Raw genomic sequence first — 57,671 nt, forward strand, 5'->3', positions numbered from 1 at the left:
CTCGCCACAGGGAATTAACCAGATGGCCAGACGCGAAGGCTGGGAACTACGCCGCCGACGTGGAGTTCAGGGTAAAGCTATTGAATATCATGTAGATAGCTTTCCTGGGCAAGTGCTGGATATGATAAGGATGAGAGAGGAGCCTGCGGAATATATCGTTGCCAGACAGGATCCTTTACAGGTTTGGATTGAAGCTTATTACCAGTTGACGGAGGAAGAACGCGATCAAATTATTGCGTTTATTTTCCGTGAGGGCGTGGGGACATTAATGGCGCGTTTGGTTAATCGCTAGCGATAAATCAGGAAAACAACCCAGTCGTTGTTTAACTTCCGGGTTGTTTCTTTAAGTTTCTCAAAAATCTCGCTGTACGGCCATATGTGCTAAACCTTCCAGCGCTAATCGATGTGGAGTTTGTGGCAATATCTGCAATGCGGCAATTGCCTTATCAGCCTCTTCTTCCGCACGCTGACGGGTATAATCCAGAGAGCCACATTGGCGCATGGTTTCCAGAACAGGTTCCAGCAAATGGCGACCGTTTCCTTCTTCAATCGCTTTGCGGATCATGGCGGACTGCTCGGGATTCCCGCTATTCATGGCATGCAGCAGCGGCAAAGTCGGTTTACCTTCATTTAGGTCGTCACCGGTATTTTTACCGAGAGTGGAGCCATCGGAGCTGTAATCCAACAAATCGTCGATAAGCTGGAATGCGGTGCCAAGATAGCGACCATAATCCTGCAGGGCAATTTCCTGCTCTGGGGTTGCGTCGGCAAGAATGGCGGAAGATTGAGCTGCGGCTTCAAACAGGCGGGCCGTTTTACTGTAAATCACCCGCATATAGCTTTCTTCGGTAATATCTGGGTTATTACAATTCATTAATTGCAGAACTTCGCCTTCTGCAATTACGTTGGTGGCCTCTGACATCAATTGCAGCACGCGTAGAGACCCCAGACTGGTCATCATCTGGAAAGAGCGGGTGTAAATGAAATCACCAACCAGCACGCTGGCTGCGTTACCGAAGGCGGCATTAGCCGTCGCTTTCCCGCGGCGCATATCGGATTCATCAACAACGTCATCGTGTAGTAATGTTGCAGTATGAATAAATTCAATTAATGCAGCGATAGTGACATGTTTATCGCCCTGATAACCCAGCGATCGGGCAGCCAGCACCGCAATCATGGGGCGAATACGTTTTCCGCCACCGCTGATAATGTAGTAACCCAATTGATTGATGAGTGTTACATCGGAGTTCAACTGGTCGAGAATTGTTGCGTTCACGGCCGCCATATCCTGCGCGGTTAACTCGATAATCTTTTCTAGGTTCATTGTTTTATTCAGCTGTTTTTCTCTTTAACTACGATGACATCGCCGCTAACATTATTACATGACGTTCCCTGAGACCATGATTGTACTTGAAAAACGCGTTAAATAAATGACATGTAAGAAACTGCGCTTTTTTTCTTCGTTTGCAGCTATTCTGCGCTTGTCATCCGATCCGTTTTTGCGTAGAATTCGCGCCCTAATATGAATATTTATAGTGCGCTCTGGACTACTTAAGTAGGGTGCACGGAAAGCGGAGTTTTATATGTACGCGGTTTTCCAAAGTGGTGGTAAACAACACCGAGTAAGCGAAGGTCAAACCGTTCGCTTGGAAAAGCTGGACATCGCAACTGGTGAAACAATTGAGTTTGACCAAGTTCTGATGATCGCTAACGGTGAAGAAATCAATATCGGCGCTCCTTTAGTCAATGGCGGTCTGGTCAAAGCTGAAGTAGTTGCTCACGGTCGTGGCGACAAAATTAAGATTGTTAAATTCCGTCGTCGTAAGCACTACCGTAAGCAGCAAGGTCACCGTCAGTGGTTCACTGATGTTAAAATCACCGGTATCAGCGCTTAAGTTTTAGGAGAGCGGACAAATGGCACATAAAAAGGCTGGTGGCTCGACTCGTAACGGTCGTGACTCCGAAAGTAAACGTCTAGGCGTTAAGCGTTTTGGCGGCGAAGCAGTATTGGCGGGCAGCATCATCGTTCGTCAACGTGGTACTAAATTCCACGCTGGCATCAACGTAGGTTGCGGTAAAGACCACACTCTGTTTGCTTTGGCTGACGGTAAAGTCAAGTTCGAAGTTAAAGGCCCGAAAAACCGTAAATTTATCAGCATCGAAGCTGAATAAGTTTTTCGCGTCCTGCTAATAGATGTAAGCCCTGCAATTTTGTTGCGGGGCTTTTTACATTTCTGGGTTGACCTTGCCTGAGTGAAGTCATGAATACGAAACAGCAGGCCGGTTTAGGCATTCTTCTCGCGTTAACGACTGCCGTATTCTGGGGTATTCTGCCGATAGCAATGAAGCAAGTACTTGAAGTGATGGACCCTTTTACCATCGTCTGGTACCGCTTTACGCTTGCATCTTTGGGCCTGGGATTGATTTTGGCCTCCAGACGGCAATTGCCTTCTCTCACGTTATTTCGTCAACCTCGGTGGTTGTTGTTATTGGTTATTGCCACCTGCGGTTTGCTGGGGAACTTTCTCTTTTTCAGCTCATCGCTACAGTATCTTAGCCCGACGGCGTCTCAGGTTATCGGACAGTTGTCACCGGTTGGGATGATGATCGCCAGTGTGCTGATTTTAAAAGAGCGCATGCGAATGACGCAGATTATCGGCGCAGCGATGCTGATATGCGGTTTGATGCTCTTTTTTAACACCAGCCTGCTGGAAATCTTTACCAAACTGACGGATTACACCCTCGGCGTGGCGTTAGGCGTGTGCGCCGCTATGGTTTGGGTGAGCTACGGTGTCGCTCAGAAGGTGCTATTAAGACGCATGGCATCGCAACAGATCCTCGTCTTGTTGTACACTTTATGTGCACTGGTTCTGTTTCCGCTGGCCAAACCCGGCGTTATTTTTCAGTTGAGTGGATGGCAACTGGCGTGTCTGCTGTTCTGCGGGGTTAACACCTTGGTTGGATACGGAGCTTTGGCTGAGGCCATGGCGCGTTGGCAGGCGGCGCAGGTAAGCGCTTTAGTGACGCTTACTCCGTTGTTTACACTGATTTTTTCAAATTTATTAGCGCTGGCGTGGCCAGATATGTTTGCCGCACCTCCCCTCAATGCCGTGGGCTACATAGGGGCGTTTGTGGTGGTGGCAGGCGCAATGTTTTCCGCAATTGGTCATCGATGGTGGCCACGGCGGACAGAAACAACCCTGGTTGCTCCGTTGAAGCAGCCCGGTGAATGATTTACGGAGAGAGACATGAAGTTTGTAGATGAAGCGGCGATTCTGGTTGTAGCCGGCGATGGTGGTAACGGTTGTGTAAGCTTCCGTCGTGAAAAATATATTCCTAACGGCGGCCCGGACGGCGGCGATGGCGGCGACGGCGGTGATATTTACCTGCTGGCTGATGAAAACCTGAACACTCTGATTGATTACCGCTTTGTGAAATCTTTCCGCGCTGAACGTGGACAGAATGGCCAGAGCCGTGATTGTACCGGTAAACGCGGTAAGGATATCACCATCAAGGTGCCGGTCGGTACGCGCGTATTGGATCAGGACACCGGCGAAGTTATCGGTGATATGACTCGTCACGGGCAGCGCCTGATGGTTGCCAAAGGCGGGTTCCACGGTTTGGGTAACTCCCGTTTCAAATCTTCGGTTAACCGCGCGCCGCGTCAGAAAACTATGGGCACCGAAGGGGAAACTCGCGAACTGATGCTAGAGCTTCTGCTGCTGGCTGATGTCGGTATGCTGGGTCTGCCAAACGCAGGTAAATCTACCTTTATCCGTGCGGTATCTGCGGCAAAACCGAAAGTTGCCGACTATCCATTTACCACCTTGATCCCAAGTCTGGGCGTGGTGCGGATGGATCATGAGCAAAGTTTCGTCGTTGCCGACATCCCTGGTTTGATTGAAGGGGCTTCGGAAGGCGCTGGTTTAGGTATTCGCTTCCTGAAACATTTGGAACGTTGCCGCGTACTGTTACATCTGATCGACATCGCACCTATTGATGAATCCAATCCTATTGAGAATGCCAAGATCATTATCAATGAATTGCAGCAATACAGTGCAAATCTGGCCGAGAAGCCACGCTGGTTGGTGTTCAACAAGGTTGACCTGTTAGACCAGGCTGAAGCCGAAGAACGCGCTAAGGCGATTGCAGACGCTTTGGGATGGGAAGATAAGTATTATATGATCTCGGCCGCTAACCGCGAAGGCGTTAACGCGCTGTGCTGGGACGTTATGAACTTCCTGAATACCCAACCTAAAGCCATGGCAATTGCTGAGACGGCCCCTGAGAAAGTCGAGTTCATGTGGGATGATTATCACCGTGAACAGTTGGCTGAAGTGGAAGATGAAGCGAAAGACGAATGGGATGACGATTGGAATGAAGAAGACGACGATGGCGTCGAGTTCATTTACGAGCGTTAATTTCAAACATCAGTTTTGAGCTAAAAGAGGCTGCCTGCGGGCAGCCTTTCGTTTTTTGGGCTTATTGCTGATTTGGCAACCAGCACTGAGCGTTTAATCCCTGTCGATCGCTGCGGTTCTCCAGCGACAGTTTTCCCTGATGCAACTGTACGATTCTCAATACGATATTCAGCCCCAGTCCGCTTCCGCCATAGCGTTGATCCATACGGCGAAAAGCTTGCGTCAACTCGCCAATCTGGTTTTCCTTAATCCCAGGGCCTTCGTCCAAAACCTGCAACAGTACACCGCTATCCTGCGATGTCAGTTTAACGATAATCAGGCTGTCTGCGGGGCTATAGCGGTGAGCGTTCTCCACCAGATTACGCAGCATTAAACGCAGCAGGGCGGCTTCACCTTGAATACAGGAACGTTTTGGTAGAATCCATTGGAGACGCTGTTTACGCTGCGCCGCCATTTCGGTCAGTTCCTCCTTCAACGGTTGCACAACATCCTGAATCCAGTCAAAAGTCTGATATTGTCCGCTGGCAAAATTCTGCCCTGCGCGTGACAGCATCAACAGTTGTTCGATGGTATGCATCAGTAAATCGAGGCGATTAATTAGCACTTTGCTTTCCGCTACGCCATTTTTTTCCATCAATTCCAGATGAAGACGAATGCCCGCCAAGGGGGTGCGTAGTTCGTGGGCGGCATCGGCAGTGAAACGACGTTCTTGCTGAATGGTATTGGAAAGGCGGGAAAACAGCTGATTTAGCGTACCGGTAACGGCGACGATTTCCTGCATATCACTTTTGATAACCAGCGGGCTAAGATTGTCCGCGGAGCGTTCGGAAAGCTTTCTCTGAAGCTGATCCAACGGGCGTATTATCCAACTGATAGCCCAAAAAGAGGCGAGGAGAGTGATGCCCATCATAATTAGGGAAGGGGCCAGCAGTGAAGCAATGGCCTCCGCAATTTCTGTGTCGACTTTTTCATTTCTGACTTTGGCAGTGAGAGTTTCATCGACTAAAAACTGAATTTGCTCCTGGCTCTCATGCCATAGCCACAGCGCGCTAATTAACTGAGTGACTAATAGAATCAGCGCCAGCATTAGAATCAGACGACGACGCATGCTGATCATGATAAGACTTCCAGGCGATAACCAATGCCCCGAACCGTTCGGATTCTATCTTTACCCAATTTTCTTCGTAGATTATGTACGTGTACTTCCAGAGTATTCGAGCCAAGATCGTCCTGCCAGGTATAGAGATCTTGCTGTAACAGCTCCCGATTGACAGTGTGCCCGGCGCGCATAATCAGGCGGGAAAGAATGGCAAACTCCTTCGGCGTAATTTCCAGAGGCTGTTCCTGTAGATAAACCTGTTGAGTTGCTAGATTGAGGCTCAAATCCCCTTGCTGAAGCAAATTATCACTTTGCCCCTGATAGCGGCGAATCAGAGCGCGCACGCGAGCCAACAATTCTGCCAGTGCAAAAGGTTTAATCAAATAATCATCAGCGCCAGCATCCAGCCCATTGACGCGGTCTTCCAACGCATCGCGAGCCGTTAATATCAACACCGGCAGGCTAATACTTTGGCGGCGCCATTGGCGCAGCAACATGGCACCATCCTGATCGGGCAACCCCAGATCGAGAATAACCATGCTGTACTGACTGGTGATAATCAGACCGTTGGCTTCAGCCGCAGCACTGGCGCAATCGCAGGCGTAGCCCTCACTGGTGAGGGCCATGGCAATGCCTTTTTGTAACAACTCATCATCTTCGACAATCAGCAGTTTCATGGTTTTCAGTTATTCTGATAAATATCTTTGTACAGGCGGCTTTCAAATCGAACCAGCGGCGCCCGGCGATTTTTTTGATCTTCCGGTGGAACGGCATAGCCAGACAGGAACTGGACAAACGCCATGCGCTGACCGCTGGCGGTAGTAATAAAGCCCGCCAGATTGTAGACCCCTTGCAGCGCCCCGGTTTTGGCTGACACTTTGCCATCCACGCCCGCTTCGTGCAGACCACCCCGATAGCGCAATGTGCCGTCATAACCTGCTAATGGCAGCATAGAGATGAAATTAAGCTCTTGATCGTGTTGGGCAATATATTGCAATGCCTGCATCATGGTCGCAGGAGCAATAAGATTATGGCGCGATAAACCAGAACCATCCACCACAATGCTATTTCCGAGGTCAACGCCAGCTTTCTGACGTAAAACCTGACGGACTGCGTCAGCGCCGGCGCGCCAGGTCCCCGGAACGCCGAAACGCTGATGGCCAATAGTTCGGAAAACTGTATCGGCGATCATGTTGTCGGATTTTTTCAGCATGATTTTTAGCAAGTCATGCAACGGAGCGGATTGTGCCTGCGCCAATACGCTGCCCGCCGCGCTCGGCGTGGTTTGGCGTCTTAGATTACCGTCGATCTGAATATCGGCTTTTTTCAACTCATCTTTCAAAATAGCACCGGCATAGCTAGCGCCGTTTTGCACCGCAAAGGCTAAGGGCAGTGGTTCGCTGCGTTGAGTCAGGCAGCCGGTAAGGGTAAAGCGGTTGAGTTCGCCGGGGACCACATCTAGTTCGCAATATTGGGCATCTGGCGAGCCTTTTGCCAAAGTGCGAACTTCGCTAAACATTTGCACGGGATAGTAGGAAGCGACGCGAATAAAGGCCATATCGCCGGGATTCGGCGCGCTGTACAAAGATACCGAGAAACAGTTGCGATCGACAATTGCGGCCGCTGGCGGTGCGCTGAAACACTGGGTCATATCGTTCCACGGCCAGCCTGGCGCTTTATCATGGCTGGCAAAAACTGAGGTATCGATAATTAGATCCCCGGCAATTTGGCGCAGACCCGCTTTTTTCAACGTTGTTACCATATTTCGCAGCTGCTGGCGGGTTAAGGTCGGATCGCCATCGAAACGGGCAATCAGATTACCGCGCAGCACGCCGTCAGTTATCGGGGCATGACTTTCCAGCGTTGTAACGAAACGGAAATCAGGCCCTAGTTGCAACAGGGCGGCGAGCGCGGTCAGTACTTTCTGGGTACTGGCCGGTAGCGCCATTTGCTGGGCGTGATAGTCTATCACCGGAGTTGTCGCCCCGATCTTTTGCACCACTAAAGCAAGATTCGCCCCATCGGGCAGATACTGCGTGTAATTTTCTACCTGCGCCGCATTGGCATTGAATACGCTGATGTTGATCGCAAAAACGCAGGCCAATTTACTGACTATTCGTGAAAAATGCATAATTTCGGTATAACTGCTGGGTAACGTACAGCCATACTACGGTGCAACGAGGGCGAAAGTAAACGATGACCCTAAAGGAACTCTACGTTAAAATGTTTATCAAAATGCAAAATCGATCCTGACTTGGAGTTTTCGCTCCGGGAGGGATTTTTTTGTTAATCGCCTGGAGGCGGGTAGGATTTTAGGCTAGCCGTATTTTCATTCGAAACGTCAGGATGACGATTATTTGAACAGGATAGATTTAGAGGTATTTAACAGATGAAACAGATTCCGATGACGGTACGTGGTGCAGATCAACTGCGCGAAGAGCTCGATTATTTGAAGGGCGTGCGTCGCCCAAAGATTATCGCTGATATTGCGGATGCTCGCGAACACGGCGATTTAAAAGAAAATGCTGAATACCACGCGGCTCGTGAACAACAGGGGTTCTGCGAAGGCCGTATTCAGGAAATTGAAGCGAAGTTATCTAATGCTCAGGTGATTGATATCACCAAAATGCCGAATAATGGGCGGGTTATTTTCGCTTCTACGGTTACAGTGTTAAATCTGGACTCGGAAGAAGAGCAGACCTATCGCATTGTTGGTGATGATGAAGCAGATTTTAAACAAAATCTTATTTCAGTAAATTCCCCGATTGCCCGCGGCCTCATCGGTAAAGAAGTTGATGATGTGGTGGTTATTCGTACACCGGGCGGCGATGTAGAATTTGAAATTCTTAAAGTCGAATATCTGTAAAACGGCTACTTTGAGCAATAAGTAAGCAGATATTTGTAAAGAAAAGAAAAAAGGCCGCAAGCGGCCTTTTATCAGAACTAAGTGCATGGCACCTTTTCTTTAAAACGAGCGTCATTAGCGCGGTAAAATAATCTTGCGCTCTTTCGCTGGGCGGTAGAGTACCAAAATATTACCGATAATTTGCACGTTAACTGCACCGGTTTCACGCACGATAGCATCAGCGATCAAGGTTTTGGTTTCACGCTCTTCAGCAGTGATTTTTACCTTGATAAGTTCATGATGTTCCAGTGTTTGTTCGATCTCAGCCAGCACCCCTTCGGTCAAGCCGTTATTGCCCAGCATCACTACTGGTTTTAACGGATGGGCCAGGCTTTTCAGGTGCTGTTTTTGTTTGTTATTCAGATTCATCGTCTTTTTTGCTTAAGTTGGGATTGAAAACGGTTCATTCTACCGCCATCTCATGTGTATCACCAAATCGGTCTTTCACCGGTTAGGGAGTCTACGCGAGCTAAGCAATAGATGCGCGGGCTCTTAATTAGGATAGTTGGAAAAAGAGATGGCCAATAAAAAGCGTTCAGCTAGCTCCAGTCGCTGGTTACAAGAACACTTTAGCGATAAATATGTGATTCAGGCGCAGAAAAAAGGGTTACGTTCGCGCGCCTGGTTTAAACTTGATGAAATACAACAGAGCGATAAACTCTTTAAACCCGGTATGACAGTTGTGGATTTAGGTGCAGCTCCGGGTGGCTGGTCTCAGTATGTCGTTACTCAGATCGGTGGTAAAGGTCGAATCATCGCTTGCGATCTTTTACCAATGGATCCTATCGTTGGCGTCGATTTCCTTCAAGGCGACTTTCGTGATGAACTGGTGCTGAAAGCACTGCTCGAGCGGGTAGGTGAGAAAAAAGTTCAGGTGGTTATGTCTGACATGGCCCCGAATATGAGTGGTACTCCGGCAGTCGATATCCCTAAATCGATGTATCTGGTTGAATTAGCGCTGGATATGTGTCGTGATGTACTGGCACCAGGCGGAAGTTTCTTGGTGAAAGTGTTCCAGGGAGATGGCTTTGATGAATACCTACGGGAAATTCGCTCCCTGTTTACGAAAGTTAAGATTCGTAAGCCAGACGCTTCTCGTGCGCGATCGCGAGAAGTGTACATTGTAGCGACAGGGCGGAAACTGTAGTACCCTAACGCTGTTTGTTAACACAGTTGTAATATGAGGTTAATCCCTTGAGTGACATGGCGAAAAACCTAATTCTCTGGTTAGTTATTGCAGTCGTACTGATGTCTGTATTCCAGAGCTTTGGTCCCAGCGAATCGAATGGTCGTAGAGTGGATTACTCTACTTTCATCTCTGACGTATCCCAAGATCAGGTTCGTGAAGCACGTATCAACGGGCGTGAAATTAATGTTAGCAAGAAAGATAACAGCAAATACACGACCTTTATTCCGGTTAATGACCCGAAACTGCTTGATAACCTGTTGACTAAAAATGTGAAAGTTGTTGGTGAGCCACCGGAAGAACCGAGCTTGCTGGCTTCTATCTTTATCTCTTGGTTCCCAATGTTGTTGTTAATTGGGGTCTGGATCTTCTTTATGCGTCAAATGCAGGGCGGCGGCGGCAAAGGGGCAATGTCCTTTGGCAAAAGCAAGGCGCGCATGTTGACTGAAGATCAGATTAAAACCTCTTTTGCCGACGTTGCAGGCTGTGACGAAGCGAAAGAAGAAGTTAGCGAACTGGTTGAGTACCTGCGTGAACCGAGCCGTTTCCAGAAGCTGGGCGGTAAAATTCCGAAAGGTGTATTGATGGTTGGTCCTCCAGGGACCGGTAAAACCTTGCTGGCGAAAGCCATTGCAGGGGAAGCTAAAGTGCCATTCTTTACTATTTCCGGTTCTGACTTCGTCGAAATGTTCGTTGGTGTGGGTGCATCCCGCGTTCGCGATATGTTCGAACAAGCTAAGAAAGCTGCGCCATGTATCATCTTTATCGATGAAATTGATGCGGTAGGTCGCCAACGCGGCGCAGGTTTGGGCGGTGGTCATGATGAACGTGAGCAAACCCTGAACCAGATGCTGGTTGAGATGGATGGCTTCGAAGGTAATGAAGGTATCATCGTGATTGCGGCAACTAACCGTCCGGACGTTCTGGATCCAGCATTGCTGCGTCCGGGTCGTTTCGACCGTCAGGTTGTAGTTGGTCTGCCAGACGTGCGTGGTCGTGAACAGATTCTGAAAGTCCACATGCGTCGCGTACCGCTGGATATCGATATCGATGCGTCAGTGATTGCCCGTGGTACACCTGGCTTCTCCGGTGCTGATTTGGCTAACTTGGTCAACGAAGCTGCGCTATTTGCCGCTCGCGGTAACAAACGCGTTGTTTCAATGGTCGAGTTTGAGAAAGCCAAAGACAAAATCATGATGGGTGCGGAACGTCGCTCTATGGTGATGACCGAAGCCCAGAAAGAATCTACGGCATATCACGAAGCTGGCCATGCGATTATCGGTCGCTTAGTACCGGAACACGATCCGGTGCATAAAGTGACGATTATTCCTCGTGGCCGTGCATTGGGTGTGACTTTCTTCCTGCCGGAAGGCGATGCAATCAGCGCTAGCCGTCAGAAACTGGAAAGCCAGATTTCTACGCTGTACGGTGGCCGTCTTGCTGAAGAAATCATTTATGGCCCGGAAAAAGTGTCTACCGGTGCTTCAAATGACATTAAAGTGGCTACCTCTATTGCACGTAACATGGTTACGCAATGGGGCTTCTCAGAAAAACTGGGTCCGCTGCTTTATGCTGAAGAAGAAGGCGAAGTGTTCCTCGGTCGCTCAGTGGCAAAAGCTAAGCATATGTCCGATGAAACCGCGCGTATCATCGATCAGGAAGTGAAATTGCTGGTTGAGCGTAACTATCAGCGTGCACGTAAGTTGCTGATGGAAAACATGGATGTTCTTCATTCCATGAAAGACGCGCTGATGAAATATGAAACTATTGATGCACCGCAAATTGATGATTTGATGAATCGTAAAGAAGTTCGCCCGCCGGCTGGCTGGGACGACGCTACGAAGAAGAAACCATCTGATAGTGACAATACGCCACAGGCCCCAACGCCTGTTGACGAACCGCGTACCCCAACGCCTGGCAACACCATGTCAGAACAGTTAGGTGATAAGTAAGCGGATTGTTGGCATCTAAATGCGTAGTGATTAATATAACCCCGGGCTTGCTCGGGGTTTTTCTTTTTCTGACCGGGATAAATTGAAGTGCTTAGCCACTTTTAAGGTAAATAACGATGTATTTGACTGCTAGGGATCTGACGCTCGATCTCTCACATCCTCAGGTTATGGGGATTTTGAACGTGACCCCCGATTCGTTTTCTGACGGTGGACGCCACAACGATCTCGATAATGCACTTCATCACGCGCAGGCGATGATTACCGCTGGTGCAACTCTGATTGACGTGGGCGGCGAGTCAACCCGGCCTGGAGCCGCTGAAGTGAGCGAGCAGGAAGAATTGGATCGAGTGATTCCGGTAGTTGAAGCGTTGGCGAAACGTTTTGAGATTTTTATTTCGGTTGATACTTCAAAAGCGGCAGTGATAACTGAATCAGCCAAAGTCGGCGCGCATCTGATCAATGACGTTCGTTCTTTGCAAGAGCCGGGCGCTCTGGAAGCGGCGGCAGCGACGGGCCTGCCGGTTTGCCTGATGCACATGCAAGGGCAACCGCAGAGCATGCAGCAATCCCCTCACTATGATGATTTACTGGCGGATGTGAACCAGTTCTTTGAGCATCACATTGCACGCTGTGTTGCAGCAGGTATCGCAAAAAGTAAATTGTTACTCGATCCGGGATTCGGTTTTGGTAAAAATTTAGCGCATAATTACCAGCTATTGGCTCGGCTGGCGGAACTTCACCATTTCGAGCTTCCGCTTTTGGTCGGAATGTCGCGAAAATCAATGGTGGGTCAGTTACTTAATGTGCCACCTCAACAGCGAGTTATTGGCAGCGTTGCCTGTGCAGTCATTGCGGCAATGCAGGGAGCGCAGATCGTCAGAGTGCATGACGTTAAAGAAACCGTCGAGGCGATGCGTATCGTCGAGGCAACACTTTCAGCGAAGGAATAGAGAGAAATTATGAGTGACCGTAAATACTTTGGTACAGATGGCATTCGCGGAAAAGTAGGTGATAACCCGATTACGCCTGAGTTTGTATTGAAGCTCGGTTGGGCCGCAGGGAAAGTTCTGGCTCGTCATGGCTCGCGTAAGATCATCATTGGTAAAGATACGCGTATTTCCGGTTACATGCTGGAATCAGCGCTGGAAGCCGGTCTGGCTGCCGCTGGTTTATCCGCGTCATTCACTGGCCCAATGCCAACTCCTGCTGTGGCTTACCTAACTCGCGCTTTCCGAGCGGAAGCGGGCATCGTTATTTCCGCCTCTCATAACCCTTTCTATGACAACGGCATTAAATTCTTCGATATTGATGGTGCAAAATTGCCTGACGAAGTAGAAGAAGCCATTGAAGCGGAAATGGAAAAGCCACTGACCTGCGTTGAGTCATCAGAATTGGGTAAAGCCAGCCGTATTGTTGATGCAGCCGGTCGTTATATTGAATTTTGTAAAGGCACTTTCCCGAACGAATTAAATCTGAACGGTTTAAAAATCGTTGTGGACTGCGCCAACGGTGCAACCTATCACATCGCGCCAAGCGTATTACGTGAACTGGGTGCTACCGTGATTGCCATCGGCTGTGAGCCTGACGGTATGAACATCAATGAAGAATGTGGTGCTACCGATGTTCGTATGCTGCAAGAGCGTGTACTGGCTGAAAAAGCACATGTTGGCCTTGCCTTTGACGGCGACGGCGACCGCCTGATGATGGTTGACCATTTGGGCAATAAAGTGGATGGCGACCAGATTCTTTATATCATTGCGCGTGAAGGCCTGCGTCAGGGTCAGCTAAAAGGCGGCGCTGTGGGTACGCTGATGAGCAATATGGGTCTGGAGTTAGCGCTGAAGCAACTAGGCATTCCTTTCGCTCGTGCAAAAGTAGGCGACCGCTACGTGTTGGAAAAAATGCAGGAAAACGGCTGGCGTATCGGGGCTGAAAACTCCGGCCATGTGATTCTATTGGATAAAACCACCACAGGTGACGGTATCGTCGCAGGTTTGCAAGTACTGACTGCGATGGTGCGTAACGACATGAGCCTGCATGATCTGTGCAGTGGCATGAAGTTATTGCCTCAGATTCTGGTTAACGTTCGTTTCTCCGGTAATCACAATCCGCTAGAGTCTGACGCCGTTGTTGCCGTGACTCAGCAGGTTGAGGCTGAACTGGCGGGGCGTGGCCGTGTGCTGTTACGTAAATCGGGCACTGAGCCATTGATCCGCGTAATGGTTGAAGGCGATGAAGAGGAAGAGCTGATTAAGTCTCTGGCTCATCGTATTGCCGATGCGGTAAAAGCAGCAGGTTAATGGCTTTATTTTAAGGGGAGGAGGAAGCTCTTCCCTGCTGAATTGTCCGCAAGTTGAATAACCTGGCTGTTTTTTCTGCAAATGAGCCAGGTTAGTGAAATTGCCCTTGCGTGTATTAACCGCTTTGGTTAGTATTCACACCCGCTTAAGTGGGTGAATGAATTCCCGCTGTTATGGGTGAAAAGCATTTGGCATGCGGTGAACCCGCAAGGATACAGGTACAACTATGTACGAAGCTCTTCTGGTAATTTTCTTGCTGATTTCGATTGGGCTTGTGGCTCTGATCATGTTGCAGCAAGGTAAAGGCGCGGATATGGGAGCCTCATTCGGAGCAGGTGCATCTGCAACTCTGTTCGGTTCGAATGGTTCCGGTAACTTCATGACCCGCATGACGGCTGTCTTGGCGACTTTATTTTTCGTCATCAGTTTGATTTTGGGCAATATGAGCACCAACCAGGGCCGTCAAGGCAGCGAGTGGGAAAACCTGGGTCAGCCAGTTAAAGCTGAGCAGACTACAGCGCCGGCAGCACCCGCTAAGCCGAGCAGCGATATCCCGCAGTAAGAAATAGTAAGTTGTTGTAGCGTCGTAAGATAGTACAGAAAGAAAGTTGTAGAATGGTTGTGGCGCTTGGACAGTAAAGCAGACCATTAATATCAGTGCCGTGGTGGTGGAATTGGTAGACACGCTACCTTGAGGTGGTAGTGCCCGATTGGGCTTACGGGTTCAAGTCCCGTCCTCGGTACCAAACAGATAGATAACTTGCTTTTTTATCGTTATCGACGTAGTATTTGCCACGTTTTCGGACGCGGGGTGGAGCAGCCTGGTAGCTCGTCGGGCTCATAACCCGAAGGTCGTCGGTTCAAATCCGGCCCCCGCAACCACTTTCCTAAAGTGTTTTTTTTCAAATAGTAGTATTCGCAGTCCTCAATACTTTCGATTTCAATTTGAAAAAAATACTTGTCAGAAAGTTGTACCGAAGCCGCTTAGCGGCAAACAGGGTCCAGTTGCATAAAGCCCCGAATTTCGGGGTTTTTTGTTATTTGACAACAGAATCACTGGGCTATTAAGCCCTTTTTTTATGTCTTGGGGGTGGGCTTGTCCACATTAGAACAAAAGTTAACAGAGATTATTTCAGCACCGGTCGAAGCGTTAGGCTACGAATTAGTCGGCATCGAGTTCATCCGGGGGCGCCAATCGACGCTACGAATCTATATTGATAGTGACGACGGGATCACTGTTGATGCTTGTGCTGATGTCAGCCACCAGGTCAGCGCTGTATTGGACGTAGAAGATCCAATCACAGTCGCTTACAACTTGGAAGTTTCCTCTCCGGGCCTTGATCGCCCTATGTTCACCGCCGAACACTATACTCGTTACCTTGGTGAGACAGTCATCCTGGTTTTGCGTATGGCAATGCAAAACCGCCGGAAATGGCAGGGCATTATTAAAGCTGTTGATGGTGAAATGATCACGGTTACTGTGGATGGAAAAGATGAAGTGTTCGCGCTGAGCAACATCCAGAAAGCGAACCTGGTACCCCACTTTTAAAGTTTGGATGAGGCAACTAGGATGAACAAAGAGATTCTGGCTGTTGTAGAAGCAGTTTCCAATGAGAAATCCCTTCCGCGCGAGAAGATTTTTGAAGCGTTGGAAACCGCTCTAGCGACAGCGACCAAGAAAAAATACGAACAAGAAATTGAAGTCCGTGTCAGCATCGATCGTAAAACCGGCGATTTCGACACCTTCCGCCGTTGGGTCGCTGTTGACGAAGTGACTATGCCAACGCGTGAAATCACGCTGGAAGCCGCTCAATTTGAAGACCCAAGTATTCAGTTGGGCGATTATGTTGAAGATCAGATTGAATCCGTAACTTTCGACCGCATTACTACACAAACCGCGAAGCAGGTTATCGTACAAAAAGTACGTGAAGCCGAACGTGCGATGGTGGTCGAGCAATTCCGTCAGTATTTGGGCGAGATTGTTACGGGTACAGTGAAAAAAGTTAACCGCGATAGTATCGCGCTGGACTTGGGTAACAACGCTGAAGCGGTGATTGGCCGTGAAGATATGTTGCCACGTGAAAACTTCCGTCCGGGCGACCGCATCCGCGGTGTTCTGTACGACGTGCGTCCTGAAGCTCGCGGTGCGCAGCTGTTTGTCAGCCGCTCCCGTTCAGAAATGCTGATTGAATTGTTCCGTATTGAAGTGCCAGAAATTGGTGAAGAGTTGATCGAAATTAAAGCCGCAGCCCGTGATCCGGGTTCTCGTGCTAAGATTGCGGTCAAAACCAACGATAAACGTATCGATCCTGTGGGTGCCTGTGTAGGTATGCGCGGTGCGCGTGTTCAGGCCGTTTCCAGCGAGCTTGGCGGCGAGCGTATCGATATCGTGTTGTGGGATGATAATCCAGCTCAATTTGTTATCAATGCCATGGCTCCGGCTGATGTTGCGTCAATCGTTGTTGATGAAGACCGACACACGATGGATGTCGCTGTTGAAGCTAGCAATCTGGCTCAGGCGATTGGCCGTAACGGTCAAAACGTCCGTTTGGCTTCACAGCTTAGCGGCTGGGAACTGAACGTGATGACAGCAGATGATCTTCAGGCGAAACATCAGGCTGAAGCTCATGCGGCGATCGATACCTTCACCAAACATCTTGATATTGATGAAGATTTCGCCACTGTGTTGGTTGAAGAAGGTTTCTCTTCTCTGGAAGAGTTGGCTTATGTGCCAATCAACGAATTGTTGGAAATAGATGGCCTTGATGAAGATATGGTAGAAGCGCTGCGTGAACGCGCTAAAGCTGCATTGACCACGCTGGCCCTGGCACAAGAAGAAAGTCTTGGCGATCAAAAACCCGCAGACGACCTACTGAATTTGGAAGGTCTGGAACGTAGCATGGCATTTAAATTGGCTGCGCGCGGTGTGTGTACGCTGGAAGATCTTGCCGAGCAGGGTATCGACGATCTGGCAGATATTGAAGGGCTGAGCGATGAGCAAGCCGGCGAGCTGATTATGGCCGCACGTAATATCTGTTGGTTTGGCGATAACGCGTAATAAACTGTAGCAGGAAGGAACAGCATGACAGATGTAACCGTTAAGTCGCTGGCAGCAGAGATTCAGACCCCGGTTGATCGCCTGGTACAGCAGTTTGCTGATGCAGGGATTAAGAAGTCTGAAGTAGACTCCGTTACCCAGCAAGAAAAAGAAACATTGCTGGCGCACCTGAACCGTGAACACGGCAGCGCGCCAAATAAACTCACGTTGCAACGCAAAACGCGTAGCACCTTGAATATTCCGAGCACCGGCGGAAAAAGTAAATCGGTGCAAATCGAGGTCCGCAAGAAACGCACTTATGTAAATACGCCGGAAGCTGAACAAGCGAAAGCGGAAGAGCAGGCACAGCGTGAAGCGGAAGAGCAGGCACAACGTGAAGCAGCAGCGGCAGCGCAGAAAATCGCTGAAGAAAATGCTAAACGTGCGGCCGAAGAACAAGCCAAACGTGAGGCCGCTGAAAAAGCTAAACGCCAAGCAGCGGAAAAAGAAAAAGTGACGAATCAACAAACCGACGAAAAAACCAAGCCAGCTCAGACCGATAAAGCACGCCGTGAAGCTGAAGCTGCCGAGCTGAAACGCTCTGTAGAAGAAGAAACACGCCGTAAGGTCGAAGAAGACGCGAAACGCGTTGCTGAAGAGGCCCGTAAAATGGCGGCTGAAAACGAAGGTAAATGGCCAGAACCTGTGGCTGAGCAGACCGAGTCTGCTGACTACCATGTAACGACTTCTCAACATGCTCGCGCCGCAGAAGATGAAAACGACGCGAAAGTTGAAGGCGATCGCCGTAGCCGCACCCGTGGTGGCAAAGCGACCAAACAGAAAAAAGGCAATAAACTCTCCGAGTCTAAAGCCGATCGCGAAGAAGCGCGTGCCGTTGGCCGTAAAGGTAAACGTAAGCCAAGCACTTTGCAGCAGAGCTTCAACAAGCCAGTGGTTGCGGTAAACCGTGACGTAGTGATTGGCGAAACGGTTACCGTTGCCGAACTGGCTAACAAAATGGCTGTTAAAGGCTCTCAGGTCATCAAAGCGATGATGAAACTGGGTGCAATGGCAACCATCAACCAGGTTATCGATCAGGAAACAGCTCAGCTGGTTGCTGAAGAGATGGGCCACAAAGTTATCCTGCGTCGTGAAAACGAGCTGGAAGAAGCGCTGATGAGCGACCGTGATACAGGTACTGGTGTTGCAGCTGAGCCACGTGCTCCTGTTGTCACCATCATGGGCCACGTTGACCACGGTAAAACCTCTCTGCTGGACTACATCCGCTCCACTAAAGTGGCGTCGGGCGAAGCAGGCGGCATTACTCAGCACATCGGTGCTTATCACGTTGAAACTGACAACGGCATGATCACCTTCCTGGATACCCCAGGACACGCCGCGTTTACTTCAATGCGTGCTCGTGGTGCTCAGGCGACGGATATCGTTGTTCTGGTTGTTGCGGCAGACGACGGCGTGATGCCACAGACTATCGAAGCTATCCAGCATGCGAAAGCGGCGAACGTGCCAGTTGTGGTTGCAGTGAACAAAATGGATAAGCCAGAAGCCGATCCAGACCGCGTTAAAACCGAACTGTCTCAGTACGGCATCCAGCCGGAAGAGTGGGGCGGCGAGTCTCAGTTCATCAACGTGTCTGCTAAAGCGGGTACAGGTATTGACGAACTGTTGAACGCAATCCTGCTGCAAGCTGAAGTTCTGGAACTGAAAGCGGTTCGTAGCGGCATGGCAAGCGGTGTGGTTATCGAATCCTTCCTGGATAAAGGCCGTGGCCCAGTTGCTACCGTGCTGGTTCAAGAAGGTACTCTGAACAAGGGCGATATCGTACTGTGTGGCTTCGAGTATGGCCGTGTGCGTGCGATGCGTGACGAATTAGGTCGCGACATCACCTCTGCGGGTCCGTCTATTCCGGTTGAAATTTTGGGTCTGTCCAGCGTTCCTGCTGCTGGTGACGAAGTTACCGTTGTTCGTGATGAGAAGAAAGCGCGTGAAGTTGCACTGTATCGTCAGGGTAAATTCCGCGAAGTTAAACTGGCTCGTCAGCAGAAATCTAAGCTGGAAAACATGTTTGCGAACATGACCGAAGGCGAAGTTTCTGAACTGAACATCGTAATCAAGTCTGACGTACAGGGTTCTTGTGAAGCTATCTGTGATTCACTGGAAAAACTGTCTACCGACGAAGTGAAAGTGCGCATTGTTGGTTCAGGCGTTGGTGGTATCACCGAAACTGATGCAACTCTGGCCGCTGCTTCTGGCGCAATCATTCTTGGCTTTAACGTCCGTGCTGATGCTTCAGCCCGTCGCGTAGTTGAGACTGAAGGCTTGGATCTGCGTTACTACTCTGTTATCTATAGCCTGATTGACGAAGTTAAGCAGGCAATGAGCGGTATGTTGGCACCAGAGTACAAACAGCAAATCATTGGTCTGGCTGAAGTTCGTGATGTATTTAAATCACCGAAATTTGGCGCCATTGCTGGTTGTATGGTTACCGAAGGTGTGATTAAGCGTAACAACCCAATCCGCGTTCTGCGTGACAACGTGGTTATCTACGAAGGCGAGCTGGAATCTCTGCGCCGCTTCAAAGATGACGTCAACGAAGTCCGTAACGGTATGGAATGTGGTATCGGCGTTAAGAACTACAACGATGTGCGTACTGGCGATATGATCGAAGTATTCGAAATCATTGAAATCAAACGTACCATCGCTTAACGACCTCTGATCTGCTTATATCCATTTGGGGGGCCTTGGCCCCCCTACTTGTCTGGAGAATCCTAATGGCAAAAGAATTTAGCCGCTCTCAGCGCGTTTCTCAGGAAATGCAAAAAGAGATCGCAATCATTCTACAGCGTGAAATCAAAGATCCTCGTGTTGGTATGGCGACGGTATCGGGTATCGAACTTTCTCGCGATCTGGCCTACGCCAAGGTTTTTGTCACTTTCCTGAATGTATTAACCGACAATGCCGATCCTGATACAGTCAAAAACGGTATCAAGGCACTGCAAGACGCTTCCGGTTATATCCGTACTTTGCTGGGCAAAGCCATGCGTTTGCGCATCGTGCCTGAGCTGACATTTGCCTATGACAACTCCCTGATTGAAGGGATGCGTATGTCTAACCTGGTCACAAACGTCATCAAAAATGACGTTGAGCGTCAGACCTCTACAGGCACTGACGAGGAGAAGTAATGGGTCGACCACGTCGTCGTGGCCGTGACATTAACGGCGTTCTGTTATTGGACAAACCGTTAGGCCTCTCATCAAATGACGTTTTGCAGAAAGTGAAGCGTCTTTTCAGTGCTAACCGTGCAGGTCATACCGGTGCATTGGACCCATTAGCTACCGGTATGCTGCCTATCTGTCTAGGCGAAGCGACCAAGTTTTCTCAATTCCTGCTGGATTCTGATAAACGCTACCGCGTGATTGCCCGTCTGGGCCAACGTACCGATACCTCTGATGCAGAGGGTGCGTTGATTAGCGAGCGTGACGTCAATTTCACTCAGGAACAGTTGGACGCCGCGTTGGAAAGTTTCCGCGGTGACACCCAGCAAGTGCCTTCCATGTATTCTGCGCTGAAACATCAGGGCAAACCACTGTACGAGTATGCTCGTCAGGGAATCGAAGTGGAGCGCGAAGCCCGTGATATCACGGTCTATGAGCTGCAATTCATTCGTTGGGAAGGTCATGAGCTAGAGCTGGAAATTCATTGCTCAAAAGGTACCTACATTCGCACCATCATTGATGATTTGGGCGAAATGTTAGGCTGCGGTGCCCATGTCAGCTATCTGCGTCGTTTGCAGGTTGCAACTTATCCGAGCGATCGGATGGTGACGCTGGAGCAACTAAGCGCCATGGTTGAAACGGCTCAGGCCGAAGAGCGTTCACCTAACCCGGAACTGGATAAACTGTTGCTACCAATGGATAGCGCAGTGTTGAATTTCCCGGAAGTGAATTTGCTGCCAATCGTTGCTGCTTATGTGAAACAGGGTCAGCCGGTTCAGGTGGCGGGGGCGCCAACTGAAGGCATGGTCCGCATGACTGAAGGCGAAGCGCGCAATTTCATCGGCATCGGTATTATTGCTGATGATGGCAGAGTCGCACCGAAACGTTTGGTTGTGGAACACGTGGAGTAGGCTCAACCGGCCTATCTTGCGATCCCACACATCAAAGAGTAGAATAGTGCGGCTTACATATTGGGTTGCTGAATTAGAGATCGGCGCCTGTCTAATTTAATCTATTATTTGGAGTTGTATTATGTCTCTAAGTGTTGAAGCGAAAGCTAAAATTGTTGCTGACTTCGGTCGTGGTGCTAACGATACCGGTTCTAGCGAAGTTCAGGTTGCTCTGTTGACTGCACAAATTAACCATTTGCAAAGTCACTTCTCTGAGCACAAAAAAGATCACCACAGCCGTCGTGGTCTGCTGCGTATGGTATCCACGCGTCGTAAGCTGCTGGACTACCTGAAGCGTGAAGATGTAGCGCGTTATGCTTCCCTGATCGAGCGTCTGGGTCTGCGTCGCTAAGTCTGCGAGTTTCAAGTAGAAAGGGGCCTAATTTGGCCCCTTTCTTCTAAGAACCGATGACAGAAAACGTTAACGTATTGTTATTGTTTCTAAAATAGGATCTTCCGTTACAGCATTTCGCGCGGCTAATGAGAGACTTTAGCTCAATGGTGAGTTAAGGGTTGTCATTAGTCGCGAGGATGTAGTGTGAAGATCGGTAAGTAACAGGTGGATCAGGTCGTCAATACGATCGAGCGCCGATCAAGCTAAAGGATATTATTTTGCTGACTCCGATTATTCGTAAGTTCCAGTACGGTCAACATACCGTGACTATTGAAACCGGTATGATGGCTCGCCAGGCAACTGCTGCCGTTATGGTAAGCATGGACGACACCGCAGTATTCGTTACTGTTGTTGGCCAGAAAAAAGCTAAGCCAGGTCAAAGCTTCTTCCCACTGACCGTTAACTACCAAGAGCGTACTTACGCTGCTGGTCGTATCCCAGGCAGTTTCTTCCGTCGTGAAGGCCGTCCAAGCGAAGGTGAAACCCTGACCTCTCGCCTGATTGACCGTCCGATTCGCCCTCTGTTCCCAGAAGGCTTCCTGAATGAAGTTCAGGTTATCGCGACCGTTGTTTCCGTTAACCCACAGGTTAACCCAGACATCGTTGCTCTGATCGGTGCATCTGCGGCTCTTAGCCTGTCAGGTATTCCGTTCAACGGCCCAATCGGTGCTGCACGCGTTGGTTTTATCAATGACCAATACGTTCTGAACCCAACGACCGATGAGTTGAAAGAAAGCCGTCTGGATCTGGTTGTTGCGGGTACTGCTGCCGCAGTATTGATGGTTGAATCCGAAGCAGACATCCTGAGCGAAGATCAAATGTTAGGTGCAGTGGTATTCGGTCACGAACAACAACAAGTTGTGATTGAAAACATCAACGCACTGGTTGCTGAAGCGGGCAAACCTAAGTGGGATTGGCAGCCAGAAGCGGTTAACGAAGCGCTGTATGCGCGCGTTGCCGAATTGGCTAGCGCACGTCTGGGCGATGCATACCGTATTACCGAGAAACAAGAGCGTTACACTCAGGTTGATGCAATCAAAGCTGAAGTTACCGAATCTCTGTTGGCCGAAGACGAGACTTTGGATGCTTCTGAAATTCAGGACATCTTGGGCAGCGTAGAGAAAGACGTTGTTCGTAGCCGTGTGCTGCGTGGCGAGCCGCGTATCGATGGCCGCGAAAAAGACATGATCCGTGGTCTAGACGTTCGTACTGGCGTATTGCCACGTACTCACGGTTCAGCACTGTTCACCCGTGGTGAAACTCAGGCGCTGGTAACCGCGACTCTGGGCACCGCACGTGATGCACAAAATATTGATGAACTGATGGGTGAGCGTACTGACTCATTCCTGCTACACTATAACTTCCCTCCTTACTCTGTTGGTGAAACAGGTATGGTTGGTTCACCTAAGCGTCGTGAGATTGGCCATGGCCGTCTGGCGAAACGTGGTGTGTTGGCCGTTATGCCAAGCCCGAGCGAATTCCCTTATACCATTCGTGTGGTTTCTGAAATCACCGAATCTAACGGTTCTTCCTCAATGGCTTCTGTTTGTGGTGCTTCTCTGGCCCTGATGGACGCTGGCGTGCCAATTAAAGCCGCCGTTGCGGGTATCGCAATGGGTCTGGTTAAAGATGACGAAAACTTTGTGGTTCTGTCCGATATCTTGGGTGACGAAGATCACTTGGGCGATATGGACTTCAAAGTAGCGGGTAGCCGTGAAGGTATCACCGCGCTGCAAATGGATATTAAAATCGAAGGTATTACCCGCGAAATCATGCAGGAAGCACTGAGCCAGGCCAAGGGTGCGCGTCTGCACATCCTGGGCGTAATGGAACAGGCTATCAGCACGCCACGTGGTGATATCTCCGAGTTCGCTCCACGTATCTACACCATGAAGATCAACTCTGACAAAATCAAAGATGTGATCGGTAAAGGTGGTTCAGTGATTCGTGCGCTGACTGAAGAAACAGGTACTACCATTGAAATCGAAGATGATGGCACCATCAAGATTGCAGCAACTGACGGCGAAAAAGCGAAACACGCTATTCGTCGCATCGAAGAAATTACTGCTGAAATCGAAGTGGGTCGCATCTACGCTGGTAAAGTAACTCGTATCGTTGATTTCGGTGCGTTCGTTGCTATCGGTGGCGGTAAAGAAGGTCTGGTTCATATTTCTCAAATCGCTGACAAGCGCGTAGAGAAAGTGACTGATTACCTGCAAATGGGCCAAGAAGTGCCAGTTAAGGTAATGGAAGTTGACCGTCAGGGTCGTATTCGCCTGAGCATCAAAGAAGCGACTACTCCTGATGCAGAAGCTCCAGCACCTGAAGCAGCAGAGTAATTAAGTCCGTTTTCAACTCCTTGCCAAGAGGCGGGGAGTTGTTCTTATCTCGAGGGCAGGACGCTCTTGTGTTAAACAAGCGGATGAAAGGACGTTTATCCAATGTTTGTCTTCGGGAGTAGGAAATGAAGCCTTTCTTGCGCTGGTGTTACGTTGCGACAGCACTCATGCTGGCAGGATGCAGCAACAATGATTGGCGTAAGGATGAGGTTTTGGCTATCCCGTTGCAGCCTACGCTGCAGCAGGAAGTGATTCTAGCTCGCATGGAACAGATCCTTGCAAGCCGGGCACTTACGGATGATGAGCGCGCGCAGCTTTTATATGAGCGCGGAGTGCTGTATGATAGCCTCGGGCTACGGGCACTAGCGCGAAATGATTTTTCGCAAGCGTTAGCTATTCGTCCTGATATGCCAGAAGTTTTTAACTATCTGGGCATTTATTTAACGCAGGCAGGCAATTTTGATGCTGCCTATGAAGCGTTTGATTCTGTACTAGAGCTTGATCCAACTTACAATTACGCGCGTTTAAATCGGGGCATCGCACTTTATTATGGCGGTCGCTTTCCGTTAGCGCAGGATGATCTGCAGGCGTTTTATCAAGACGATCCAAATGATCCCTTCCGTTCGTTATGGCTGTACCTGGTGGAAAAAGAAATTGATCCCAAGGCTGCCGAAGTAGCGTTGAAGCAACGCTATGAAAAGTCGAACAGAGGGCAATGGGGATGGAATATTGTCGAATTCTACTTGGGGAATATCAGCGAAAAAACGCTGATGGAACGCCTCAAGGCGGATGCAACGGATAACACTTCGCTCGCTGAGCATCTCAGTGAAACTGACTTCTATTTAGGTAAACATTACCTAAGTCTGGGGGACAAGAACACCGCTTCGGCGCTGTTCAAACTGACGGTAGCTAACAACGTTCATAACTTTGTTGAGCACCGCTATGCATTGTTGGAATTGGCGCTTTTGGGCCAAGAACAAGACGACCTATCGGAATCGGACCAGCAATAGCTGACGGACAACTATTAGCCTGATATACCTTGGTTTAAACCAATGTTTATCACCTTAACGGGTGATGGCCTTTTTGTTCGTTTTATAATCTAATTTGAGCCGGTTCACACTTTTCAATGAAAATGACTGAAAATTTTCTCGACGAGTTATGTAGACTGGCTGCCATTATTAATGAGGCACGTGTACATGACTACTGAGCTTGAAACCTCTTTTGCTGATTTGGGGCTGTCCGCTCCTATTCTTTCTGCCCTTACTGATCTGGGCTACGAAAAACCATCTCCAATTCAATTGGAATGTATTCCACACCTGCTGAACGGCCGTGATGTTCTCGGCATGGCGCAGACCGGTAGTGGTAAAACAGCTGCTTTCGGGCTTCCGCTGTTACACAACATTGACCCAACGCTGAAAGCACCACAGGTGCTGGTTCTGGCTCCAACTCGTGAGCTGGCTGTTCAGGTTGCGGAAGCATTATCTAGCTTCTCTAAACATATGAGTGGCGTTAACGTGGTGGCCCTGTACGGCGGCCAGCGTTATGACGTTCAATTACGCGCTTTGCGCCAAGGGCCACAAGTCGTTGTTGGCACCCCAGGTCGTCTGTTAGACCACCTGAAACGCGGTACCCTGAACCTGTCCAACCTGAGCGGTTTAGTGTTGGATGAAGCAGATGAAATGCTGCGTATGGGCTTTATCGAAGACGTAGAGACCATCATGGCGCAGATCCCGGCTGAACATCAGACCGCGCTGTTCTCTGCAACTATGCCAGAAGCTATTCGTCGTATTACCCGTCGCTTCATGAAGGAGCCACAGGAAGTACGCATTCAGTCTAGCAATACTACTCGTCCTGACATCAGCCAGAGCTACTGGAAAGTCGGCGGCGGTTACCGTAAAAACGAAGCGCTGGTACGTTTCCTGGAATCTGAAGATTTCGACGCGGCAATCATCTTCGTGCGAACCAAAAACGCAACGTTGGAAGTGGCTGAAACTCTGGAGCGTAGTGGCTACAGCAGTGCAGCACTGAACGGCGATATGAACCAGTCCCTGCGTGAGCAGACTCTGGAACGTCTGCGCGATGGTCGTTTGGATATCCTGATTGCAACTGACGTGGCTGCTCGTGGCCTGGACGTTGAGCGTATCAGCCTAGTTGTAAACTATGACATTCCTATGGATTCAGAGTCTTACGTTCACCGTATCGGCCGTACCGGCCGTGCAGGTCGTGCTGGCCGTGCGTTGCTGTTCGTTGAGAACCGTGAGCGTCGTCTGTTGCAGAACATCGAACGTACGATGAAGCTGACCATTCCAGAAGTTATGCTGCCAAACGCAGAATTACTGGGCGAACGTCGTCTGGCTAAATTCGCGGCTAAAGTTAGCCAGCAACTGGAAAGTAGCGATCTGGACGTATACCGTGGTCTGTTGACTAAACTGCAACCAGAAGATGAGTTCGATATCGAAACTCTGGCCGCTGCGCTGCTGAAAATGGCACAGGGCGAACGTCCTCTGATTCTGCCACCAGAGCCAGTACGTCGTCCGCAGCGTGAGTTCAGCCCGCGTGAAGACCGTGGCAACGATCGTGGCGATCGTCGTGACCGTCGTCCGGAAAGTCGTGACGGTGGCGAGCGTCCTGCGCGTCGCGAACGTCGTGACGTTGGCGAGATGGAACTGTACCGCATTGAAGTGGGCCGTGATGATGGTGTTGAAGTTCGTCATATCGTTGGCGCTATTGCTAACGAAGGCGACATCAGCAGCCGTTATATCGGTAATATTAAGCTGTTTGCTTCCCACTCAACCATCGAGCTGCCAAAAGGCATGCCGGGCGATATGCTGTCTCATTTCACCCGCACGCGTATCCTGAACAAGCCGCTGAACATGCAGCTATTGGGTGATGCACAGCCACACGAACGTCGTGAGCGTGCTCCAGGTGCTGGCGCAGAGCGTCGTGGCGGTGGTCGTTCATTCGGCGGCGAACGTCGTGAAGGCGGCAACGGTGCTCCACGTCGTTCATTCGGCGGTGAGCGTCGCGAAGGCGGCAATGGCGGCGAACGTCGTGGCAACCGTGACGCTCAACGTCCCGCTGCCGCACCACGTCGTGATGATGCAGCCGCTCCGGCAGCACCAGCCCGTCGTCGTTTCGGTGACGCATAAGTCATAATCATCTGAATGATGAAAACAAAAACCAGCCTTAGGGCTGGTTTTTTTATGTCTGTAATTAAAGGATTAGTTTAAATCTGCGTTGGATTAAGCATATCTTGCTGTAAGCCAGCGACAATTTCGAAGGAACGCAGACGAGCCTGATGATCAAAAATCTGTCCGTTGACCATGATTTCATCTGCCTGGGTCTCACGTAGCAAAGACTGCAGCCCGTGGCGGACTTTACTTTCATCGCCAATTATCGATAACCGCAGCGCCTGATCCACGCCAAACTGTTCCGCTGGTGAACAGATGCTGGACATATCCTGCACCGGAGGAGGAAGTTGCCCCGGTGTGCCACGCCGTAGATTAACAAACTGCTGCTGCATAGACGTAAACAGGAAGCGGGCATCCTGTACGCTATCTGCAGCGACGACGTTAACGCAAACAATGGCGTAAGGCTGCGGCCATTCGGCAGAAGGTTTGAAGTTCTCCCGATAGAGTTTCAGCGCCTGAAGCAGCATGTCTGGTGCAAAGTGAGAGGCAAAAGCGAAAGGCAGGCCCATAGCGGCGGCCAGCTGAGCGCTGTACAGACTAGAACCGAGTAACCATAGCGGAACATGCAAGCCTTGTCCCGGAACGGCCTGCACCGCTTGATCGGGCTGTGCTTCGGCAAAATAACGCTGTAATTCGCGCACGTCTGCAGGGAAATCATCTTCACCGGACAAATGGCGGCGAAGTGCCATCATAGTGCGCTGATCGCTTCCCGGTGCCCGACCCAAACCCAAATCTATTCGATTTGGATACAGCGAGGCCAGCGTACCAAACTGTTCGGCAATCACTAACGGAGAGTGGTTTGGCAGCATCACGCCGCCGGAGCCAATGCGGATTTTTTTGGTTCCAGAGGCAATATAGCCAATCAATACCGAAGTCGCTGCGCTGGCAATGCCAGTCATATTGTGGTGTTCAGCCAGCCAGTAGCGCTGATATCCCCAGTCTTCTGCGTGTTGAGCCAGATCCAATGACGCATGGAAAGCATCGCGAGGGGTTTTTCCCTCGGCTATCGGGGAAAGATCCAAAACGGAAAGGGGGGTAATGCGTTTATCAGTCATAGAATCGTCCATCTTACCTTATGTCGGTTCGCTTGAAGGGCGAGCGCATGAATTAACCTGCTACTGTGAAAACTCTGGCAAATAGCGGGTGATTTATTACCAGAGCCGGAGAATTATCTTTAAGAGCATAAACGAAATTGCTTTCCCCTAAGGGGAAATAAATGCTTCCCCTGATTGGGGCCTTCGTCTCATTTTTATCCGAATTGTGTTCGATTAAAGTGCTATCGAGTATTTTATTTCGGCTTTGGCTGTCTCGTTGGAATAAGGTATTTAAGTTAGTAGTTTTTAATCCTGAAATGTTACGTTAACAATCATATATAAAATATTTTATGCTGTTTCAATGGTTTCTGACCGGTTTTATTGTGACGATGACGACAGAATGTCAATTAACCACCAAGTTACTGTGGTTAATGATTTTTGATAGGCATCACAGATATTGCCGTGTTCATCTTCGGTTTTATCTGCACCTCAATGAGTTATTTCAGTCTATCTTCTTAATAATCAATTGATTAGAATGCTACGTCGTTAATGACAGCATAAAGTGGCAGGGACAGTGCTCAGAGGGAGATAGATCTTCAGAATAACCCTCTTGAGGTAGAATTATTTTCTATTGAGGCCAGCGGAAGACATGGATGTTAAAACAATATTCTCTGTACGCAAGCGTAATATAGCCAAAAAATAAAAACACCTGCCTGTCTGATAACGCCAATTTTCAGGGCGATGATCGGATAACTGACTCTGTACATTTTAATAACGATAAAACCTACTAACCAGAGATTAAAGGCGAGAGCTATTATGGAAACGGCAAGTTCTAATAAGAGCATTATTTTAATTGATTCTCCGGCGGCGCAGCGTGCAAATATGTCCGAAAGCCAATGGCGTGAAGCAATTAAATTTGATAGTACAGATTTTGGCTGGGTCATTATGAGTATCGGGATGGCTATCGGTGCCGGAATTGTTTTTTTACCGGTGCAAGTAGGGTTGATGGGGCTTTGGGTATTTTTGTTATCATCAATTATTGGTTATCCTGCGATGTATTTATTTCAGCGTTTATTTATTAATACGCTGGCTGAATCTCCAGAGTGTAAAGACTATCCCAGTGTGATTAGTGGATATTTAGGAAAAAACTGGGGAATAATATTAGGCGCACTGTATTTTATTATGTTGGTGATCTGGATGTTTGTTTATTCCACCGCCATCACGAATGATAGTGCCTCTTATCTGCAAACTTTTGGCGTGACGGAAGGATTGTTATCCGATAATCCGTTCTATGGTTTAGTGCTGATTTGTGTCCTGGTCGCTATTTCTTCCCGAGGGGAAAAACTGCTGTTTAAGTTATCCAGCTTTATGGTGATAACAAAACTGTTAGTGGTTGCGGCACTGGGCGTCTCTATGGTTGGTATGTGGCATCTGTACAACGTAGGCCTACTGCCTCCGGTGGGTTTGCTGATCAAAAATGCCATTATTACTCTGCCCTTCACTCTGACTTCCATCCTGTTTATCCAGACTCTAAGCCCAATGGTCATTTCTTATCGCGCAAAAGAAAAGTCGCTGGAAGTTGCACGGCACAAAGCGCTCAGAGCCATGAATATCGCATTCGGAATTCTATTCTGTACCGTATTTTTCTATGCGGTTTCATTTACCTTAGCAATGGGGCATGACGAAGCGGTAAAAGCTTACGAGCAAAATATTTCTGCTTTGGCAATTGCAGCTAAATTTTTCCCCGGCGGCTGGGCAACGGTAGTTAGCGTTATTTTAAATATATTTGCCGTAATGACCGCATTCTTTGGCGTGTATTTAGGATTCCGTGAAGCAACTCAGGGTATAGTGATGAATATATTACGTCGCATAATGCCTGCGGAGAAAATAAATCAGAAATGGGTGCAAAATGGAATTATGGTCTTTGCCGTATTATTGGCATGGGGCGCCATTATTTTAAATGCGCCAGTGTTAAGTTTTACCTCTATTTGTAGTCCGATATTTGGCCTGGTTGGTTGTTTGATTCCGGCCTATCTGGTTTATAAAGTTCCGGCACTGCATAAATATAAGGGTGTGTCTTTGATGATTATTATCATCACCGGCATTTTACTGTGTATTTCACCTTTCTTGGCGTTTTCATAAGTTAACGGCATCTGATATTACCTGCTGTAAAGGTTGAAGGTATTCATTATGAGTCATTGTAGTCATTCAGAGTTATGGGATGAATTCATCCGCGCAGTAAGACAGGAAGTTCAACCCGCTATCGGCTGCACCGAACCTGTTTCGTTGGCATTGGCTGCGGCTATCGCCGCATCTCATTTGTCAGGGCCCATCGAACGTATCGAAGCTCGTGTTTCCCCCAATCTGATGAAGAACGGGATGGGCGTTACTGTGCCGGGTACTGGGATGGTCGGGCTGACTATAGCTGCCGCCGTGGGGGCGCTGGCTGGCGATGCTCAGGCGGGTTTGGAAGTGCTGAAGCACATTAGCGCAGAGAAACTGGCAGCTGCGAAAGCGATGCTGTCTCAGGGAACCGTTCAGGTCACGATGCAGGAAAGTCAACATATCCTGTTTTCCGAAGCTACGTTATATAGCGGTGACGAATGGGTGACTGCCACTATTGCCGGTGGGCATACGAGGTTAGTTAAAATCGTAAGAAATAGTGAGGTACTGTTTGCATCCGGTGATTCTGGTCATGAAATTCATGATGGAAATGAACCTACATCGGTTTATTGCTTGAAGCAGGCCAATACTCGTTCAGTGTATCAGTTTGCCACAGAGGTTCCATTTGAGCGTATCGCCTTTATTCTACAGGCGGCGCGGCTAAATGGTGCGCTGTCTGATGAGGGGCTGAGCGGCAATTATGGGCTGCATATTGGTGCAACGCTGGCTCGCCAGCGGCAGCGTGGATTACTGGCGCAGGACTTATTGTCAAATATTATGATTCGCACCGCTGCCGCTTCAGATGCGCGCATGGGCGGGGCAACATTGCCAGCTATGAGTAACTCAGGATCGGGAAATCAGGGGATTGCGGCAACCATGCCGGTCGTGGTGGTGGCGGAGCATCTGGGCGCCAGTGAGGAGCAGCTGGCGCGGGCATTGATGTTATCTCATCTGATGGCGATTTATATCCATAGCCAGCTCCCTTCATTGTCGGCTTTGTGTGCCGCGACCACCGCTTCTATGGGTGCAGCGGCGGGAATGGCATGGCTCATTGAACCGGGTTATGACGCTGTAGCTATGGCGATTAGCAGCATGATCGGCGATATTAGCGGCATTATCTGCGATGGTGCCGCCAATAGCTGCGCAATGAAGGTGTCAACCAGCGTAACGGCAGCTTATAAAGCGGTGCTTATGGCGTTGGATAACAGCGGCGTAACCGGCAACGAAGGCATAGTCGCGGGGGATGTCGATAGGTCCATTTCCAATCTGTGTGCTCTGGCTTGTGGTGCGATGAGGCAAACCGATAGCCAGATTATCGATATTATGGCTCATAAGGCATGTGTCTGAAACCACGATAAATCAGGCAAAAAAAATGGGAGAGGCAGAAAGACCTCTCCCTGTTTATTTCTCACGTATCGAACCTTAGGAGACCAGTTCCAAACCGGCAACCCGACGCCAATAACCATTGCAGTCGGCTTTATCCGTCAGAGTCAGCGGAGCCAGACCTTTTTCATTGGCGCGGAATTCATCGATCAGGGTGAGTGCTTCGGTACTGTGTGGCGATAACCGCACGATATCCACCAACCCTTGCATAGAAATCAGGTCATTACCTAGGTTATAACAGTAGCCACTTTGCGTCTGAATGCCATTGAGAACAAATACTTGCTGGTTTTCTTGTGAGAGCATACTGCGCCCCTGAGGGTACTTGATGCAGCAGGTCTCGCACTCGTCCTTGGCTCGATCCTCGGAGCGAGCGGTAAAGCAGCGAGCCGAATAAGCTAATGGCAGATAGCCGTAAGCCAGCACTTCCACTTCGAATTTATTACGGAATCCCAGCTCATCACATTGAATCAGCATGTTTTCCAACCAGTCTCGCGAAAGCTCTACCGGCATACACCAACGCATCATGCCCTGACGATGTAAAATACGCAGGGTATAGGCGTTATAGCAGTTGAGAGCATGGCCTGCGACGAAGGGCAGCCCTCGTTCAGCGGCCATATTCACCGTACCAAAGTCATTGGCTTCCAACAGAAATTCGCCGTTTTCTACATAACGTTTGAGTTCAGTCAGTTCTGAAGGAGCCTGAAGCAACGCAAGGGTAGAAATAGCTACCTGTTTTCCGCTGGAAGCTACTTGTTTCGCCAGTTCCAGCCAGTCGCCTACTTTCATTTCACGTCGTTTGGTACAAACGTTTTCACCGAGATAAATAATATCGGCACTGCTTTCACAAGCTTTCTGATAGAAAGCCTCAATATCGGTTTTTGGCCAATAATAAAGCACTGCGCCTAATGAATATTTCATACTTTTTCCACCCTACTGCCACTTGCGATGATAAGCGCCCAGCGTTGTTTGAGTGCCTTCTGACATCGAACCTAGTTGCTCCATCCATTCGGCTTTTGCTGCGAATTTTGCCGGTTCTTTCTGATAGAGGTCGATGGCCTGACGCCAGACTTTGGCGACCTGACTGACGTAAGCTGGGCTACGTTGGCGGCCTTCAATTTTGACCGAAGCGATATTGGCCGCGAAAAGTTCCGGCAACAGCTCCAGCGTATTGAGACTGGTGGGTTCTTCCAGTGCATGGTAACGCTGCCCCTCAACCAAATAGCGACCTTTGCACAACGTGGGATAACCGGCATTTTCATCGTCCTGATAGCGGTCGATCAGCACTTCGTTCAGGCGGGATTCCATACCCTGCGGCGTCTGTTGCCAGCGTACATAGCGGGCAGGAGAGCAGGCGCCGACGGTATTGGGTGATTCACCGGTAAGATAGGAGGAAAGGTAACAGCGGCCTTCCGCCATAATGCACAGGCTGCCGAAAGCAAAAACCTCCAGCGGCACCGGGCTGGTACGGGAAAGCTGTTTTACCTGATGCATCGACAGCACTCGCGGTAAAACTACCCTTGCTACATCAAAGTTGCGTTGGTAAAAACGGATGGCCTCGTCGTTTGTAGCCGAAGCCTGAACCGAAACATGGCGTTCCACCTCGGGATAGCGCTCGGCGGCATATTCTAGCATCGCCAAATCCGCCAATATCAGCGCATCTGCACCCAGCTGAGCCGCCATATCGACGGCGCGTTGCCAGCGGGAAAAACCGTCCGGATGGGCAAAAGTGTTAATGGCAATATGCAGCTTACGTTTCCGACTGTGAACGTAATTCACCGCCTCTTGCAGCTTTTTATCGGTAAAATTCAGTCCGGCAAAATGGCGGGCGTTAGTATCATCTTTCAAACCGATGTACACAGCATCTGCGCCGTTATCCACCGCAGCTTTTAGCGCGGGCAAATTACCGGCAGGACAAAGCAGCTCCATAGAAATTTCCTGAATGAGCCAGCGGCAATACCTCGGCATTACCACAGGTAGTAAATAATCCTCATCCGTAGATGATCGTGGTGACATGGATAATTTTAACGAGGGGCAATTTTAATTAACCTGCTGCAGACATATCTTGATGTGGGGCAGTTTCTTCCGCATTGCTGGTAGTGTTCTGATATTTAGCAAAGAAAGCATCGGTAATCTGGTGCAGAATTTAGTGATTTAGTCCGCGTGGGCATTCTATCCGTGTGGCAAAATAGAAACCGATGAATTCAAAGGAGTCAGCCTGTGTTGGGAAAACTACGAGCACACCTTGTGCGCCAAGGGCCTGCGCTGCTGCGGGCCCCGCTGAAAATTACGCCTTTTGCTTTGCAGCGTCAGGTACTGGAACAGGTACTAAGCTGGCAGTTTCGCCAGGCGCTTGAGGATGGCGATCTGGCGTTTCTTGCTGGTCGCTGGCTGAAGATTGAAGTGCGGGATCTCGCATTACAATGGTTTATGACAGTGGAAAACGGTAGGCTGGTGGTGAGCCAACAGGCGGACGCGGACGTCAGCTTCAGTGGTGATGCCAACGATCTTGTATTGATCGCTGCCCGTAAAGAAGATCCGGACACGCTGTTTTTCCAGCGTCGACTGCGTATTGAAGGGGATACCGAATTGGGCCTGTATGTAAAAAATCTGATGGATGCCATCGAGTTGGAATCCATGCCGACATTGTTACGAGTGGGTCTGCAACAACTGGCCGATTTTATTGAAGCTGGGCAACAAGAGGGCGCGGAGCAGACTTCCCGTGCCGTGGTATCGTGTTGATCCGTACCGAGATCCCAGTAGACGCACCGGGGATCGATAAACTGCTGCGTGAGTCTTTTCCCAGTGATGGGGAAGCAAAGCTGGTGCAACAACTGCGTGAAGACGGGTTACTGACGTTAGGTATCGTCGCGACCGATGATGAAGGTGGCGTGGTGGGCTATGCAGCATTCAGCCCGGTAGATATTGAAGGGGAAGATCGTCAGTGGGTCGGTTTGGCTCCTCTGGCTGTGAAAGAAGATTTACGTCGTCAGGGCTTGGGCGAAAAGCTGGTATATGAAGGTTTGGATGCGCTAAATGAATTCGGTTATTCCGCCGTGGTGGTACTGGGCGAGCCGGCATACTACCAGCGTTTTGGCTTCAAACCTGCGGCTGATGCTCAGCTGTATTGCCGTTGGCCGGGTTGCGAAGCGGCATTTCAGGTTTACTCACTGGCTCACGATGCTTTGGAGGGCGTCACTGGGCAGGTCAATTACGCCGAAGCCTTTAATCAGCTGTAATTATTGCGGATTTCTCCGGTAACAGTAAATCGGCTACACACGAAGGCTGGTCGCGTACCAGCCTTTCTTTTTGTTTTTTTGTCAGCTGTTTCAGGCGGTATTCTAGTTTTAGCGCGGTGGAGCGATCGCCAGCCACGCAGTGAAAAACCAGGGTCAATTCTCCTTTTCCTCGCAAAGCTTTAGCGCCTTTACCTGACTGATGCTGTGCCAGACGGCGCGAAACATCGGTAGTGATACCGGTATATAAACTGCCTGTGGCGGTACGAATCAGATAAATAGACCAGATGCTTTCCGACATAACGCTCTCTGTTGAATGAGGGGCGGGAATATTATCGTCGGAATCTGAATTGAGGCACGGTTTTTTTATCGGGTATGAATTACCGGAGGAAACAACGCGGACGGCAAAGGGATTGCCGCCCGTGAAGCTACTGCTTATTTGGTTTTATCTGCCAGAGCAAAGCGAGGTGAAACCAGACCGTAGAGCGTCCAGCCCAGGAAGGTCACAATCGCGCCCCACATCATGGCTTCTTGACCTGAGCTATACAGGGCGTAAAAGCTATACATGGCACCGGTAAAGGCAATGATATTGGCTCGACGCGCCTTAGCTGCCGGTACGTTAGCGGCTTTTTGAATGATAACCAAAGCGGCCATAGACAGAATATATGGAATGATGTTGGTTACGACCGCCAGATTGACCAGCACGTTGAACTGTTTATTCAGCGATGGGCTGATGGTCATCAGAGACAGTACGCTCTGAATAATGACTATGGTCAACATGCCTTTGATCGGCGCATTGGCTTTGCTCACTTTGGAGAAGATTTTCGGGAAGAAACCTTCGTCGGCAGAGGATTTGAATACCTGCGCGATAGTGAACTGCCAGCCGAGTAGTGAGCCTACGCAGGACATAATCATTAGCGCCATAATTATTTTACCCACGGCAGGGGTAAACATATAGGCAAACGCCAGACCGAAAGGCGCAGTGGAATTAGCCAGATCCATGTTTGGTACGATACCGGCAATCACGTTGGTCGAAATAATGTAGATAAAGGCCGCGCCTAAAGTACCGCCAAGCACGGCGATGGGGACATTACGCTCAGGATTTTCTACCGCATCGGTATTGGCACAGGCTGATTCCAGACCAAGGAAGGCCCACAACGTCATGGAGATGGAAGAACCGATAGCTTCAAAGGTTGGGAAACCGTGTGGGTTCCAGGCGGCGACATAGGCATCGGCGCTAAACCACCACCAACCGATAACTGAAATACCCAACACTGGAATGATGACGCCCCAAATGGTTACGCTACTGATTTGGCCGGTAATGCGCGCGCCGCCAAAGTTAGCGACTGTTGCTAACCAGAGGACACCAATGGTCGCCAGACAGATCCCTAGCGGGCTGAGCGTGGTGCCCAGCAATTCAGTGCCGTAGCCAACGGCAGAAATAGCGATGGCGATATTGGCGATCAGCAATGATGCACCGTAGGTATAGTTCGCCATAAAGTTGCCGGATTTACCAAAGGCATATTCGGCGTAGCCGCCCATACCGCCAGATTTACGGCTGAACATACCACATTGGGCGAAAGCATAGGCTAGCGCCATGGAACCTACGGCGGTGACAAGCCAGGATACGATAGAAATGGTGCCGACTTCGGCGAGTTTGGTTGGTAGCATAATTATGCCAGAACCCATCATGTTAACCGCCGTCAGAATGGTTAACTGTACTACGCCCATCTTATTATTAGATTTACTCATATTATTTTCTCTTTTTATCTTTCAGAGACTGCGGAGATAAATATCCCCGCAGGTTTGAGTGTCATTTTTGGTGTTGTATAAATAAAGTATTTATTACTGTTTCATCATGTAGCCGTAGGCGCGATTCCAGCCGTCTTCGTCTACTTGTAAATACACGCCTTGTAACTCCGGTGCAAAACCAGGTAATAAATTGATGCTTTCTTCTAATGCCAAGAAATAACGTTGCGCTGCGCCACCCCAAACTTCCCCAGGAACGACACACAATACTCCCGGTGGGTAAGGAAGTGCGCCTTCTGCGGCAATACGACCTTCTGCTTTACATAATGGAACCAGCTCTACGTGGCCACGAACAAATTCAATATTGGCATCTTGCGGGTTCATCATGACTTTAGGGAAATATTGTTTACGGAACATTTCTTTCTGCAATTGTTTTACGTCGTAGCTGACGTAAAGGTCGTGCATTTCCTGACACAGACGGCCAATGGTATAACCTTTATATCGGGCTTCATTATTTCTATAGACTGTCGGTAATACGTCGCTTAATAAAGCATCTTCTTCAATGAAACGTTCGAATCGGGCAATTTGTGCAACCAGATGCTGCATTTTTGCCAGGTCTTCTGCTGGTGTTAATAAGAATAGAATTGAATTAAGGTCACATTTCTCTGGCACAATGCCATTTTCCCGCAGGAAGTTAGCCAGAATAGTGGCTGGAATACCTGATTGAGTATATTCACCGGTATTAGTATCAATTCCTGGCGTAGTTAATAAGAGCTTGCAAGGGTCAACAAAATATTGGGAAGCTTCATATCCTTCGAAAGCATGCCATTTCTCACCGGGTATAAAGTTAAAGAAACGCAAGTCTTGTGCCATGGTTTCAGTGTCATATTCTTGCCACGGTTTTCCGTCTACGCTCACCGGAACGAAAGGCTTAATCATTGAACAGGTATTTAACAGCATTTTACGGGCTTCAATACCGTTTTTAACACATTCCAACCACATACGGCGGCCGCTTTCCCCTTCATGCATTTTCGCATTGACATCCAGAGCGGCGAATAATGGATAGAATGGGCTGGTGGATGCATGCAGCATAAAGGCGTTATTAAAGCGCTTATGATTACAGTAACGATCCTGGCCTTTAATATGTTTATCTTTTTTATGAATTTGCGAGGTTTGAGAGAAGCCCGCCTGCTGTTTATGTACTGACTGCGTCACAATAATACCCGGATCGTTTTCGTTTAGCTCCAGTAATAATGGTGAACAATCTTTCATCATTGGAATAAATTGTTCGTAGCCAACCCAGGCGGAGTCGAACAGAATGTAATCGCATAAATGACCAATTTTATCGACAACCTGACGAGCGTTATAAATGGTACCGTCGTAAGTTCCCAATTGGATAATTGCCAGACGGAAAGGACGAGGCGCATTAGCACGTTCTGGCGATACGCTACGTATTTGTTCACGCAGATATTTTTCTTCAAAACAGTGGGCATCGATACCGCCGATAAAGCCAAACGGGTTACGAGCCGTTTCCAGATAAACTGGTGTTGCACCAGCCTGAATTAAAGCACCGTGATGGTTGGATTTATGGTTATTACGGTCAAACAGAACCAGATCGCCACGGGCCAGAATCGCATTAGTTGCGACTTTATTAGAGGCTGAAGTCCCATTAAGAACGAAATAGGTTTTATCGGCATTAAATACTTTTGCCGCGTGTTTTTGTGCATCGCAAGGCGCGCCTTCATGAATCAGCAAATCACCTAATTTGACATCGGCGTTGCACATATCAGAACGGAAAATTGTTTCGCCATAAAAATCGAAGAATTGGCGACCTGCAGGATGTTTGCGGAAGAACTGACCGCCCTGATGACCCGGACAGGCGAAAGTAGAATTACCCATTTCAACGTATTTTGTTAGTGTGTTGAAAAATGGTGGTAATAGCTCATTTTCGTATTTTTCGGCAGCAGATTCTAATTGTTTGCCGTAGAACCCAGTGTTGTCACCGCACAGTTCAAATACGCCATTGAGAGAAGGTAATACATCGTTATTTAGCTCTTCTTCACAGCATACAGCAGCGAAAATAGGAATGTTAAACCCTAATGCGTGAATGGAATCAATAACGCCATTATTTATATCTTGAACTGATAAAACCACCGCTGAAACGTCGGTAAAATCAGTATGTAAAACATCAACAATTTCCCGCTGGGTTTCAAAACAAGAGATTGCTGAAGCACTTGCCGCAATATTTAATTTTTTCATTTTTGCTCTCTTTTATTTAGGGTATATCAACCCGTCCAACTTGTAGGTACGTTGGATTTCGTTTTATTAATTTTTTGTATAGCAATCCACATCAATGACATCGAGCCATTAATTATTTGAAATGCTATTTTGCGCCTGCACTGTTCCCTACCTAAAAATAAATAGGCAAAGAATTCCTTAGGCCGTTAGATTACGACACAAGGTTACATCACGAATTGATTGGATAAGTTAATGCACGATTTATTTTGACAGATAAAAAATGTAAATCTGTAGGTTAAATAAATCGATTATTAAGCATCATTTATGAAACAGGCAATAGTTAACCGACGCCAAATGCATTTGCAATTTTCGCACAAGCTAAATATTGTGTTTATGACAATGACGATCCAAAAAATACGGATGTCATCGCAGGAGGGATATTATCTGTAATGGAAATAGGAGAAGTTAAAATAGCTACGATGAGCCGGCATCATAAGATGAGTTGTCCGCCTTATATGTGCCATCTTCTTGTTATTATTTTCCATTTTCGTAACGTCTCTTTGTTTTTGAACAATGGGTTGATGCGGGCTATTCTAGCGATAACACTTATTCATTCCGTGATGTATGTCACGTTTTGTTCTGGTTTTAAAATGTGTTTTGACTAAATTATGAATATATTTACTTTTTTATTCATCTATTTCGGTTTTTATGCGTTCTTATGACTATTTTCACAAGAAGGCAGTAAGTTATATTTAACATACCAGATACATAGAAATATCCTAATAGGGTTATTAATAGAATTGAGAGCGCACTCACCCGTGAGTTGTTTTCTATTTGTTAATTCTTATTAATTAAATCTTAATTGAGATTTATCCCGTTTTTCTGCATATAAATGCAAAGTGGGTTTATATAAGAAATGATAGCTAAATCACTATTAGATACAATTTAGTTATGTCTTTCTGCTATTTCATCCATCAGATAACAGAACAATCGTCCTCTCTAAAGGGAAATCTTGTCTGGCTCATTTCGCGTTTTGTTGTCGGGTTCGGTTACACTGAAATGATAATGCAGAGGAGTTCTCAGTGAATAATCCAGATGATTTACAGGTGATTAGCCAGTTTTTGCTGAAGCAGCATGTGCTGACGTTGTGCGCAAGCCACGCGGGCGATATGTGGTGTGCCAACTGCTTTTATGTTTTTGAACCGCAGAAAATGGCGTTATTTCTGATGACGGAAAGCCAGACTCGTCACGGTGAACTGATGCAGAAAAACCCTCAGGTGGTTGGCACTATTGCTACGCAGCCTCGCAGTGTAGCCTTGATTAAGGGCGTGCAGTATCAAGGAGAGATTAGTTTGCTAAGCGGTGATGACGATAAGTTGGCGCGTCAGCGTTACTGTCGGCGCTTTCCTATCGCAAAAGTGGCCTCTGCGCCAATCTGGCGGCTAAGTTTGCAAGAAATCAAAATGACGAATAACACCTTGGGATTTGGCAAAAAGTTGTACTGGGTACGCGACTCCGTGTGAACCCCCAAACATCAGGCTGGTTTATGCCATAGTTCTATTATATTTCATTTGCGTATTGTCTTCATGGGGGCCTTGTTTCCATTCAAATATTATCTTCATCCGAATCGTGTTTTCATTTGGGTATTGTCGTGGAAAAGTATCCGCGTTGTTCTGGCACGATGCTTTCCCTGCGCGGTTTCTACGATCAGGCTATTCTTATCTTATTCATGGAGTTAAGGAGATTTAATCGTGAAGGTTTTATTATTGGGCGCGAGCGGTCTGGTCGGTGGGGAACTATTAAGATTACTGCGGCTAGATGCCAGAATTAGCCACATTATTGCTCCTACGCGTAAGCCTTTGCCGGTAATGAATAAATTGACCAATCCGCAGGCTGAAGATATTAGCGCTTTGCTGAAAACCTTAAGCGACCCGGTGGATGCCGTTTTTTGCTGTCTGGGTACTACCCGTAAGCAGGCGGGGACTCAGGCGGCGTTTCGCGCAATAGATTACCGTTTAGTGGTAGAAACGGGGGAAACCGGCCTGCGACTAGGTGCGCGCCATATGTTGGTGGTGAGCGCTATGGGAGCCAATCCGCATTCCTGGCTGCTTTACAGCAGAACTAAAGGCGAAGCGGAACGGGCGTTGAGTCAGCAGGGGTGGCCGCAACTCAGCATATTCCGGCCTTCTATGCTGACCGGTAAACGCCCGGTGCCGCGTCTGACCGAGCGTTTGAGTGCGCCGCTGTTTGCTGTGTTACCGAAAAGATGGCGCGCAATTTCCGCAAAAAATGTGGCGCAGGCGATGTTGCAGCAGGCTTTTACGGCTACTCACAGCGGCACCGTGATTATCGAATCGGCTGCCATGCAACCGGAGGGAAAAATCTCGAATAACCGATCTGTTTCCTAGAGTATGACTACCTGATTATCGTAGGCTAGGGCAACGTTGGCTGGCAGCGAGTTGTTCATCAGCCAGCAATCCAACTGGTGGCTGATATGGGTGAGCAGCGTATTTGCCGGGCGTAATTGCCGGTGGATCGCCAATGCCATATTCACATCATTATGGTTGCGTGGAGCATTGGTTTGCGGTGGGTGACTGCAATCGATCACCAAAAGATCTAAAGGCAGCCCAGCCAGAAATGCGCGAGTAGATTCTGGCAGACCGGCGGTATCGGTCAGATAGGCCAGCGTTCGGCGCGGGCTTTGGCAGAGATAACCAAAGGTTGGTTTCGAGTGGTTAAGCGGCAAGGGCGTTATCTGTAAACCGGCGATGTCCAGCGGTTGAAAAGGGATGAGCGGCGGTTGGAAATCCAGTATTCCAGAGTGTTTGAATAGGTCGTCACAGCCGTCGGCATCCGGCGGGCCATAGACGGGAATTGGGTTGGAATAGCCCCAACGTAACGGAAATAACCCCTGGACGTGATCCATGTGATAATGTGTAAGCCAAAAACGCTGAATTTCGTCTGCAGAAAAACGTTCTCCTAACGTCGGTAAACCGGCATCAATAAAATGCGATTCCCCCTGATAACGCAGCATGGCGCTGCATGGACCACGCCGAAATCTGGGCTGCTGCCGGGCGCGCTGGCAGGCTGGGCAATCGCAGCCGAATGCCGGAACCTGCTGTGCTCCGCCGGTTCCCAGAAGGGTTAGCTGCATTTTATTTTCCACTCATCAGCTCCTGCGAATGCGTATTTGCCATCAGTTGAATCAGATTTTTCAGCCGGTGTAACGTATCGGTTAGCGAACCATCATTATCTAGCCGTACACAATGAGCAGGTAAACGTTGCTGATAATGCGCAGCTCTTGCCAGACGTTCAGCGATTTGAGACTCATTTTCGCGCCCACGCTGTAGTAAACGTTGCCGTAAAATTGCCGGAGATACCACTAGGCACACCGGCAACAGGCGGTGCCCATAGCGTTGCTGAGCGTGGGAAAGATGCTCCCTTGAGCCATTGGCCACCACATCCAGCCCTTTTTCCAGCCACAGGTCTATTTCCGCGCCTAAGGCATAATGATGCTGATGTGCCTGCCAGTTTAAGGCAAACAAACCCTGCGCTTGGCGCTGCAAGAATTCCTCTTCGCTCAGCGCAATATGATTTTCAGCACCGGCATCAGCCGGGCGGGTGATATAGCGGTGCGCGACCAATATCTTGTGATGCTGGTCTTTGCGTAGCGCGGAAAGCAGGCAATCCTTGCCAGCGCCGGATGGCCCCATCAGATAGATTAAGTGCGCCATCAGAACACCCGAATGCCTTGACGCCAGACGTTTTGTACGTAGACGTGTTCGCCCTGATTTCTCGCCAAAACCAGATCTGCTCGTTTCCCTTCTTCAATGACGCCGCGATCGGTTAATCCCAATGCGCGAGCCGGGTTGCAGGTCACCAAAGCTACCGCCTGTGGCAGAGAGAAAGCGTTGCCTGCATCCTGCGCAATACGGAAAGCGGCATCCAGCAAACTGGCTGGATAGTAATCGGAAGAGAGTATATCCAACACGCCTAATGTGGCCAGCTTATGGGCAGCAACATTGCCGGAATGCGAGCCACCGCGCACGATGTTGGGCGCGCCCATCAGAACTTGCATACCGTGCTGATGAGAGGCTCGCGCCGCCGCTTCAGTTGTGGGAAATTCGGCAATAACGCTACCTAGCGCCTGGGATTCAGCAACGTGCTCGGCGGTGGCATCATCGTGGCTGGCGAGAGAAATATTACGCTGGCGGCAATGGGCTGCAATGGCACTGCGGTTTGGCGCGGACCAGCGAGCGGATAGATTGATTTGTTCTTCTTCAAACTGCGCCATTTTTTCATCATTAAGATGATATTTGCCCTGATAGTATTCCCGATATTTTTCACGGGAGGCGAATTGACGCTGACCCGGCGAATGATCCATCAGGGAAACCAAAGATAGCTCTGGCTGATCCATCAATTTCTCAAATAATGGCAGCGTGGTGTGGTGTGGTAATTCACAGCGTAAATGAATACGATGTTCTGCCCGATTTAAACCAGCGCGCTGACTATTCACCACCGCGCGAATCATTTTCTGTAAATTTTCCAGCCGATGACCGCCGTCGCGCACATCGCCCACCGCCACCGCATCCAGCACTGTGGTAATACCGCTGGCAACCATGAGCGCATCGTGGCTGCTCATAGCAGAATGTGCGGGCCAGTCTACGTTGGGACGCGGAGTGAAGAATTTGTCCAGATTATCGGTGTGTAGCTCGATCAATCCTGGCAATAGCCAGCCATTGTCACCGTCAATGGCTTGAGGCAGTTGGCTGGGGCGATCGGTAAAACTGCGAATCATCCCGTCATGGATCTCCAGCGATCCGGCTACCACGCGATCTTGCAGAACCAGTTTCACGTTATTGAGGATCATGCAGGGATCTCCTGAATGGTGTCGAGCTGAGGCGGCGTCATGATCTGCAAGCGATCGCTGACGTGCTGGCGTACGGCCTCATCATGGAAAATGCCAACGATAGCCGCGCCTCGCTGTTTGGCTTCATCTATCAGGCTGACCACCGCCGCGCTGTTGACGTTATCCAGTGAAGCCGTTGGTTCATCCAGCAGCAAAATTGGGTAATCGACGATAAAACCGCGGGCAATATTCACACGCTGTTGTTCACCGCCGGAAAAGGTAGAAGGAGCCAAATGCCATAGACGTTCCGGCACATTTAAGCGCGTAAGTAATGACGCCGCTCGTTCCTGACAAATGTGGCGTTCAACGCCTAATTCCAACAGTGGCTGCATCACGACATTCAGCGCGCTGATACGTGGAATTACACGTAAAAACTGGCTGACCCAGCCCAGAGTGTGACGGCGAACCGCTAAAATCTGGCGGGCTTCGGCATGTACCATATCGATCCATTCGCCTTGGTGTTTTATCCAAATATGACCGCTGTCCGGCAGATAGTTGGCGTAAAGAGAGCGAAGCAACGTTGATTTGCCACTACCGGAATGACCGTGCAGTACGACACATTCACCGCGCTTTACCACCAGTTCTGCCTGATGGAGCACCGGTAAGCGAATGCCCTGTTGCTGATGTAATACGAAGGTTTTACTGAGGTTTTCAACCCTTAATTGCTGATTCATTATCTATTCCCGCAAAGGCCGAAGGATGTCGCGTCGAGGTGTGCATCAGTTTTGCAGCACCGATGACACTAACAGTTGGGTATAGGCGTGATGCGGATCGTCCAGCACCCGATCGGTTAAGCCGCTCTCAATGACTTTCCCTTCTTTCATCACCAGCAGACGGTGTGCTAGTAAGCGGGCGACGCCCAAATCATGGGTCACAATAACTACCGCCAACTGCATTTCCACGACCAGACTGCGCAGTAAATCCAGCAATCGCGCCTGGACTGAAACGTCTAACCCGCCGGTCGGTTCATCCATAAACACCAATTTGGGATGCGTCACCAAATTCCGGGCGATTTGCAGCCGTTGCTGCATGCCGCCGGAAAACGTCGTCGGCAGATCGTCGAGGCGAGAAATCGGAATTTCGACGTCTTCCAGCCAGCGTCCGGCCTGTTGGCGAATCTCGCCGTAATGACGCTGGCCAATAGCCATTAAACGCTCGCCAATGTTGCCTCCCGCGGATACCTGCGGGCGCAGGCCGTCGAGAGGGTGCTGGTGAACCACGCCCCAATCGGTACGTAACAGGCGGCGACGCTGGCTTTCTGCCATCGCGTACAGATCTTGTTCCTGCTGCCCGTCGGGTCGATAAATGATTTGACCCTCTTGAGGAGCCAGTCGCGCGGAAATGGATTTTAGCAGCGTGGTTTTCCCCGATCCGGATTCACCGACAATCCCCAGAACCTCGCCGGGATAGAGCTGAAAAGACACATCGCTAAAACCTTTGCCCGGAGCATATAAATGGGTCAGATTTTCCACTGAAAGTAACGGAGTCGCGGCTAGTTGTGCAGGCTTCATCAGGTATTTACCTCGGATTTTCTGGCCGGAGCGGTATCGCTAAGTTGTTGTTGGCAATAATCGTTATCGGAACATACAAACATGCGATTGCCGAGATCATCCAATACCACTTCATCCAGATAGCTGTGGCGTGAACCGCACAGGGCACAGGGTTCGTCCCATTGCTGGATGGCAAAAGGATGATCGTCAAAATCGAGGCTTTCCACTTTGGTAAACGGCGGAAGGGCATAAATACGCTTTTCCCTGCCTGCGCCAAATAGCTGTAATGCTGGCATCATATGCATCTTCGGATTATCAAATTTGGGAATGGGAGAGGGGTCCATAACGTAGCGATCGTTAACCTTCACCGGATAGGCGTAGGTAGTGGCAATATGACCGTAGCGGGCGATATCTTCATACAATTTCACCTGCATTACGCCATATTCTTCCAGCGCATGCATTTTGCGGGTTTCGGTTTCTCGCGGCTCGATAAAGCGCAGTGGCTCAGGAATGGGAACCTGATAGATCAGAATTTGATCCTCCGCCAGCGAAGTTTCCGGAATGCGGTGGCGAGTCTGGATCAACGTGGCATCGGTAGTTTTTTCCGTGGTGGCTACGCCGCTGACCCGCTGGAAGAAGTGGCGAATAGAAACCGCGTTTGTGGTGTCATCGGCTCCCTGATCGATCACTTTCAGGACGTCGTGGCGGCCAATCACGCTGGCGGTGAGCTGAATACCACCGGTGCCCCAGCCATAAGGCATCGGCATTTCTCTGCCGCCGAACGGCACCTGATAACCGGGAATGGCTACGGCTTTCAGAATAGCTCTGCGAATCATGCGCTTGGTTTGTTCGTCCAGATAACCCAGATTGTAACCGGTGAGAACCTCAGTCATGGTGCGGCTCCTGATGCTCGGCCAGATACTCGCTGCGCAGGCGTTTCAGCAGTTCAAGTTCGGCCTGAAAATCAACGTAATGGGGCAATTTAAGATGGGAAACAAAGCCAGCGGCCTCGACGTTATCAGCGTGAGACAGCACAAATTCTTCGTCCTGCGCTGGGCTGGCGATGCTTTCCCCGTATTGCTGGGTTTGCAGGGCGCGATCCACCAAGGCCATCGACATGGCTTTCCGCTCCGCCCGACCAAACACCAGACCGTAGCCGCGGGTAAAATGTGGTGGACGATCTTCCGGATCGACAAACCCGTTAACCATTTCACACTCGGTCAGCAAGATTTCGCCAATATCAATGGCAAACCCCAACTCCTCTGGCGCGATCGATACCGTCAAATAACCGCTGCGGATCTCGCCGGCAAAAGGATGCGTACGGCCATAGCCGCGCTGGGTGGAATAGCTCAGCGCCAGCAAAAATCCTTCGTCGCCGCGTACCAATTGCTGCAAACGCGCAGAGCGACTGCAAGGGTAAACCGGCGGATCGCGGGTGATATCGTCGGGCTGTTGCCCGTCATCTTGTTCCACTAATGCAAGTTGTTCCTGAACTAATAAATCAAACACATGGGCGCAGTTCTCCGGTAGCGCTTCTCCACCTTTTGGCGCTGCAGCCACATCGCCGGAGGCCAGCAGGGTGAAATCCAACAGGCGATGGGTGTAATCATAAGTAGGACCAAGAACCTGTCCGCCGGGCAGATCTTTGTAAACTGCCGAGATCCGCCGCTCCAGCCGCATATTGGCAGTATTCAGCGGCTGGCTGACGGCAAGGCGAGGCAAAGTCGTACGGTAGGCGCGAAGCAGGAAGATCGCTTCCACCAGATCGCCTCCGGCCTGTTTGATCGCGAGAGCGGCCAGTTCAGGATCGTAAATTCCACCTTCTGTCATTACCCGATCCACTGCCAGACCCAGTTGTTGCTCGATCTGCTCGCAGTCGATCGCCGGGATTTTGGGATCACCGCGTCGCTGATGAGCCAAGAGTTGATGGGCGGCCTCGATGGCTTTTTCGCCCCCTTTTACGGCTACGTACATCAGCACACCTCTACTTGGGTTGTTCGGGGAATGGCCATCAGATCTTCCCCACAGGCCAATAGGACATCAATTCCGGTGGGGAAAATACTTGGCCGATTAATCAGATAGTTCAGTACCGTCGCAGGTAGGTGGGGAGCGACTTGACGCTGTTCTTTAATACCGGGCCCGCGCAGGCGTAATGGCGTGCCTTGTTGCAGGTTATCGACCTGAATAATCAGCGTAATGGAGAACTCCGGCGACACTTCATCGCCCGTCGGGCAGTTCTCCAACTGTTCAGTGGCTATGTGGTGACGAAATACCGCGAAAACCGCCTGCTGAGTGGCGATAGCTTCCGGCGCGCCGGTATGAAAACGTAGGTTTTGCCGAACCGAATCGTTATTTAAATCGCCATCTAGATAAACGGCGGTTTCCTGATCTGCCAGCGTCAGCAACACGCTGGTTGCCGCTGGGTTAAGCGCTTTCCACCCCTGACGATGTGGCAGAGTGACCTGTATACCCGGTTCGCTGAGCGCTTTGAGGATTTGGCGAAAGGCGCGTTGGGAATCGTCAATGGGTTGATCAAAATGATTAAGCAGTGTCATCAGTCTTCTCCTCGCACTAAAGTGAAGAAGTCGACTCGACTGGTGGCAATGGCGCGAGCCCGCTGCTGACGGCGCTCTTGCTGCAATGCTGCCAGCGGGGTAATCACCGTTTTTTGCAGCAATTCGTGCAGCGCGGTTTGCTGTAGCAGCGCATCCAACAGTGCGCAACGTTCGGCATGGGGTTTATTGCGTCCGGCAACATAGCTATAGCCATAAATTTCATCGTTTTCTTCCAGTCTGACTACCGCGCGAGTGATGGTCATGTCTCCGAGAATAAAGCGTCGTCCGGTAGCGCCCATTCTGGCCTGTAACTGGTTTAGGCCGATTTCCGGCGCGCGGATAACCTGATAGCGTGGGCTGAGATTCAGCGTCTGCCAGTGAGCGAGCAGGTCTTCAGACTGGCTGTGAGCCAATACTGACATCCAGCCCTGCCGAGTAGAGATACTTTCCATTTAATGCTCCATGGTCAGTTCGATCATGTCGGCGCGAGTCAGGCTGACGGAATATTCCGCAACTTTATTGCTATCGGCATGAATATTCAGAGTACGCACACACAGCAGTGGCGCGTGGGTGGCTATTTCCAGCAGACGGCTTTCTTTCGCCTGTGCGCGACGGGCGCTGATACGCGTCTGGCTTCGGTTGAGGGATTGACCCAATTGCTGGCTAATGAACTGATGCAAAGAGCCAGAGGAAAATTGCTGTAGCACTGGCCACCAAGCGAGATCGGGCAGGTAGTGATCGATTACGCACACCGGCACGCCGTTAACCCGACGCAAAGTGCGTAGGTGAATCACGCGTTCCCCTTCGAGCAGCGACAGTGCTGTGGCGATGTGATCGGTGCAGGGACGTAGCACCGCCAGCAACCGCTCGCTGGTAGGATCGCTGCCTTGTTGTAGCAGGTTTTGGCTGAATCTGGCCTGAGCGTGCAGCGGGTAATCGTAAGGGCGCATGAGCACCAAAATACCAATACCCTGACGGCGCTGTAGCCAGCCGCGCTGCACCAGTTCGTCTACCGCCCGACGCAGCGTATGGCGGTTAACCTGATAGCGATCCGCTAACTGTTGTTCAGAGGGCAGATAATCGCCGCAGCGATAGTTACCGCGCAATTCTTGCTCCAATTGGGCGGCAATTTGCTGATAGCGGGTGGGGAAACTGGTCGGTTGTCTAGATAACTGCATGGCAGGTATAACCTCCCTCAATGTAAGAAGCCCAATCCCCTGTGCTGAACAATGTGCTGAACAATGTGGTGGAGAATGAGTAAGCGAAATCACGGGTTGGCATCATAGAATTTACTCGTTAACGATCTGCCAACTATGCTGGCAAGCTTTAATGACAGTTCGGTTATGCTCAGATGGCATAACGATGAATCTTTTTAGCTACGGGAAGGAGGAAGGAGAAGAAAGAGGACATTCGCCAACGCTGACAGGAAGATGAGTGATTTCATGCGCATACTTTTTCTGTATGAAAAAACATCAAACAGAGTAAAAATAAACATTCTGTTAACTGGAATGAAACATAAGTGCCTCTTACAATTAATTAACGCCGCCTTGGCGTTATCAACGTAGGGGGTCGCATCATGTGCCCTAAAAATCTCGGCCGTTTGAGCAAAATAAGCCTAGCGATCCTCTTGGCTTGCTCGCTGGCGGCATGTAGTGGGAGCGGTGGTGGCTCCAGCAACACCGCGAAAGGTAGTACAGGTCAGACAACGGGAAGTACCGCCAGCGGAACGGGTGACGGCACGACCGCAAACAACGGTAGCGGAACAGGCTCCGGCACTGGCGGCAGTGGAACCGGTGGTACAGGGACTGGCAGTGGCTCAGGTGGAACGGGTTCTGGCGGTGGAACCGGAACAGGGACTTCTACGCCTCCATTGGTCGTCGGAAGCGTATTAGGCGGCGTCGGTGGTGCGGTCAGCGGCGTGGGTTCCGAAGTGAAAGATGTGGTTAGCCAGACTCCGGTTGGCAGCATTCCTATTGCCGGTAGCGGCGTGGTCACCGTGGTTGATAGCGCAGGTAATGCGGTTACCGATATCGGTAGTGGTATTCAGAACGGTGTTGGACAATTAGGTAATAATCCTAATGCATTAGGTGTGACGGCTGCGGGTGTACCGAAAGCCGTGGCGGATGTCGGCACCGGAGTGTCCGGTTTGGGTAGTACCGTCAGCGGGGTGGGTAATAATACGCCGCTGGGTGGCGTAACGAACACCGCGGGTGGTCTGGTTGCAGGGGCCGGTGGCGCAGTAACCAGCATTGGCAATGGTTTATCGCAAGACTTGCAAACCGGTACGACCTCTAAAATTACCACGGCGGCAACGGGTCTGGTTACGCCAGTGGTTGCAGATACCCAAGGCATGACACAGAGCGTGGGTGGCGCAACGGGGCTGGGTGCGCCTGTCGGTGGTTTACTGAATAGTGTGGGTAACACTGTGTCAGCAGCGGGAACTCAAGTTGGAGCCACCTCACCAACGCTGTCTGGCGTGGGTCAAACGCTACAAAGTACCGGTCAGACCATTGCCAGTTCTGGTGGGTTGGTGACACCCACCACAACGACTAGCGGTGGACTGTTAGGAGGCGTGACCGCCGGAACGTCGGTGAGCGGTAGCGCCAATGCTAATGTATTGGCTCCGGTAACGACTCCCCTGAGTAGCCTGACTGCAGGCGCGGGCGTTACCAGCGGCACGGCAACTACCGGCGGATTACTCAGCGGCGTCACCAATACGCTAACGGGTGATGCTGGGGCAAGCACTAATACCACCACAAATGGTGGGTTATTAGGAACAACAATACTTCATAACTAACAGAACTTATTACGCTCCCCTGAAGTATTGGGGAGCGGTTCCTTTGCTCCATAATAAAGTTATGCACAAATAAGGAAATGGACGATGAAGAACAGAATTTGGCTGTTTTTTTTATTCATTGCCGTGGCAGAACATTCCTTAGCAAATACCGTCCCGATGTTAATCGATCAAAATAACCCTTCAAGACTCGCGCGTGAAATACCCAAACCTCAACCGGCCAGACCGCAGGCTCCTACGTTAAAGACGCCAGCCCCTTCTTATGCATTAACGCTAGATACACTCATAGAAGTTCGCCATTTGGATTTTATTGGCGGTACTCGCTACGATGCTAAAACATTGCTGGCGCCTTTTGCTCCTTATATTGGAAAGAAGGTACCGCTAAAGAATTTGATGGTTGCCACTCAGACTATTACCAAATTATATCAACAGGACGGATATGTATTATCCTACGCCTATTTACCGGCAGATAATTTTAATAACGGTACATTAAAAATAGGGTTGGTTGAGGGATATATTGGCAATACGCTAATTAAAAGTGATAACGCCGCAGTGGGGCGTTGGCTAACCAAATTATCCAAACGCATTATGGCTGATAAGCCTCTCACCAAAGAGGTTTTCGAGCGCTATACCATTTTAATGAGCAGAACACCGGATGCGAAAGTTACCGCCACTGCGAAAAATCCTAACAATATCTATGGTGCTACGGTTTTGGAAGTTCAGGCCGATCATCCGCGTAGTTGGAATGTCAGCACCGCGCTGGATAGTCGTAAAGGCGTATATACCGGCGTACTCAATGCCACTTTTAGCGGTTTTACCGGTTATGGCGAACAGTTGGGTATCGCGACACTATTGCCTATCAATAATAAAAACAACGATCGTTATTTGGGGCTGAACTACCAACAATATTTGGGTGATGACGGCCTGCTGATGCAGTTGAAAGGCAGTTACTATAAACAGAATCCTAAAGACTACACCGATGTTCTGACTTTACAGCCGGACAATATTACTCTGTCAGCGCGTACCGAGCAGACCCAATATAACGGCGGGGTGGTTTTCAGTTATCCGCTGTATCTAACGCAGAAGAAACAATGGACGGTTAGCGGCGGTCTGGATTATGTGGATAAAAGCTACGATCTGAAACCCCGTGCCCGATTCAATAACTTCAATAATCAATTACGGGATTTGCCGGATCAAAATCAGAGTATGCATTACCCGGCGGCAGAAGTAGCGTTGTTGGGCTACCGGGAATATACCCAGGCTTATTGGAGTACCCGTTTTAGCGTTCGGCAAGGGATCAACGGCGCGCTGGCAAGTAGTTCTACGTCTTGGGGGGATTTAGGATTTACTCGCTGGAAAGTGAATGGAGATACCGCCTATTTGTTCGCGGAGAAATGGCGTTTAAGCGCTTCGGCAGAAGGGGATTGGTCGGATAATGTGTTACCGGAAGCGGAGCAGGCAACCTTTGGCGGGCTGCGTTATGGCCGCGGTTATCCTGATAGTGAGGCCACCGGTGACTATGGCTACGGCGGGCAGGTGGAAATGCGCTATATCCATAATCGAGATGGCCAATGGCTGAAAACCATTCAGCCTTATCTGCTGGTGGATACGGCCAGAACCTTCTTCAATACGCCGCAGCTACCGGCGAAGAAACTGGCGTCTTATGCCGTGGGTGTCACTTTTGGCGATAACAAACATTATTCTTTCTCGTTGGAAGGCGCGCGTCCATTCGGCGATGTCCCAAGCGATAGTACCCGCCGTGACTGGCGCTTGAACGCCACGTTCACCTATAACTTTGCTAACTGATTTTTACGTGATGATGGTGTGAGAAATGCTTCCGCGTAGTGTCAGCGGGGGCATGGTTTTATCGATGTTTAACGCAGTTTATGTAGAATTTGATTACTGCTTCCGCGCCAAATTAGCGAGGGATCTTTGAGATCCTGCACAAATTTTCCGTCGATCAAGACATTTATCAAATCCACCACTTCGCGCTGTTCATTACTTAACTCAGCCAATTCGTAGCCGGTCCATAGCCAGATATCTTTATTATCACATTCGGCATGCACACGCTTAACCAGTGACAAAATCGCGGAGAGATTGTCTGGATGCAACGGATCGCCTCCAGACAGGGATAACCCCTGACGGCGGATGCGGGTGTCATTCAGATCTGCAATGATCTGATCTTCCATCTGTATTGTGAATGGCTTGCCGGAATTGAGTCGCCAAGTGCTTTTGTTATAGCAGCCGGGGCATTGGTGCACACAGCCGGAAACAAACAGCGTACAGCGGGTTCCGGGGCCATTAATCACATCGACAGGATAGTATTGATGGTAATTGATGATCTTTGTCCAACGTTATTTGTTTAGATTTTCAGGGCGACCTATTGGCCGCCCGAATACTCATAAATACTAACTGGATTAACCCAACTGACCATTTGCCAGATGTTTAACCCGGCGCTTCACCTCTTCCTGCTTCCCGGCGTTGAACGGACGCGCGTCTGGACTTCCCAAATAGCCACATACCCGGCGCGTCACTGAGACTTTGGAAGGCTCGTGATTACCGCATTTTGGACAGGTAAAACCTTTGCTGGTGCAGGAAAACTCACCGGTAAAACCGCATTCGTAGCATTCATCTATCGGCGTGTTGGTACCGTAATAAGGCACGCGGTGATAGCTGTAATCCCATACGTCTTCCAGCGCTTTCAGGTTGTGCTGTAGGTTTGGATATTCGCCATAGCAAATAAAACCGCCATTCGCCAAAGGTGGATAAGGGGCTTCAAAATCCAGTTTATCGTATGGATTAACCTTCTTTTCCACGTCCAGATGGAAGCTGTTGGTGTAATAACCTTTGTCAGTAACGCCGGGAACGATGCCGAATTCGGCAGTATCTAAACGGCAGAAGCGATCACACAGATTTTCGCTCGGCGTACTGTATAGGCTGAAGGCGTAGCCGGTTTCATCTTTCCAGCTATCGGTTGCAGCTTTTAGATGAGAAACGATGGCGATAGCTTTGTCACGCAGTTGCTGATCGTCAAAGACGTGGGTCTGATTGCCAAATAGCGCATTAACCGTTTCGTGAATACCTATATAGCCTAAAGAAATGGAAGCTCGCCCATTTTTAAATATTTCTGCAATATTATCATCGGCTTGTAGTCTAACGCCGCAGGCTCCTTCCATATACAGAATCGGCGCAACCCGAGCTTTAATGCCTTCCAGACGAGCAATACGCGTCATCAGGGCTTTTTTCGCCAGCAATAGACGCTCATCCAGTAACTGCCAGAAGCGAGCTTCGTCACCTCGAGATTCCAGTGCGATACGCGGCAGGTTTAAGCTGATAACGCCCAAATTGTTGCGGCCATCGTGGATTTCTTTGCCATTCTCTTCATAAACGCCGAGGAAGCTACGGCAACCCATTGGCGTCTTAAATGAACCAGTGACTTTAACTACCTGATCATAATTAAGAATATCTGGGTACATACGTTTGGTTGCGCATTCCAAAGCCAGTTGTTTAATATCGTAATTTGGATCGCCAAACTTATAGTTCAGGCCGTCGCGGATGGCGAATACCAGTTTAGGAAACACGGCGGTTTTCCGGTTTTTACCCAAGCCGGCAATGCGATTGCGCAAGATCGCCTGCTGGATCATTCGGGATTCCCAACAGGTTCCCAGACCAAAACCGAAGGTCACAAACGGCGTTTGTCCGTTGGCAGTATGCAAAGTATTCACTTCGTATTCCAGTGACTGGAAAGCGTCGTAACACTCTTTTTCGGTACGCGCCATGGCGTAGCCTTTCGCATCCGGAATTGCCCATTCTTCCGCTATACGCTGGTGTTTGTTGTAACTGGCGGTCACAAAAGGAGCCAGAATTTCATCAATCCGGTTGATGGTTGTGCCGCCATAAATATGGCTGGCAACCTGCGCGATGATTTGGGCGGTCACCGCCGTCGCGGTAGAAATTGATTTTGGTGGCTCGATTTCAGCGTTACCCATTTTAAAGCCTTGGGTCAGCATGCCGTCCAAATCGATCAACATACAGTTGAACATTGGGAAGAAAGGCGAGTAATCCAGATCGTGATAATGAATTTCGCCGCGTTCGTGGGCCAGCACCACATCTCGCGGTAAAATATGCTGTTTAGCGTAGTGTTTCGCCACAATACCGGCGAGTAGATCCCGCTGAGTCGGAATCACTTTACTGTCTTTATTGGCGTTTTCGTTGAGCAGCGCCATATTGCTTTGCTCTACTAAACCACGAATTTCCTGATTCAGGCGACCACGTAATTCTCGTGACACATCGCGATCGTGGCGGTATTCAATATAGGCGCGCGCCAGCTGTTTATAATCACCGGCCATCAGCTGATTTTCGACCGCGTTCTGAATTTCACGGATATCGACCTGCGTTTGGTTTGCCATTTTTTGAGCGACCAGGCGGGCGACGGTGGCACAATAATCCGCGTCTACCACGCCGACAGCCAGAGCTGCACGCTCCACGGCTTCTTTAATGCGCACCTCGTCAAAAGGTACCTGACAACCGTCCCGCTTAATCACTACTGGTTTCACGATGTGACTCCTGTTTCCCGTTATGCAGGGTTATCCACAAGGCAATCCCACAGCTGGAAAGGGCTGCGGAGGCGTGTGGATGACACTGTGGATAACTACTATATATAGGTGTTTTGCTTTTGATTGACACTATATATGGGTTTGATCAGAAGTGACAGCCAACTTATTTGACTTAGGACAAGGAAATATTCTTTAGGTTTATTCCCTGTACAGTCGGTCACAAATTTGAAATTTTTAGTGGATTTTTTGTCGAATTGCGAAAATGTTCCAGCAGAAAATCGACCCAAACCCGCACACGGGGAGGCAGGTTTGCCGAAGCATAATACAGCCATAGCGGAGCGGAGGCTGGCCAGTGTTTTTCCAATACCGGCTGTAAACGACCCGTAGAGAAATGGGCGACAGCGTGCCACTTTGCCAGATAAGCGATACCCATATTCGCCAGAGTGGCATCCAGCAGCATGGCGGGCTGAGAAACGATCAAACGTCCGGCGGGTTCAACGGATTTGACGCGGTGGTCTTGTTGTAATTGCCATTTTACTACGCGGCCGGTTGCTGGATTGCGATGCAACAGCGCCTGATGTTGATATAAATCTTCTATGGTTTGCGGCGTTCCATTCTTGGCAAGATAATCGGGAGAGGCGGCCAGCACCATTTGTATCGGAGAGAACTCGCGGGCAATCAAGCGGCTATCGGGATCGTTACGGCTACCAATGGCCACATCAAATCCTTCCCCCACCAGATTAACCACTTTGGCATCCAGCGAAATATCTAAATCGATTTGCGGATAACGGGCTAAAAATGTCGGAATCAGCGGCATAAGAAGCTGGTGGGCAAATCCGGGGATCACGCTAATACGCACGGTGCCGCTGGGCTGCTGTTCCTGCCTTTGGACTCTTTCCAGCGCAGTAGATAACGCTTGCCACAGCGGCGCTACGCGGGCGAGCAGCGCTTCGCCTTCATCGGTTAGTACTACGTTATGGGTATTGCGTTGAAATAGCCTCACGCCAAGTTTCGCTTCCAGTACGCGAACGTTTTTACTGATAGCCGCAGGCGTGACCCCGAGCTGGCGGGCCGCGGCGGAGAAATTATCGCTTTGAGCGGCGCTGAGAAAGGCGGGGAGTAAACGATGGACATCCGAAGGCAGCGACATAATGGTTGATACCTTTAGTTTAAATTGATGTTACCGATTACAGACTACACCAACATGAGGAGAAATGAAAAAATGACGTTATAACACCACAGGAGAAATCATTATGTCTCGTATTTTAGTATTAGCGGCACACCGTAATCCGGATGAGTCTCGTATCAACCGTCAGTTGATTGACGCTTTGCGTCCGTTGCCGAATGTCACCGTTCACGAACTGATTCGTGCTTATCCAGATTTTAAGATTGATGTAGCTCGTGAGCAGGAGTTATTGGATGCGCACGATGTTGTGGTGATGATGTTTCCATTTTACTGGTATAGCTCACCGGCGATTTTAAGTGAGTGGCAGGATGCGGTATTAACTGATGGTTTCGCTCATGGCCGTGAGGGCACACGGCTACATGGTAAACCGCTGAAATTGGTGGTTTCGACCGGTAGTCGGGCTCAGGATTATAGCGCTGATGGATACAATCGCTATCCGATTGAAAACCTATTGTTACCTTTCCACGCCACGGCCAATCTGACCGGTATGGATTTCTTACCGCCGTTTTTGATTCAGGGCACGAGCAATATAAGCGATGAAGCGTTGGTGATGAAAATCGAAGAAGCGGTGAAGGTAATAAAGGGGATTGAGTAGGGCTGGCAGTCGCCGAACCTTGCAACCGTGCTTGGCGCGAAAGTGGGATTCGGCGAATCAGCGAGAGATTCGTTTGCGGGCGTTATCAGGATGGCCCAGCAGCGCAAAGTGCGCTTTGAACAGCTGACGGCTATTCACTCTTGGCCTCATCCCTGCTCGGCTCACTCCCTGATTGCGCCTTTTCTGAATCACAATTCGCCTTTTGCCTTAGATACAGATTTTGGCGTTAATCTTGACCTTTAAGAGCACATCTTGGTCGGCGTGATGAACGAGGTGTCCTGCGAAGCAGACAGGCGATTTTGTGCAGAGGTGAAGCCCTTACCAAACGAATATCAACCGAAACCCGATCCGATTTCAGATTTGAACTGATTTTGACTTTAAAGAACACATTTGAGTGACCGACGTTTGAAATTGGATCAGGTTTCAATTCAGAGAGTAACCAATAACACCTCAACCAACTGAATGCTCCGCCAGTTCCAAATCTCGGCGTGAATATTCTCGTACAATGTGACCTTTTTCCATCAGTGCAGCTCGTTCGGACATATGCGCTACTACGTCGTTATCGTGGCTCACTAATAGGTAAGTCATGCCGTATTCCCGTTTTAGCTTATTGAGCAGATTTAAAATCTCCGCCTGTACCGACATATCTAACGCGGAAGTGGGTTCATCCAATAGCAACAATTTAGGCCGTAACAGCAATGCGCGTGCGATGGCGATTCTCTGGCGTTGGCCGCCGGAGAACTGATGCGGGTAGCGATGTGCCGCAGAGGCGGGCAATC

56 protein-coding genes and 2 tRNA genes (2 of these 58 cut by a window edge) are annotated in these 57,671 nt (G+C 49.6%); 32 read left to right on the top strand and 26 right to left on the bottom strand.

The window, feature by feature from the left end; translation table 11 throughout:
* Positions 1-292 carry the 3' portion of a DNA-binding protein gene (locus AD970_RS12345; RefSeq protein ID WP_049599384.1) on the top strand. Its footprint begins 56 nt before the window's first position, so the window shows 292 of its 348 coding nt (coding positions 57-348); its start codon lies beyond the left edge, outside the window; it ends in the stop codon at positions 290-292.
* A 60-nt stretch (positions 293-352) separates the two neighbouring features.
* Here the strand turns inward: AD970_RS12345 and ispB are convergent, their stop codons facing one another.
* Positions 353-1,324 (bottom strand): octaprenyl diphosphate synthase, encoded by a 972-nt coding sequence (gene ispB / locus AD970_RS12350; protein ID WP_049599387.1) that lies wholly within the window; start codon positions 1,322-1,324, stop codon positions 353-355.
* A 259-nt stretch (positions 1,325-1,583) separates the two neighbouring features.
* Here ispB and rplU point away from each other — a divergent pair, with 259 nt between their 5' ends.
* From rplU to cgtA, 4 genes are all read left to right on the top strand, one after another.
* Entirely contained in the window at positions 1,584-1,895 is a 312-nt protein-coding gene (gene rplU, locus AD970_RS12355) for a 50S ribosomal protein L21 (RefSeq protein ID WP_004722998.1), read from the top strand.
* A 19-nt stretch (positions 1,896-1,914) separates the two neighbouring features.
* Positions 1,915-2,172, top strand: a complete 258-nt coding sequence (gene rpmA, locus AD970_RS12360) for a 50S ribosomal protein L27 (protein ID WP_002210179.1) — start codon at positions 1,915-1,917, stop codon at positions 2,170-2,172.
* Between the two features lie 89 nt (positions 2,173-2,261).
* Positions 2,262-3,233: a DMT family transporter gene (locus AD970_RS12365; RefSeq protein ID WP_049599391.1), complete on the top strand. Its 972-nt coding sequence runs from the start codon at positions 2,262-2,264 to the stop codon at positions 3,231-3,233.
* A 15-nt stretch (positions 3,234-3,248) separates the two neighbouring features.
* Positions 3,249-4,421 carry an Obg family GTPase CgtA gene (gene cgtA / locus AD970_RS12370; protein ID WP_049599394.1) on the top strand — a complete coding sequence of 391 codons (1,173 nt, stop codon included), beginning with the start codon at positions 3,249-3,251 and terminating at the stop codon, positions 4,419-4,421.
* Between the two features lie 61 nt (positions 4,422-4,482).
* Here cgtA and pmrB read toward each other — a convergent pair whose 3' ends face one another.
* From pmrB to dacB, 3 genes are read right to left on the bottom strand one after another with little or no spacing between them, the layout of a single operon-like run.
* Positions 4,483-5,538, bottom strand: a complete 1,056-nt coding sequence (gene pmrB / locus AD970_RS12375) for a two-component system sensor histidine kinase PmrB (RefSeq protein WP_049599397.1) — start codon at positions 5,536-5,538, stop codon at positions 4,483-4,485.
* Complete coding sequence (gene pmrA, locus AD970_RS12380) at positions 5,535-6,197, bottom strand: two-component system response regulator PmrA (RefSeq protein ID WP_049599399.1); 663 nt, start codon at positions 6,195-6,197, stop codon at positions 5,535-5,537. The genes pmrB and pmrA overlap by 4 nt, the downstream gene beginning before the upstream one ends.
* Positions 6,198-6,202: 5 nt before the next feature.
* Complete coding sequence (gene dacB / locus AD970_RS12385) at positions 6,203-7,651, bottom strand: serine-type D-Ala-D-Ala carboxypeptidase (protein ID WP_049599402.1); 1,449 nt, start codon at positions 7,649-7,651, stop codon at positions 6,203-6,205.
* 258 nt (positions 7,652-7,909) lie between these two features.
* On the opposite strand from dacB, the gene greA reads away from it, so the two are divergent.
* Positions 7,910-8,386, top strand: a complete 477-nt coding sequence (greA, locus tag AD970_RS12390; RefSeq protein WP_049599405.1) for a transcription elongation factor GreA — start codon at positions 7,910-7,912, stop codon at positions 8,384-8,386.
* A gap of 114 nt (positions 8,387-8,500) precedes the next feature.
* Here greA and yhbY read toward each other — a convergent pair whose 3' ends face one another.
* Positions 8,501-8,794 (bottom strand): ribosome assembly RNA-binding protein YhbY, encoded by a 294-nt coding sequence (yhbY, locus tag AD970_RS12395; RefSeq protein WP_049599408.1) that lies wholly within the window; start codon positions 8,792-8,794, stop codon positions 8,501-8,503.
* A gap of 148 nt (positions 8,795-8,942) precedes the next feature.
* Between yhbY and rlmE the strand changes: the two genes are divergently transcribed.
* From rlmE to AD970_RS12475, 17 genes are all read left to right on the top strand, one after another.
* Entirely contained in the window at positions 8,943-9,572 is a 630-nt protein-coding gene (gene rlmE / locus AD970_RS12400; RefSeq protein ID WP_049599411.1) for a 23S rRNA (uridine(2552)-2'-O)-methyltransferase RlmE, read from the top strand.
* Positions 9,573-9,628: 56 nt separating this feature from the next.
* Complete coding sequence (gene ftsH / locus AD970_RS12405; protein WP_049599413.1) at positions 9,629-11,563, top strand: ATP-dependent zinc metalloprotease FtsH; 1,935 nt, start codon at positions 9,629-9,631, stop codon at positions 11,561-11,563.
* A gap of 116 nt (positions 11,564-11,679) precedes the next feature.
* Positions 11,680-12,513 (top strand): dihydropteroate synthase, encoded by an 834-nt coding sequence (gene folP, locus AD970_RS12410; protein WP_049599416.1) that lies wholly within the window; start codon positions 11,680-11,682, stop codon positions 12,511-12,513.
* A 9-nt stretch (positions 12,514-12,522) separates the two neighbouring features.
* On the top strand, positions 12,523-13,863 hold the full coding sequence (gene glmM / locus AD970_RS12415) for a phosphoglucosamine mutase (protein WP_049599418.1): 1,341 nt from the start codon (positions 12,523-12,525) through the stop codon (positions 13,861-13,863).
* Between the two features lie 226 nt (positions 13,864-14,089).
* Entirely contained in the window at positions 14,090-14,425 is a 336-nt protein-coding gene (gene secG / locus AD970_RS12420; RefSeq protein WP_049599421.1) for a preprotein translocase subunit SecG, read from the top strand.
* Positions 14,426-14,522: 97 nt separating this feature from the next.
* Positions 14,523-14,609: transfer RNA gene (locus tag AD970_RS12425), tRNA-Leu, on the top strand.
* Positions 14,610-14,668: 59 nt separating this feature from the next.
* Positions 14,669-14,745: transfer RNA gene (locus AD970_RS12430), tRNA-Met, on the top strand.
* A 214-nt stretch (positions 14,746-14,959) separates the two neighbouring features.
* A complete protein-coding gene (rimP, locus tag AD970_RS12435; protein ID WP_049599424.1) occupies positions 14,960-15,412 on the top strand; it encodes a ribosome maturation factor RimP in 453 nt (150 codons plus the stop codon).
* A 21-nt stretch (positions 15,413-15,433) separates the two neighbouring features.
* Positions 15,434-16,921, top strand: a complete 1,488-nt coding sequence (gene nusA / locus AD970_RS12440; protein ID WP_049599427.1) for a transcription termination factor NusA — start codon at positions 15,434-15,436, stop codon at positions 16,919-16,921.
* 24 nt (positions 16,922-16,945) lie between these two features.
* Complete coding sequence (gene infB, locus AD970_RS12445) at positions 16,946-19,624, top strand: translation initiation factor IF-2 (protein WP_049599429.1); 2,679 nt, start codon at positions 16,946-16,948, stop codon at positions 19,622-19,624.
* Between the two features lie 65 nt (positions 19,625-19,689).
* Positions 19,690-20,100 carry a 30S ribosome-binding factor RbfA gene (rbfA, locus tag AD970_RS12450; RefSeq protein WP_049599431.1) on the top strand — a complete coding sequence of 137 codons (411 nt, stop codon included), beginning with the start codon at positions 19,690-19,692 and terminating at the stop codon, positions 20,098-20,100.
* On the top strand, positions 20,100-21,044 hold the full coding sequence (truB, locus tag AD970_RS12455; protein WP_049599435.1) for a tRNA pseudouridine(55) synthase TruB: 945 nt from the start codon (positions 20,100-20,102) through the stop codon (positions 21,042-21,044). The genes rbfA and truB overlap by 1 nt, the downstream gene beginning before the upstream one ends.
* A gap of 121 nt (positions 21,045-21,165) precedes the next feature.
* Positions 21,166-21,435: a 30S ribosomal protein S15 gene (gene rpsO / locus AD970_RS12460; protein WP_049599438.1), complete on the top strand. Its 270-nt coding sequence runs from the start codon at positions 21,166-21,168 to the stop codon at positions 21,433-21,435.
* Positions 21,436-21,695: 260 nt separating this feature from the next.
* The gene (gene pnp, locus AD970_RS12465; RefSeq protein WP_049599440.1) at positions 21,696-23,816 is read left to right on the top strand and encodes a polyribonucleotide nucleotidyltransferase; all 2,121 of its coding nucleotides are present in this window, start codon (positions 21,696-21,698) and stop codon (positions 23,814-23,816) included.
* Between the two features lie 125 nt (positions 23,817-23,941).
* Complete coding sequence (gene nlpI / locus AD970_RS12470; protein WP_049599443.1) at positions 23,942-24,826, top strand: lipoprotein NlpI; 885 nt, start codon at positions 23,942-23,944, stop codon at positions 24,824-24,826.
* Between the two features lie 122 nt (positions 24,827-24,948).
* Positions 24,949-25,023 (top strand): protein YrbN, encoded by a 75-nt coding sequence (gene yrbN / locus AD970_RS20565; RefSeq protein ID WP_223499600.1) that lies wholly within the window; start codon positions 24,949-24,951, stop codon positions 25,021-25,023.
* Positions 25,013-26,965: a DEAD/DEAH family ATP-dependent RNA helicase gene (locus AD970_RS12475; RefSeq protein ID WP_049599446.1), complete on the top strand. Its 1,953-nt coding sequence runs from the start codon at positions 25,013-25,015 to the stop codon at positions 26,963-26,965. Before yrbN ends, AD970_RS12475 begins: the two co-directional genes overlap by 11 nt.
* A gap of 77 nt (positions 26,966-27,042) precedes the next feature.
* Here the strand turns inward: AD970_RS12475 and AD970_RS12480 are convergent, their stop codons facing one another.
* Positions 27,043-28,074: a luciferase-like monooxygenase gene (locus AD970_RS12480; RefSeq protein WP_408068306.1), complete on the bottom strand. Its 1,032-nt coding sequence runs from the start codon at positions 28,072-28,074 to the stop codon at positions 27,043-27,045.
* 783 nt (positions 28,075-28,857) lie between these two features.
* Here AD970_RS12480 and AD970_RS12485 point away from each other — a divergent pair.
* Together AD970_RS12485 and AD970_RS12490 are read left to right on the top strand one after the other, a co-directional pair.
* Positions 28,858-30,183, top strand: coding sequence for an SLC5/6 family protein (locus tag AD970_RS12485; RefSeq protein ID WP_049599453.1), 1,326 nt, complete (start codon positions 28,858-28,860; stop codon positions 30,181-30,183).
* A gap of 48 nt (positions 30,184-30,231) precedes the next feature.
* Positions 30,232-31,551, top strand: a complete 1,320-nt coding sequence (locus AD970_RS12490) for an L-cysteine desulfidase family protein (protein ID WP_049599455.1) — start codon at positions 30,232-30,234, stop codon at positions 31,549-31,551.
* Between the two features lie 75 nt (positions 31,552-31,626).
* Here AD970_RS12490 and AD970_RS12495 read toward each other — a convergent pair whose 3' ends face one another.
* The gene (locus AD970_RS12495; protein ID WP_049599458.1) at positions 31,627-32,505 is read right to left on the bottom strand and encodes a U32 family peptidase; all 879 of its coding nucleotides are present in this window, start codon (positions 32,503-32,505) and stop codon (positions 31,627-31,629) included.
* 12 nt (positions 32,506-32,517) lie between these two features.
* The gene (gene ubiU, locus AD970_RS12500) at positions 32,518-33,513 is read right to left on the bottom strand and encodes a ubiquinone anaerobic biosynthesis protein UbiU (RefSeq protein WP_049599461.1); all 996 of its coding nucleotides are present in this window, start codon (positions 33,511-33,513) and stop codon (positions 32,518-32,520) included.
* Positions 33,514-33,804: 291 nt separating this feature from the next.
* Here ubiU and ubiT point away from each other — a divergent pair, with 291 nt between their 5' ends.
* Entirely contained in the window at positions 33,805-34,326 is a 522-nt protein-coding gene (gene ubiT / locus AD970_RS12505) for a ubiquinone anaerobic biosynthesis accessory factor UbiT (RefSeq protein WP_049599464.1), read from the top strand.
* Positions 34,320-34,823, top strand: coding sequence for a GNAT family N-acetyltransferase (locus AD970_RS12510; protein ID WP_049599467.1), 504 nt, complete (start codon positions 34,320-34,322; stop codon positions 34,821-34,823). Before ubiT ends, AD970_RS12510 begins: the two co-directional genes overlap by 7 nt.
* Here AD970_RS12510 and AD970_RS12515 read toward each other — a convergent pair.
* From AD970_RS12515 to speFL, 4 genes are all read right to left on the bottom strand, one after another.
* Positions 34,810-35,121, bottom strand: a complete 312-nt coding sequence (locus AD970_RS12515) for a GIY-YIG nuclease family protein (protein ID WP_049599469.1) — start codon at positions 35,119-35,121, stop codon at positions 34,810-34,812. The two genes, AD970_RS12510 and AD970_RS12515, sit on opposite strands and share 14 nt — an antisense overlap.
* A gap of 134 nt (positions 35,122-35,255) precedes the next feature.
* The gene (potE, locus tag AD970_RS12520) at positions 35,256-36,572 is read right to left on the bottom strand and encodes a putrescine-ornithine antiporter (protein ID WP_049599472.1); all 1,317 of its coding nucleotides are present in this window, start codon (positions 36,570-36,572) and stop codon (positions 35,256-35,258) included.
* A gap of 93 nt (positions 36,573-36,665) precedes the next feature.
* Positions 36,666-38,828 carry an ornithine decarboxylase SpeF gene (gene speF, locus AD970_RS12525; protein WP_049599475.1) on the bottom strand — a complete coding sequence of 721 codons (2,163 nt, stop codon included), beginning with the start codon at positions 38,826-38,828 and terminating at the stop codon, positions 36,666-36,668.
* A gap of 419 nt (positions 38,829-39,247) precedes the next feature.
* Positions 39,248-39,352: a leader peptide SpeFL gene (speFL, locus tag AD970_RS19670; RefSeq protein WP_115175270.1), complete on the bottom strand. Its 105-nt coding sequence runs from the start codon at positions 39,350-39,352 to the stop codon at positions 39,248-39,250.
* 537 nt (positions 39,353-39,889) lie between these two features.
* On the opposite strand from speFL, the gene AD970_RS12530 reads away from it, so the two are divergent.
* Together AD970_RS12530 and AD970_RS12535 are read left to right on the top strand one after the other, a co-directional pair.
* A complete protein-coding gene (locus tag AD970_RS12530) occupies positions 39,890-40,330 on the top strand; it encodes a YhbP family protein (RefSeq protein WP_049599477.1) in 441 nt (146 codons plus the stop codon).
* 225 nt (positions 40,331-40,555) lie between these two features.
* On the top strand, positions 40,556-41,215 hold the full coding sequence (locus AD970_RS12535; RefSeq protein WP_049599480.1) for a Rossmann-fold NAD(P)-binding domain-containing protein: 660 nt from the start codon (positions 40,556-40,558) through the stop codon (positions 41,213-41,215).
* Here AD970_RS12535 and phnP read toward each other — a convergent pair.
* Genes phnP through phnF form a run of 10 tightly spaced genes read right to left on the bottom strand, consistent with a single transcriptional unit; the run spans position 41,212 to position 48,939 of the window.
* The gene (phnP, locus tag AD970_RS12540; protein ID WP_049599572.1) at positions 41,212-41,961 is read right to left on the bottom strand and encodes a phosphonate metabolism protein PhnP; all 750 of its coding nucleotides are present in this window, start codon (positions 41,959-41,961) and stop codon (positions 41,212-41,214) included. The two genes, AD970_RS12535 and phnP, sit on opposite strands and share 4 nt — an antisense overlap.
* 1 nt (position 41,962) lies before the next feature.
* Positions 41,963-42,541 (bottom strand): ribose 1,5-bisphosphokinase, encoded by a 579-nt coding sequence (phnN, locus tag AD970_RS12545; protein WP_049599481.1) that lies wholly within the window; start codon positions 42,539-42,541, stop codon positions 41,963-41,965.
* On the bottom strand, positions 42,541-43,677 hold the full coding sequence (phnM, locus tag AD970_RS12550) for an alpha-D-ribose 1-methylphosphonate 5-triphosphate diphosphatase (protein ID WP_049599484.1): 1,137 nt from the start codon (positions 43,675-43,677) through the stop codon (positions 42,541-42,543). Before phnM ends, phnN begins: the two co-directional genes overlap by 1 nt.
* Positions 43,674-44,390: a phosphonate C-P lyase system protein PhnL gene (gene phnL, locus AD970_RS12555; RefSeq protein WP_049599487.1), complete on the bottom strand. Its 717-nt coding sequence runs from the start codon at positions 44,388-44,390 to the stop codon at positions 43,674-43,676. Before phnL ends, phnM begins: the two co-directional genes overlap by 4 nt.
* Before the next feature lie 45 nt (positions 44,391-44,435).
* Positions 44,436-45,227, bottom strand: a complete 792-nt coding sequence (gene phnK / locus AD970_RS12560; protein ID WP_049599490.1) for a phosphonate C-P lyase system protein PhnK — start codon at positions 45,225-45,227, stop codon at positions 44,436-44,438.
* A complete protein-coding gene (locus AD970_RS12565; protein ID WP_049599492.1) occupies positions 45,227-46,099 on the bottom strand; it encodes an alpha-D-ribose 1-methylphosphonate 5-phosphate C-P-lyase PhnJ in 873 nt (290 codons plus the stop codon). The genes phnK and AD970_RS12565 overlap by 1 nt, the downstream gene beginning before the upstream one ends.
* Positions 46,092-47,180 (bottom strand): carbon-phosphorus lyase complex subunit PhnI, encoded by a 1,089-nt coding sequence (locus AD970_RS12570; RefSeq protein WP_049599495.1) that lies wholly within the window; start codon positions 47,178-47,180, stop codon positions 46,092-46,094. Before AD970_RS12570 ends, AD970_RS12565 begins: the two co-directional genes overlap by 8 nt.
* Entirely contained in the window at positions 47,180-47,761 is a 582-nt protein-coding gene (gene phnH, locus AD970_RS12575; RefSeq protein ID WP_049599498.1) for a phosphonate C-P lyase system protein PhnH, read from the bottom strand. The genes AD970_RS12570 and phnH overlap by 1 nt, the downstream gene beginning before the upstream one ends.
* Complete coding sequence (phnG, locus tag AD970_RS12580; RefSeq protein WP_049599500.1) at positions 47,761-48,213, bottom strand: phosphonate C-P lyase system protein PhnG; 453 nt, start codon at positions 48,211-48,213, stop codon at positions 47,761-47,763. Before phnG ends, phnH begins: the two co-directional genes overlap by 1 nt.
* Positions 48,214-48,939: a phosphonate metabolism transcriptional regulator PhnF gene (phnF, locus tag AD970_RS12585; protein WP_049599503.1), complete on the bottom strand. Its 726-nt coding sequence runs from the start codon at positions 48,937-48,939 to the stop codon at positions 48,214-48,216.
* A gap of 398 nt (positions 48,940-49,337) precedes the next feature.
* Between phnF and AD970_RS12590 the strand changes: the two genes are divergently transcribed.
* Complete coding sequence (locus tag AD970_RS12590) at positions 49,338-50,558, top strand: collagen-like triple helix repeat-containing protein (protein WP_072080643.1); 1,221 nt, start codon at positions 49,338-49,340, stop codon at positions 50,556-50,558.
* Between the two features lie 84 nt (positions 50,559-50,642).
* A complete protein-coding gene (locus tag AD970_RS12595) occupies positions 50,643-52,361 on the top strand; it encodes a ShlB/FhaC/HecB family hemolysin secretion/activation protein (RefSeq protein WP_049599506.1) in 1,719 nt (572 codons plus the stop codon).
* Positions 52,362-52,429: 68 nt separating this feature from the next.
* Here the strand turns inward: AD970_RS12595 and nrdG are convergent, their stop codons facing one another.
* The 3 genes from nrdG to AD970_RS12610 all read right to left on the bottom strand — a co-directional run bounded on the left by nrdG (position 52,430) and on the right by AD970_RS12610 (position 56,261).
* Positions 52,430-52,894 carry an anaerobic ribonucleoside-triphosphate reductase-activating protein gene (nrdG, locus tag AD970_RS12600; protein WP_049599509.1) on the bottom strand — a complete coding sequence of 155 codons (465 nt, stop codon included), beginning with the start codon at positions 52,892-52,894 and terminating at the stop codon, positions 52,430-52,432.
* Positions 52,895-52,972: 78 nt separating this feature from the next.
* Positions 52,973-55,111 carry an anaerobic ribonucleoside-triphosphate reductase gene (gene nrdD, locus AD970_RS12605; protein WP_049599511.1) on the bottom strand — a complete coding sequence of 713 codons (2,139 nt, stop codon included), beginning with the start codon at positions 55,109-55,111 and terminating at the stop codon, positions 52,973-52,975.
* A gap of 217 nt (positions 55,112-55,328) precedes the next feature.
* Complete coding sequence (locus AD970_RS12610) at positions 55,329-56,261, bottom strand: LysR family transcriptional regulator (protein WP_049599513.1); 933 nt, start codon at positions 56,259-56,261, stop codon at positions 55,329-55,331.
* 103 nt (positions 56,262-56,364) lie between these two features.
* Between AD970_RS12610 and AD970_RS12615 the strand changes: the two genes are divergently transcribed.
* The gene (locus AD970_RS12615; protein WP_049599516.1) at positions 56,365-56,892 is read left to right on the top strand and encodes an NAD(P)H-dependent oxidoreductase; all 528 of its coding nucleotides are present in this window, start codon (positions 56,365-56,367) and stop codon (positions 56,890-56,892) included.
* A 450-nt stretch (positions 56,893-57,342) separates the two neighbouring features.
* On the opposite strand, the gene AD970_RS12620 is transcribed toward AD970_RS12615, so the two are convergent.
* A protein-coding gene (locus tag AD970_RS12620; protein ID WP_049599519.1) for an ABC transporter ATP-binding protein crosses the window boundary here: on the bottom strand, positions 57,343-57,671 show its 3' end. The gene runs 388 nt beyond the window's last position; 329 of the gene's 717 nt are visible here — the last part of the coding sequence; its start codon lies beyond the right edge, outside the window; its stop codon occupies positions 57,343-57,345.

The sequence above is a fragment of the Yersinia nurmii genome (assembly GCF_001112925.1).
In the GTDB taxonomy this organism is placed as follows: Bacteria; Pseudomonadota; Gammaproteobacteria; order Enterobacterales; family Enterobacteriaceae; genus Yersinia; species Yersinia nurmii.

What these genes read in the sequence shown, in the direction of transcription:
- truB (WP_049599435.1), top strand. Translation starts at nt 20,100, where the DNA reads ATGGGTCGACCACGTCGTCGTGGCCGTGACATTAACGGCGTTCTGTTA.
- rpsO (WP_049599438.1), top strand. Translation starts at nt 21,166, where the DNA reads ATGTCTCTAAGTGTTGAAGCGAAAGCTAAAATTGTTGCTGACTTCGGT.
- greA (WP_049599405.1), top strand. Translation starts at nt 7,910, where the DNA reads ATGAAACAGATTCCGATGACGGTACGTGGTGCAGATCAACTGCGCGAA.
- cgtA (WP_049599394.1), top strand. Translation starts at nt 3,249, where the DNA reads ATGAAGTTTGTAGATGAAGCGGCGATTCTGGTTGTAGCCGGCGATGGT.
- dacB (WP_049599402.1), bottom strand. Translation starts at nt 7,651, where the DNA reads ATGCATTTTTCACGAATAGTCAGTAAATTGGCCTGCGTTTTTGCGATC.
- phnN (WP_049599481.1), bottom strand. Translation starts at nt 42,541, where the DNA reads ATGGCGCACTTAATCTATCTGATGGGGCCATCCGGCGCTGGCAAGGAT.
- nusA (WP_049599427.1), top strand. Translation starts at nt 15,434, where the DNA reads ATGAACAAAGAGATTCTGGCTGTTGTAGAAGCAGTTTCCAATGAGAAA.
- phnK (WP_049599490.1), bottom strand. Translation starts at nt 45,227, where the DNA reads ATGAAGCCTGCACAACTAGCCGCGACTCCGTTACTTTCAGTGGAAAAT.
- AD970_RS12595 (WP_049599506.1), top strand. Translation starts at nt 50,643, where the DNA reads ATGAAGAACAGAATTTGGCTGTTTTTTTTATTCATTGCCGTGGCAGAA.
- phnL (WP_049599487.1), bottom strand. Translation starts at nt 44,390, where the DNA reads ATGAATCAGCAATTAAGGGTTGAAAACCTCAGTAAAACCTTCGTATTA.
- phnM (WP_049599484.1), bottom strand. Translation starts at nt 43,677, where the DNA reads ATGATCCTCAATAACGTGAAACTGGTTCTGCAAGATCGCGTGGTAGCC.
- phnF (WP_049599503.1), bottom strand. Translation starts at nt 48,939, where the DNA reads ATGCAGTTATCTAGACAACCGACCAGTTTCCCCACCCGCTATCAGCAA.
- ubiU (WP_049599461.1), bottom strand. Translation starts at nt 33,513, where the DNA reads ATGGAGCTGCTTTGTCCTGCCGGTAATTTGCCCGCGCTAAAAGCTGCG.
- AD970_RS12480 (WP_408068306.1), bottom strand. Translation starts at nt 28,074, where the DNA reads ATGGACGATTCTATGACTGATAAACGCATTACCCCCCTTTCCGTTTTG.
- AD970_RS12570 (WP_049599495.1), bottom strand. Translation starts at nt 47,180, where the DNA reads ATGTACGTAGCCGTAAAAGGGGGCGAAAAAGCCATCGAGGCCGCCCAT.
- pmrB (WP_049599397.1), bottom strand. Translation starts at nt 5,538, where the DNA reads ATGATCAGCATGCGTCGTCGTCTGATTCTAATGCTGGCGCTGATTCTA.
- potE (WP_049599472.1), bottom strand. Translation starts at nt 36,572, where the DNA reads ATGAGTAAATCTAATAATAAGATGGGCGTAGTACAGTTAACCATTCTG.
- AD970_RS12475 (WP_049599446.1), top strand. Translation starts at nt 25,013, where the DNA reads ATGACTACTGAGCTTGAAACCTCTTTTGCTGATTTGGGGCTGTCCGCT.
- glmM (WP_049599418.1), top strand. Translation starts at nt 12,523, where the DNA reads ATGAGTGACCGTAAATACTTTGGTACAGATGGCATTCGCGGAAAAGTA.
- secG (WP_049599421.1), top strand. Translation starts at nt 14,090, where the DNA reads ATGTACGAAGCTCTTCTGGTAATTTTCTTGCTGATTTCGATTGGGCTT.
- pmrA (WP_049599399.1), bottom strand. Translation starts at nt 6,197, where the DNA reads ATGAAACTGCTGATTGTCGAAGATGATGAGTTGTTACAAAAAGGCATT.
- speF (WP_049599475.1), bottom strand. Translation starts at nt 38,828, where the DNA reads ATGAAAAAATTAAATATTGCGGCAAGTGCTTCAGCAATCTCTTGTTTT.
- rplU (WP_004722998.1), top strand. Translation starts at nt 1,584, where the DNA reads ATGTACGCGGTTTTCCAAAGTGGTGGTAAACAACACCGAGTAAGCGAA.
- AD970_RS12485 (WP_049599453.1), top strand. Translation starts at nt 28,858, where the DNA reads ATGGAAACGGCAAGTTCTAATAAGAGCATTATTTTAATTGATTCTCCG.
- speFL (WP_115175270.1), bottom strand. Translation starts at nt 39,352, where the DNA reads ATGGAAAATAATAACAAGAAGATGGCACATATAAGGCGGACAACTCAT.
- phnG (WP_049599500.1), bottom strand. Translation starts at nt 48,213, where the DNA reads ATGGAAAGTATCTCTACTCGGCAGGGCTGGATGTCAGTATTGGCTCAC.
- AD970_RS12495 (WP_049599458.1), bottom strand. Translation starts at nt 32,505, where the DNA reads ATGAAATATTCATTAGGCGCAGTGCTTTATTATTGGCCAAAAACCGAT.
- infB (WP_049599429.1), top strand. Translation starts at nt 16,946, where the DNA reads ATGACAGATGTAACCGTTAAGTCGCTGGCAGCAGAGATTCAGACCCCG.
- AD970_RS12490 (WP_049599455.1), top strand. Translation starts at nt 30,232, where the DNA reads ATGAGTCATTGTAGTCATTCAGAGTTATGGGATGAATTCATCCGCGCA.
- folP (WP_049599416.1), top strand. Translation starts at nt 11,680, where the DNA reads ATGTATTTGACTGCTAGGGATCTGACGCTCGATCTCTCACATCCTCAG.
- phnH (WP_049599498.1), bottom strand. Translation starts at nt 47,761, where the DNA reads ATGACACTGCTTAATCATTTTGATCAACCCATTGACGATTCCCAACGC.
- AD970_RS12515 (WP_049599469.1), bottom strand. Translation starts at nt 35,121, where the DNA reads ATGTCGGAAAGCATCTGGTCTATTTATCTGATTCGTACCGCCACAGGC.
- AD970_RS12365 (WP_049599391.1), top strand. Translation starts at nt 2,262, where the DNA reads ATGAATACGAAACAGCAGGCCGGTTTAGGCATTCTTCTCGCGTTAACG.
- yhbY (WP_049599408.1), bottom strand. Translation starts at nt 8,794, where the DNA reads ATGAATCTGAATAACAAACAAAAACAGCACCTGAAAAGCCTGGCCCAT.
- AD970_RS12590 (WP_072080643.1), top strand. Translation starts at nt 49,338, where the DNA reads ATGTGCCCTAAAAATCTCGGCCGTTTGAGCAAAATAAGCCTAGCGATC.
- rbfA (WP_049599431.1), top strand. Translation starts at nt 19,690, where the DNA reads ATGGCAAAAGAATTTAGCCGCTCTCAGCGCGTTTCTCAGGAAATGCAA.
- AD970_RS12565 (WP_049599492.1), bottom strand. Translation starts at nt 46,099, where the DNA reads ATGACTGAGGTTCTCACCGGTTACAATCTGGGTTATCTGGACGAACAA.
- AD970_RS12610 (WP_049599513.1), bottom strand. Translation starts at nt 56,261, where the DNA reads ATGTCGCTGCCTTCGGATGTCCATCGTTTACTCCCCGCCTTTCTCAGC.
- ftsH (WP_049599413.1), top strand. Translation starts at nt 9,629, where the DNA reads ATGGCGAAAAACCTAATTCTCTGGTTAGTTATTGCAGTCGTACTGATG.
- ispB (WP_049599387.1), bottom strand. Translation starts at nt 1,324, where the DNA reads ATGAACCTAGAAAAGATTATCGAGTTAACCGCGCAGGATATGGCGGCC.
- rpmA (WP_002210179.1), top strand. Translation starts at nt 1,915, where the DNA reads ATGGCACATAAAAAGGCTGGTGGCTCGACTCGTAACGGTCGTGACTCC.
- nlpI (WP_049599443.1), top strand. Translation starts at nt 23,942, where the DNA reads ATGAAGCCTTTCTTGCGCTGGTGTTACGTTGCGACAGCACTCATGCTG.
- phnP (WP_049599572.1), bottom strand. Translation starts at nt 41,961, where the DNA reads ATGCAGCTAACCCTTCTGGGAACCGGCGGAGCACAGCAGGTTCCGGCA.
- AD970_RS12615 (WP_049599516.1), top strand. Translation starts at nt 56,365, where the DNA reads ATGTCTCGTATTTTAGTATTAGCGGCACACCGTAATCCGGATGAGTCT.
- rlmE (WP_049599411.1), top strand. Translation starts at nt 8,943, where the DNA reads ATGGCCAATAAAAAGCGTTCAGCTAGCTCCAGTCGCTGGTTACAAGAA.